This is a genomic window from Enterobacter sp. SENG-6, from assembly GCF_001605945.1.
Classification (GTDB): domain Bacteria; phylum Pseudomonadota; class Gammaproteobacteria; order Enterobacterales; family Enterobacteriaceae; genus Enterobacter; species Enterobacter cloacae.
In genome coordinates this window covers 173,015-217,796 of sequence record NZ_LOMM01000055.1, presented here as the reverse complement: position 1 = coordinate 217,796, position 44,782 = coordinate 173,015, and the positions used below count along the sequence as shown (strand labels likewise).

Annotated in this window: 44 protein-coding genes (1 of these 44 only partly in view); 33 read left to right on the top strand and 11 right to left on the bottom strand. The window is 55.6% G+C overall.

All coding sequences use genetic code 11. The features are described from left to right. Positions 1-151: 151 nt before the first annotated feature. The 4 genes from AX755_RS20345 to yfcG all read right to left on the bottom strand — a co-directional run bounded on the left by AX755_RS20345 (position 152) and on the right by yfcG (position 2,686). A complete protein-coding gene (locus tag AX755_RS20345) occupies positions 152-661 on the bottom strand; it encodes a GNAT family N-acetyltransferase (RefSeq protein WP_062857324.1) in 510 nt (169 codons plus the stop codon). 44 nt (positions 662-705) lie between these two features. Next, positions 706-1,599 (bottom strand): TIGR01777 family oxidoreductase, encoded by an 894-nt coding sequence (locus AX755_RS20340; RefSeq protein ID WP_013098128.1) that lies wholly within the window; start codon positions 1,597-1,599, stop codon positions 706-708. Positions 1,600-1,612: 13 nt separating this feature from the next. Next, the gene (gene folX / locus AX755_RS20335; protein ID WP_013098127.1) at positions 1,613-1,981 is read right to left on the bottom strand and encodes a dihydroneopterin triphosphate 2'-epimerase; all 369 of its coding nucleotides are present in this window, start codon (positions 1,979-1,981) and stop codon (positions 1,613-1,615) included. A gap of 75 nt (positions 1,982-2,056) precedes the next feature. Further along, a complete protein-coding gene (gene yfcG, locus AX755_RS20330) occupies positions 2,057-2,686 on the bottom strand; it encodes a GSH-dependent disulfide bond oxidoreductase (RefSeq protein WP_023621684.1) in 630 nt (209 codons plus the stop codon). 140 nt (positions 2,687-2,826) lie between these two features. Between yfcG and yfcF the strand changes: the two genes are divergently transcribed. Genes yfcF through yfcD form a run of 3 tightly spaced genes read left to right on the top strand, consistent with a single transcriptional unit; the run spans position 2,827 to position 4,689 of the window. Then, positions 2,827-3,471, top strand: coding sequence for a glutathione transferase (yfcF, locus tag AX755_RS20325; protein ID WP_013098125.1), 645 nt, complete (start codon positions 2,827-2,829; stop codon positions 3,469-3,471). 56 nt (positions 3,472-3,527) lie between these two features. Beyond that, positions 3,528-4,079 (top strand): phosphodiesterase, encoded by a 552-nt coding sequence (yfcE, locus tag AX755_RS20320; RefSeq protein ID WP_062857323.1) that lies wholly within the window; start codon positions 3,528-3,530, stop codon positions 4,077-4,079. Between the two features lie 55 nt (positions 4,080-4,134). Continuing rightward, positions 4,135-4,689 carry an NUDIX hydrolase YfcD gene (gene yfcD / locus AX755_RS20315; protein WP_013098123.1) on the top strand — a complete coding sequence of 185 codons (555 nt, stop codon included), beginning with the start codon at positions 4,135-4,137 and terminating at the stop codon, positions 4,687-4,689. 3 nt (positions 4,690-4,692) lie between these two features. Here the strand turns inward: yfcD and AX755_RS20310 are convergent, their stop codons facing one another. Then, complete coding sequence (locus tag AX755_RS20310; RefSeq protein WP_062857322.1) at positions 4,693-5,712, bottom strand: LacI family DNA-binding transcriptional regulator; 1,020 nt, start codon at positions 5,710-5,712, stop codon at positions 4,693-4,695. A 234-nt stretch (positions 5,713-5,946) separates the two neighbouring features. Here AX755_RS20310 and AX755_RS20305 point away from each other — a divergent pair, with 234 nt between their 5' ends. The 5 genes from AX755_RS20305 to AX755_RS20285 all read left to right on the top strand — a co-directional run bounded on the left by AX755_RS20305 (position 5,947) and on the right by AX755_RS20285 (position 9,929). Further along, positions 5,947-6,390 (top strand): PTS sugar transporter subunit IIA, encoded by a 444-nt coding sequence (locus AX755_RS20305; protein ID WP_058662055.1) that lies wholly within the window; start codon positions 5,947-5,949, stop codon positions 6,388-6,390. A gap of 80 nt (positions 6,391-6,470) precedes the next feature. Continuing rightward, positions 6,471-6,743, top strand: coding sequence for a PTS sugar transporter subunit IIB (locus AX755_RS20300; RefSeq protein WP_013098120.1), 273 nt, complete (start codon positions 6,471-6,473; stop codon positions 6,741-6,743). A gap of 21 nt (positions 6,744-6,764) precedes the next feature. After that, positions 6,765-8,156, top strand: coding sequence for a PTS ascorbate transporter subunit IIC (locus AX755_RS20295; RefSeq protein ID WP_048972286.1), 1,392 nt, complete (start codon positions 6,765-6,767; stop codon positions 8,154-8,156). After that, a complete protein-coding gene (locus tag AX755_RS20290) occupies positions 8,153-8,983 on the top strand; it encodes a transketolase (protein WP_062857321.1) in 831 nt (276 codons plus the stop codon). Before AX755_RS20295 ends, AX755_RS20290 begins: the two co-directional genes overlap by 4 nt. After that, positions 8,976-9,929 (top strand): transketolase family protein, encoded by a 954-nt coding sequence (locus AX755_RS20285; RefSeq protein ID WP_062857320.1) that lies wholly within the window; start codon positions 8,976-8,978, stop codon positions 9,927-9,929. Before AX755_RS20290 ends, AX755_RS20285 begins: the two co-directional genes overlap by 8 nt. A gap of 114 nt (positions 9,930-10,043) precedes the next feature. On the opposite strand, the gene pta is transcribed toward AX755_RS20285, so the two are convergent. Both pta and ackA read right to left on the bottom strand, forming a co-directional pair. Then, the gene (pta, locus tag AX755_RS20280) at positions 10,044-12,185 is read right to left on the bottom strand and encodes a phosphate acetyltransferase (RefSeq protein ID WP_013098116.1); all 2,142 of its coding nucleotides are present in this window, start codon (positions 12,183-12,185) and stop codon (positions 10,044-10,046) included. Between the two features lie 76 nt (positions 12,186-12,261). Further along, positions 12,262-13,464 (bottom strand): acetate kinase, encoded by a 1,203-nt coding sequence (gene ackA, locus AX755_RS20275; protein WP_013098115.1) that lies wholly within the window; start codon positions 13,462-13,464, stop codon positions 12,262-12,264. A gap of 336 nt (positions 13,465-13,800) precedes the next feature. On the opposite strand from ackA, the gene yfbV reads away from it, so the two are divergent. The 4 genes from yfbV to AX755_RS20255 all read left to right on the top strand — a co-directional run bounded on the left by yfbV (position 13,801) and on the right by AX755_RS20255 (position 17,422). After that, on the top strand, positions 13,801-14,256 hold the full coding sequence (gene yfbV / locus AX755_RS20270) for a terminus macrodomain insulation protein YfbV (protein ID WP_020690637.1): 456 nt from the start codon (positions 13,801-13,803) through the stop codon (positions 14,254-14,256). Between the two features lie 92 nt (positions 14,257-14,348). Beyond that, positions 14,349-14,843, top strand: a complete 495-nt coding sequence (locus AX755_RS20265) for a YfbU family protein (protein ID WP_013098113.1) — start codon at positions 14,349-14,351, stop codon at positions 14,841-14,843. Between the two features lie 11 nt (positions 14,844-14,854). Further along, positions 14,855-15,514, top strand: coding sequence for a sugar phosphatase (locus AX755_RS20260; RefSeq protein ID WP_023621503.1), 660 nt, complete (start codon positions 14,855-14,857; stop codon positions 15,512-15,514). A gap of 75 nt (positions 15,515-15,589) precedes the next feature. Further along, positions 15,590-17,422: an SLC13 family permease gene (locus tag AX755_RS20255; RefSeq protein ID WP_020690639.1), complete on the top strand. Its 1,833-nt coding sequence runs from the start codon at positions 15,590-15,592 to the stop codon at positions 17,420-17,422. A 53-nt stretch (positions 17,423-17,475) separates the two neighbouring features. Here AX755_RS20255 and yfbR read toward each other — a convergent pair whose 3' ends face one another. Then, positions 17,476-18,075 carry a 5'-deoxynucleotidase gene (gene yfbR / locus AX755_RS20250; protein WP_013098110.1) on the bottom strand — a complete coding sequence of 200 codons (600 nt, stop codon included), beginning with the start codon at positions 18,073-18,075 and terminating at the stop codon, positions 17,476-17,478. Positions 18,076-18,192: 117 nt separating this feature from the next. Beyond that, positions 18,193-19,407, bottom strand: coding sequence for an alanine transaminase AlaA (gene alaA, locus AX755_RS20245; RefSeq protein WP_013098109.1), 1,215 nt, complete (start codon positions 19,405-19,407; stop codon positions 18,193-18,195). A gap of 946 nt (positions 19,408-20,353) precedes the next feature. Here alaA and lrhA point away from each other — a divergent pair. From lrhA to nuoN, 14 genes are all read left to right on the top strand, one after another. After that, positions 20,354-21,292 (top strand): transcriptional regulator LrhA, encoded by a 939-nt coding sequence (gene lrhA / locus AX755_RS20240; RefSeq protein ID WP_029881734.1) that lies wholly within the window; start codon positions 20,354-20,356, stop codon positions 21,290-21,292. 630 nt (positions 21,293-21,922) lie between these two features. Next, positions 21,923-22,363: an NADH-quinone oxidoreductase subunit NuoA gene (gene nuoA, locus AX755_RS20235; protein ID WP_014171000.1), complete on the top strand. Its 441-nt coding sequence runs from the start codon at positions 21,923-21,925 to the stop codon at positions 22,361-22,363. Positions 22,364-22,378: 15 nt separating this feature from the next. Continuing rightward, positions 22,379-23,053 carry an NADH-quinone oxidoreductase subunit NuoB gene (gene nuoB, locus AX755_RS20230; protein WP_003861482.1) on the top strand — a complete coding sequence of 225 codons (675 nt, stop codon included), beginning with the start codon at positions 22,379-22,381 and terminating at the stop codon, positions 23,051-23,053. 89 nt (positions 23,054-23,142) lie between these two features. Next, the gene (gene nuoC, locus AX755_RS20225) at positions 23,143-24,945 is read left to right on the top strand and encodes an NADH-quinone oxidoreductase subunit C/D (RefSeq protein WP_013098106.1); all 1,803 of its coding nucleotides are present in this window, start codon (positions 23,143-23,145) and stop codon (positions 24,943-24,945) included. 2 nt (positions 24,946-24,947) lie between these two features. Continuing rightward, positions 24,948-25,448 (top strand): NADH-quinone oxidoreductase subunit NuoE, encoded by a 501-nt coding sequence (gene nuoE, locus AX755_RS20220; RefSeq protein ID WP_003861486.1) that lies wholly within the window; start codon positions 24,948-24,950, stop codon positions 25,446-25,448. Next, positions 25,445-26,782, top strand: a complete 1,338-nt coding sequence (gene nuoF, locus AX755_RS20215; RefSeq protein WP_003861487.1) for an NADH-quinone oxidoreductase subunit NuoF — start codon at positions 25,445-25,447, stop codon at positions 26,780-26,782. The genes nuoE and nuoF overlap by 4 nt, the downstream gene beginning before the upstream one ends. Positions 26,783-26,836: 54 nt before the next feature. Then, complete coding sequence (nuoG, locus tag AX755_RS20210; protein WP_062857319.1) at positions 26,837-29,560, top strand: NADH-quinone oxidoreductase subunit NuoG; 2,724 nt, start codon at positions 26,837-26,839, stop codon at positions 29,558-29,560. Next, on the top strand, positions 29,557-30,534 hold the full coding sequence (gene nuoH, locus AX755_RS20205; RefSeq protein WP_058662054.1) for an NADH-quinone oxidoreductase subunit NuoH: 978 nt from the start codon (positions 29,557-29,559) through the stop codon (positions 30,532-30,534). Before nuoG ends, nuoH begins: the two co-directional genes overlap by 4 nt. A gap of 13 nt (positions 30,535-30,547) precedes the next feature. Beyond that, positions 30,548-31,090: an NADH-quinone oxidoreductase subunit NuoI gene (gene nuoI, locus AX755_RS20200; RefSeq protein ID WP_003861491.1), complete on the top strand. Its 543-nt coding sequence runs from the start codon at positions 30,548-30,550 to the stop codon at positions 31,088-31,090. Positions 31,091-31,100: 10 nt separating this feature from the next. After that, on the top strand, positions 31,101-31,655 hold the full coding sequence (gene nuoJ / locus AX755_RS20195) for an NADH-quinone oxidoreductase subunit J (RefSeq protein ID WP_008500212.1): 555 nt from the start codon (positions 31,101-31,103) through the stop codon (positions 31,653-31,655). Further along, positions 31,652-31,954, top strand: a complete 303-nt coding sequence (gene nuoK, locus AX755_RS20190) for an NADH-quinone oxidoreductase subunit NuoK (RefSeq protein WP_003861496.1) — start codon at positions 31,652-31,654, stop codon at positions 31,952-31,954. Before nuoJ ends, nuoK begins: the two co-directional genes overlap by 4 nt. Further along, positions 31,951-33,792: an NADH-quinone oxidoreductase subunit L gene (gene nuoL, locus AX755_RS20185; protein ID WP_014832758.1), complete on the top strand. Its 1,842-nt coding sequence runs from the start codon at positions 31,951-31,953 to the stop codon at positions 33,790-33,792. The genes nuoK and nuoL overlap by 4 nt, the downstream gene beginning before the upstream one ends. Positions 33,793-33,868: 76 nt before the next feature. Continuing rightward, entirely contained in the window at positions 33,869-35,398 is a 1,530-nt protein-coding gene (nuoM, locus tag AX755_RS20180; RefSeq protein ID WP_013098102.1) for an NADH-quinone oxidoreductase subunit M, read from the top strand. Positions 35,399-35,404: 6 nt separating this feature from the next. After that, positions 35,405-36,862: an NADH-quinone oxidoreductase subunit NuoN gene (nuoN, locus tag AX755_RS20175; RefSeq protein WP_014832756.1), complete on the top strand. Its 1,458-nt coding sequence runs from the start codon at positions 35,405-35,407 to the stop codon at positions 36,860-36,862. Between the two features lie 92 nt (positions 36,863-36,954). On the opposite strand, the gene AX755_RS20170 is transcribed toward nuoN, so the two are convergent. Beyond that, positions 36,955-37,959 (bottom strand): chemotaxis protein, encoded by a 1,005-nt coding sequence (locus AX755_RS20170; protein ID WP_013098100.1) that lies wholly within the window; start codon positions 37,957-37,959, stop codon positions 36,955-36,957. Positions 37,960-38,023: 64 nt separating this feature from the next. Next, positions 38,024-38,941 carry a ribonuclease BN gene (gene rbn, locus AX755_RS20165; RefSeq protein WP_058662053.1) on the bottom strand — a complete coding sequence of 306 codons (918 nt, stop codon included), beginning with the start codon at positions 38,939-38,941 and terminating at the stop codon, positions 38,024-38,026. 70 nt (positions 38,942-39,011) lie between these two features. On the opposite strand from rbn, the gene AX755_RS20160 reads away from it, so the two are divergent. The 7 genes from AX755_RS20160 to menC all read left to right on the top strand — a co-directional run. Then, positions 39,012-39,473: a GNAT family N-acetyltransferase gene (locus tag AX755_RS20160; RefSeq protein ID WP_058651761.1), complete on the top strand. Its 462-nt coding sequence runs from the start codon at positions 39,012-39,014 to the stop codon at positions 39,471-39,473. Positions 39,474-39,526: 53 nt separating this feature from the next. Continuing rightward, entirely contained in the window at positions 39,527-39,832 is a 306-nt protein-coding gene (gene elaB / locus AX755_RS20155) for a stress response protein ElaB (RefSeq protein WP_028028061.1), read from the top strand. A 95-nt stretch (positions 39,833-39,927) separates the two neighbouring features. Further along, a complete protein-coding gene (gene menF / locus AX755_RS20150; RefSeq protein ID WP_062857318.1) occupies positions 39,928-41,223 on the top strand; it encodes an isochorismate synthase MenF in 1,296 nt (431 codons plus the stop codon). A gap of 88 nt (positions 41,224-41,311) precedes the next feature. Further along, positions 41,312-42,982, top strand: coding sequence for a 2-succinyl-5-enolpyruvyl-6-hydroxy-3-cyclohexene-1-carboxylic-acid synthase (gene menD, locus AX755_RS20145; RefSeq protein WP_029881731.1), 1,671 nt, complete (start codon positions 41,312-41,314; stop codon positions 42,980-42,982). Continuing rightward, positions 42,979-43,755 carry a 2-succinyl-6-hydroxy-2,4-cyclohexadiene-1-carboxylate synthase gene (gene menH / locus AX755_RS20140; RefSeq protein WP_062857317.1) on the top strand — a complete coding sequence of 259 codons (777 nt, stop codon included), beginning with the start codon at positions 42,979-42,981 and terminating at the stop codon, positions 43,753-43,755. The genes menD and menH overlap by 4 nt, the downstream gene beginning before the upstream one ends. Next, positions 43,752-44,609 carry a 1,4-dihydroxy-2-naphthoyl-CoA synthase gene (gene menB / locus AX755_RS20135; RefSeq protein WP_013098093.1) on the top strand — a complete coding sequence of 286 codons (858 nt, stop codon included), beginning with the start codon at positions 43,752-43,754 and terminating at the stop codon, positions 44,607-44,609. The genes menH and menB overlap by 4 nt, the downstream gene beginning before the upstream one ends. After that, positions 44,609-44,782, top strand: partial view of an o-succinylbenzoate synthase gene (gene menC / locus AX755_RS20130; protein ID WP_038983967.1) — the 5' end (the start) only. Its footprint extends 792 nt past the window's final position; the window shows 174 of its 966 coding nt (coding positions 1-174); it begins with the start codon at positions 44,609-44,611; its stop codon lies beyond the right edge, outside the window. The genes menB and menC overlap by 1 nt, the downstream gene beginning before the upstream one ends.

Here is a 44,782-nt window from a genome sequence, read left to right as displayed (position 1 = left end):
GAAAACCGAGAGTGTGCTCCGGATAGACTAAAAGTGTTACCTATGTTCCCGGTCTGATCTGTCACCTATGTATCCGGTCATACACTTCGCTTACCGGGCCTACAGGCTGGGTTTTCTCCCTCTCCTGTGGGAGAGGGCCGGGGTGAGGGCATCAGACCGCACCGCACTCCAGCCGATACACCCAGTCGTCATACCGTACGCCGTCAATCTCGTACGCCTTCTCCAGCACCTGCGTACGCACAAACCCCGCTTTCTCCAGCACCCGCACCGACCCGCTGTTGTCCGCCAGTACGTAGGCGTTAATCGCTTTCACGCCGGTCTGGTTAAACGCATATTCACATACCGCGCGCAACGCCTCACTGGCGATACCTTTCCCCTGTGCAGCAGGCACAACCGTATAGCCAATATCCGCCTCTTCACGATTCTCTGGGCTGATTTGCAGGCCGATATCGCCCAGCGGCGTGTCATCATCATGAAAACGAATCACAAAAACGTGCGCCGCCGTTAAGCGCGCAGCAAATACGCGCCGGGTCTCTTTTTCCGGCGCGATGGCGGCCATGTAACGCATGATATTGCGATCTTCCCGCAACGAGCGGAAGAAGGCCCAGTCAGTGGGTTCGAAAGGGGTGAGGTGAAGCCGGGGTGTGGTAATGGTTGCCATAGTTACGCCATTTCATCGGGACATGGCGTACAAATGTAACATATTCATCCCACCACATCCCTCAACGCCTCTTCTAAGTCATACCAGCGAAACGCAAACCCGGCCGCTTCGAGTCGTTTAGGCAGCGCGCGCTGCCCGCCCAGCACCAGCACGGACGCTTCACCCATCATCAGACGAATCACGGTTGCGGGCACGCGCAAAATCGCCGGGCGATGCAGAGCATGGCCCAGCGCGTGGGCAAACTGCTCGTTACGCACCGGGTACGGCGCAACCATATTGAACGGCCCACGCAGATCGTTATCCAGCAGCCAGAGAATACCGTTGACCATATCGTCGATGTGGATCCACGGCAGATACTGACGACCATTACCGATGGGGCCGCCCAGTCCGAGCCGGAACGGAGGAAGCATCTTCGCCAGAATGCCGCCTTTCGGCGCGAGAACGACGCCGGTACGCAGCAGGCACACGCGGGTATTATCGCTCTGGGCAGCACAGGCAATACGTTCCCACTGGGCGCAGAGCTTATGGGTAAACTCGTTGTGCGGCGGCTCTTCTTCGGTCACGACCACCTCACCGAGATCGCCGTAATAGCCTACCGCAGAACCGGAAATCAGTACCGATGGCGGGGTATGGCTGTTACGGATGAGCTCGACCAGCTTTTCGGTGATGTTCCAGCGGCTGCTGCATAACAGCTGTTTTTGCTCTTCCGTCCAGCGTTTGTCGGCGATGGGTTCACCGGCCAGGTTGATGACGGCGTCAAAGCCGTCCAGATTCTGCCGGTCAGCCAGATTTTTCCAGATGTCGATACCGGCACCCAGCACCTGGCGCGCTTTCTCAGGGCTGCGCGTTACCACGGTAATGTCGTGATGTAACGCCTGCAGGCGCGCAATGAGATGACGGCCAATCAGGCCTGTACCGCCGGTCAGCAGAATCTTCATACAACCTCCAGGTTTACGCCCGGCGCTGCCAGCTTAACGTCATGGAGACGGAGTCGGCATAACGCAGGGCGTGAAGTTTATCGATCTCTACTTCAGCATAAGTGACCCAGTGATGTTCGCGTGCGATGTCGAGCACATCCTGAGTTAATTTTTCCAGCAGAGAGAAGCGGTTATTTTCCACGTACTGAATGATGCTTTTCGTAATCGTGCGATAGTTCAGCGCGTCATTGATATCTTCACTGCCTCTCGCCTTGTCTGCCGGATAGTGGATAACCACATTAATCACGATATCCTGACGGTTGGCGATCTCCTCGTCTTTGATACCGATAAAGGTACGTAAGCGTAAATTTTTTATACGAATAATAGCGTCATGCTGCGACATTGCAGGTCTTCTCCGTGTCAGTATTTCCTCCCCATAATACATGAGAGCCTGACACGCGCCCAACCGGGCGCAGGCCTAAATCTCCTGGATTTTTTTCATCGCACGCTCGGTCGCCGGGCGGGTGCGGATACGTTCAAACCAGTTGTTAACCGCCGGGTAAGAGGCTAAATCAATACGGTGACGTTCATGGGTATTCACCCACGGCCAGCAGGCGATATCGGCGATACTGTAATGATCGCCCCCGAGCCACGGTGATTTTTCCAGCCGACGGTTCAGTACGCCGTACAGCCGCTGCGTTTCCACCTGATAGCGCTCTATCGCATACGGGATGGGTTGTGGCGCGTAAGCGGTAAAGTGGTGGTTCTGCCCCAGCATCGGGCCCAGGCCGCTTGTCTGCCAGAACAGCCACTGTAGCGTGTGGTGACGCTCGCGCAGTTCCCCGCTCAGCAGTTTGCCGGTTTTCTCCGCCAGATAGAGCAAAATCTCCCCGGATTCAAACAGGCTCAACGGTTTGCCGCCATCAGCTGGCAGGTTATCGATGATGGCCGGGATTTTGTTGTTCGGTGAGATGGCCAGAAAGAGAGGCCTGAACTGATCGCCTTTGCTGATATCCACGCGGATGATCCTGTATTCCAGCTCGGCTTCTTCAAGAAAGAGGGTGATCTTATGGCCGTTTGGAGTAGGGGCGTAATAAAGGTCGATCATTCTCAACTCCTGTCAGTGTGAAGTGTAATGCCATGACCAATCAGTATAGGTGGTTGTGCAAAATCGTGAGTTTTCATCAAGTGACAGCGGCGTAAAGAGACTATATGTTGAGGGAATACCGATCAGCCGATGAGGATGTTATGAACCAGCCTGTAATCACGTTGTGGTCCGATGCCCAATTCTTTTCACCCTATGTCATGAGCGTGTACGTGGCGCTGGCGGAAAAAGGGCTGTCATTTAGCCTGAAAACCGTTGATCTGGACGGCGGTGAACACCTGAAACCGCAGTGGCAGGGCTACGATCTGACCCGGCGCGTGCCGGTACTGGACATTGATGGCTTCGCGCTGAGTGAATCGTCGGCGATCGATGAATACCTGGAAGATCGGTTCGCGCCACCAGAGTGGGAGCGTATTTATCCTCACGATCTGCAAAAGCGGGCCCGGGCACGGCAAATCCAGGCGTGGTTACGCAGCGATTTGGTGCCGATTCGCGTTGAACGCTCCACGGATGTGGTATTTGCGGGTGTGAAAAAGCCCGCCCTAAGTACTGAGGGGGCGCAGAGCGCGCAAAAGCTGATTGACACCGCCACCTCGCTGCTGGCCCACGGTAACCCGAACCTGTTTGGCGAATGGTGTATTGCCGATACCGACCTGGCGCTGATGCTGAACCGCTTGATCCTTAACGGCGATGACGTCCCCCAGCTGCTGGTGGATTACGCCACTTTCCAGTGGCAACGTGCGTCGGTGCAGCGCTATGTGGCACTCTCCGCTAAGCGCGTCGGCTGATAAGCCCTGGCGCTTAAGGTATGATAAGGGCAGTCTGTTTTTCTGAGGAGTGACTGATGAAACTGATGTTTGCGTCGGATATCCATGGATCGCTGCCCGCGACCGAGCGCGTTCTTTCCCTGTTCGCACAAAGTGGGGCGCAGTGGCTGGTTATTCTGGGTGACGTGTTGAACCATGGTCCACGTAACGCATTGCCGGAAGGCTATGCCCCTGCGCAGGTGGCGGAAAAACTCAACCCGTATGCCTCGCGCATTATCGCCGTGCGCGGTAACTGCGACAGCGAAGTGGATCAGATGCTGTTGCACTTCCCCATGACCGCTCCGTGGCAACAGGTGCTGCTGGAAAAATGCCGTCTGTTCCTCACCCATGGTCATCTTTTTAGCCCGGATAATCTCCCGGCGCTGGCCGCTGGCGATGTCCTGGTTTACGGTCATACTCATATTCCGGTAGCAGAAAAACGCGGGGAGATTTATCACTTCAACCCTGGTTCGGTCAGCATCCCGAAAGGCGGATACCCGGCGAGCTATGGCATGCTTGATGAGCATACGTTAAACGTTATCGCACTTAATGATCAGCAAGTTATTGCACAGGTAGCGATTAATCCGTAAGTTACACCTCAACTGTAAACGCGCCGTAAGAGCGCTTAGACGAGAAGGTTTCCCGATGGTGGAGCAGAGTCATTTGGCAAGTACAGAGTGGGTTGACATTGTCAACGAAGAGAATGAAGTGATCGCGCAGGCCAGCCGCGAACAAATGCGCGCTGAACGCCTGCGTCATCGTGCGACGTATATTGTTGTTCATGACGGCATGGGCAAAATTTTGGTTCAACGCCGCACGGACACCAAAGATTTTCTCCCTGGTATGCTGGATGCCACTGCGGGCGGTGTCGTTCAGGCGGATGAGGTCCTGCTGGATTCCGCACGCCGTGAAGCGGAAGAAGAGCTAGGCATTGCGGGCGTACCGTTTGCCGAGCATGGACAGTTCTATTTTGAAGACGAACATTGCCGTGTCTGGGGCGGGCTGTTTAGCTGCGTTTCCCACGGGCCGTTCGCCCTGCAGGAAGAAGAAGTGAGCGAAGTGAGCTGGATGACGCCGGAAGAGATCACCGCGCGTTGTGACGAGTTCACGCCGGATTCGTTAAAAGCGCTGGCGCTGTGGATGACCCGCAACGCCAAAAACGAATCGACCAAATCTGAGAAAGAAGAAGAGGCCGAATAAGCTTTAGCAGCTCTCCCTCAGACACAGACTGGATGCGATGGGTTTCTGATCGCGCCAGTCTCCGTCATTCAGACGTTCCAGCAATGCACGTCCCGCTTCAATACCAATCTTACGATGGGGTACTGCCATCGTCGTCAGCGGCGGCTGACAGACACGGCTGACGTCGCTGTCGCCAAACCCGACCACGGCCAGATCGTCCGGCACCTTGATACGCCTGCGCTGGCACTCGTACAGCGCGCCACAGGCCAGTTCGTCTGAGACGCAAACCAGCGCATCCAGCTCCGGCCACGCCAGCAGAAATTCAGGAAGTTGTGCGGCCCCCGTTGAAAAGCTCGGCGGCATGGCGGCGTTAATCACCCGGTTAGGCGACATATGGTGGCGCAGCATCGCTTTGTACCAGCCCTGCAAATGCTGCTGGAAAATCCACTGCTCCTGATTGGCACACAGCAGGCCGATGTTCTGGTAGCCGCGTTTGATGACCATTTCCGTGAGTTCATACATGGCCGCGACGTTATCAATCCCGATATTCATATCGATAGGATCGGCGCGCATGGCGCCCATCTCCATCACCGGAATCGAGGCGTTTTTTAGCCAGTGACGCACGGTGTCAGTATGTTCGACGCTGAGCAAAATCGCTGCGGCGATATTTGACGCCAGCAGCGTTTCCAGCAATTTCTCTTCCTGTTCAAGGCGATGCTGGGATTCGGCCAGCATGATCTGATAGCTGGCGGGCTGTAACACCTGCTGGAGCCCGGCGAACATTTCTGAACAACCGGCTTCGGAAAGATTGGGGACGACCATCGCGATCGTCCACGACGAGGCCGAAGCCAGCGCACTGGCTGCAAGATTGGGCATATAGCCTAACTCTTGTACCGCGGCTTCTATTTTTTCTCGCAGTTTATCGGAAACCTGTTCAGGCGTGCGGAGAGCACGGGACACGGTCATTGTGCCCACACCGGCAAGCTGTGCGACATCGGCAAGTGTCACTTTACCGGTACTGCGCCGTTTTCGGGTTAGAGACATACACCTTCCTGCTGACAGGACGCCACTTATTTCATCCTTCGCTTCACGTGACAGGCAGTATACGCCTTAAATCCCTTTTTTTGCTGTGATTTCGCGCCAGGATGTCAATTTGATAGCGCTATCACACTTCTGAATGTTAGATCTTGGTAGCGCTATCTTTGTGATCCCGATCGCAGCCAATTCGTTATGCGTTGAATAAAGTTTGTTCATCTTTAGCGCGATGTGGGAGGGAAAATGCTCAAAAAGTGGATATATGATACAACCATCACGCTGCAGGAAAGCGTTGAGAGTTGGCCGCAGGCGCTGGAGATATGCGCGAAACCGTTGCTGGAGCTGCAGGTCATTGCGCCGGAATACGTAACGGCCATCATTGAGCAGCACCACACTTTAGGACCCTATTATGTGCTGGCACCAGGGCTGGCCATGCCGCATGCGCGGCCGGAAGAGGGGGCAAAAGGACTGGGACTCTCATTATTAAAACTCAGGAAGGGCGTTTCATTCGGTGCAGGCGAATTTGATCCCGTCGATGTGATCGTTATGCTGGCGGCACCGGATAAACATAGCCATATCGAAATGATCTCTGCGCTGGCTGAATTATTTTCAAGCGATGAGGATATGGCGGAATTACATCAGGCGAATACCCTGGAGGAAATTAAAACGATAATCGACCGCTTCTGATTTAATTATTTAATCCGACTCGTCACACACATTACGCGCAAGCGTGATGGGACATACTCTACGCAAAAAAGGGGACAACAATGAAAATCATGGCTATATGTGGTTCTGGCCTGGGCAGTAGTTTTATGGTCGAAATGAATATTAAAAAAGTGCTTAAGAAGCTGGACATTGACGCCGAGGTTGAGCACTCCGATCTCTCTTCAGCCACGCCCGGTGCGGCCGATCTTTTCGTGATGGCGAAAGATATTGCCTCCAGCGCCAGCGTGCCGGAAAACCAGCTGGTGGTGATCAACAACATCATCGATATCAACGAACTTGAAGCGCAACTGCGTGCCTGGTTCGAAAGACAATAACCCTGATAAGGCGAGGTGGATATGTTTATCCTTGAAACGCTGAATTTCGTTGTCGATATTTTAAAAGTCCCTTCCGTGCTGGTAGGCCTGATTGCCTTAATTGGTCTCGTTGCGCAGAAAAAAGCCTTTTCTGACGTTGTAAAAGGGACCATTAAAACTATTCTCGGGTTTATTGTGCTGGGCGGTGGCGCCACCGTGCTGGTGGGGTCATTAAATCCATTAGGCGGTATGTTTGAACACGCCTTTAATATCCAGGGCATTATCCCCAATAATGAAGCGATTGTTTCCATTGCGCTGGAAAAATATGGGGCCTCGACCGCGCTAATTATGGCCTTCGGGATGGTGGCCAATATTCTCGTCGCCCGCTTTACCCGTCTGAAGTATATCTTCCTGACCGGACACCACACGTTCTACATGGCGTGCATGATTGGGGTGATCCTCACGGTTGCGGGGTTTGAAGGGGTAGGGCTGGTCTTTACGGGGTCGCTGATCCTCGGGCTGGTCATGGCCTTCTTCCCGGCGATTGCGCAGCGTTACATGAAGCGCATTACCGGCAACGATGATATTGCTTTCGGCCATTTCGGTACCCTGGGCTACGTGCTGTCCGGCTGGATTGGCAGCAAGGTCGGCAAAGGTTCACGTTCAACCGAAGAGATGAACCTGCCGAAGAACCTGAGCTTCCTGCGTGACAGCTCGATCTCCATCTCTCTGACCATGATGATTATCTACCTGATCATGGCGGTGAGCGCCGGGCGTGAATACGTCGAGGCGACCTTCAGCAGCGGTCAGAACTATCTGGTCTACGCCATTATCATGGCAATCACCTTCGCCGCAGGGGTGTTCATCATCCTGCAGGGTGTACGCCTGATTCTGGCAGAAATCGTCCCGGCCTTTACCGGCTTCTCAGAAAAACTGGTGCCCAATGCGCGTCCGGCCCTGGACTGCCCGGTGGTCTATCCGTATGCGCCCAACGCGGTGCTGATTGGCTTCCTGTTCAGCTTCCTCGGGGGGATTGTGGGGTTAATTATCTGCGGCCAGTTTAACTGGGTGCTGATCCTGCCGGGTGTGGTGCCGCACTTCTTCACCGGCGCAACCGCGGGCGTGTTTGGTAACGCCACCGGTGGACGTCGCGGGGCAATGATTGGCGCCTTTGCCAACGGGCTCTTAATCACCTTCCTGCCGGTGCTGCTGCTGCCTGTACTGGGAGCCATTGGCTTTGCCAATACCACTTTCTCGGACGCTGACTTCGGCGCCGTCGGGATTGTGCTTGGCAACCTGGCGCGCTTCCTGTCACCACTGGCCATCACCGGGCTTGTCGTTGCGTTGTTCGCGCTGCTGGTGGCGTACAACGTGTTCGCGAAAAACAAATCTGCGGGTGGTAATGCGCAGGAAAACACCGGAGCCAAATCATGAACGAGAATGAGATAACCGAACTCGCGCGTCAAATTCGACTCGAGACCCTGAAATCGCTGACGCAGCTGGGATTTGGTCACTACGGCGGCAGTATGTCGGTCGTCGAAACCCTGGCCGTACTGTACGGTGCGGTAATGAAAATTGACCCGGCAGACCCGGACTGGCCTGAACGAGACTACTTTGTCCTGTCGAAGGGCCATGCGGGACCGGCCCTGTACAGTACGCTGGCGATTAAGGGCTATTTCCCGATGGAAGAGCTGAGCACGCTTAACCAGAACGGCACACGCCTGCCAAGCCATCCGGACCGGCTAAAAACACGCGGTGTGGATGCCACGACCGGTTCGCTTGGCCAGGGGATCTCCATCGCGGGCGGCATGGCGCTGTCGCACAAGCTGGCCGGGCGGTCTAATCGGGTCTTTTGCATCGTCGGTGACGGCGAGCTGAACGAAGGGCAGTGCTGGGAAGCGTTCCAGTTTATTGCCCACCATCGTCTTAACAACCTGACGATATTTGTGGACTGGAACAAACAACAGCTTGATGGCGAGCTGGATGAGATCATCTGCGCGTTCGATCTGGAAGGGAAATTCCGCGCCTTTGGTTTTGACGTGGTGAAGGTGAAAGGAGATGACATCCCGGCACTGCTGAAGGTCACTGCACCGGTTCCGCCAGCGGATGCGCGTCCGCGGGTGGTGATCCTCGACAGCATCAAAGGACAGGGAGTGGCGTATCTGGAACAGCTGGGTAACTCGCACCATCTGCGATTGACCCCGGAGAGCAAAGCGGCCCTTGACGAGGCGATCCGCCAGCTGGAGGTAACTCATGATTAAGGTTGCACCTGCAGGACAGAAAGATGCCATAGAGATGCGTAAGATCTACGCGGGCTTTGTGGCAAAACAGATTGAAGCCGGGAGCGAGATCATCGCCCTGGAAGCGGATCTGATGAGCTCAATGGCGATGGACGGCGTGGCGCGCGATTATCCGCAACATGTGATCAACTGCGGCATTATGGAGGCCAACGTGATCGGTACCGCGGCCGGGCTGTCACTCACCGGCCGCAAGCCGTTTGTTCATACCTTTACCGCCTTTGCCAGCCGTCGCTGCTTCGACCAGCTGTTTATGTCCCTGGACTACCAGCGTAATAACGTGAAGGTCATTGCCTCGGATGCGGGCGTGACGGCCTGCCACAACGGCGGGACGCATATGTCGTTCGAGGATATGGGCATTGTGCGCGGTCTGGCGCATTCGGTAGTGCTGGAGGTGACCGACGCGGTGATGTTTGAAGACATACTGCGCCAGCTTATCGACCTCGACGGGTTCTACTGGGTACGTACTATCCGTAAGCAGGCGCCGAGCGTGTATGCCCCGGGTTCAACGTTTACCATCGGCAAAGGCAATGTGCTGCGCGAAGGAAGCGACATTACCCTGATTGCCAACGGCATTATGGTGGCCGAAGCGCTGGAAACGGCCCGTCAGCTTGAGCAGGAGGGCGTTAGCGCGGCAGTGATAGACATGTTTACCCTGAAGCCCATCGACCGGATGCTGGTGAAAAACTACGCCGAGAAAACCGGGCGGATCGTGACCTGCGAAAACCACAGCATTCACAACGGGCTGGGCTCGGCGGTGGCGGAAGTGCTGGTGGAGACCTGCCCGGTGCCGATGCGTCGCGTGGGGGTGAAGGAGCGTTATGGTCAGGTAGGGACGCAGGACTTCCTGCAGAAGGAGTATGGCCTGACGGCGCATGACATCGTTTCAGCGGCGCGAGAGCTGCTGTAAATAAAAAAGGCGACCCGTGAGCGGTCGCCTTTTTGTTGCCCGGCGGCGCTAGCGCTTACCGGGCCTACGGTCCTGTAGGCCGGATAAGCGAAGCGCCATCCGGCAAGACCTTATTTACTGCTGCTGCGAAGACTGGATCGCCGTCAGCGCGATGGTGTAGACGATATCGTCTACCAGCGCGCCACGGGACAGGTCGTTCACAGGTTTGCGCATACCCTGCAGCATTGGCCCGATGGAGATCAGGTCTGCTGAACGCTGTACCGCTTTGTAGGTGGTGTTACCGGTGTTCAGATCCGGGAAGATGAACACGGTAGCGCGACCTGCAACCGGGGAGTTTGGCGCTTTGGATTTCGCAACGTCAGCCATAACTGCGGCATCGTACTGCAGCGGGCCGTCGATCATCAGATCAGGGCGTTTTTCCTGTGCAATACGGGTCGCTTCACGCACTTTCTCTACGTCGCTACCTGCACCAGAGGTGCCGGTGGAGTAGGAGAGCATCGCGACGCGTGGTTCGATACCGAAGGCAATCGCGGAGTCCGCGGACTGGATTGCGATTTCAGCCAGCTGCTCTGCGGTTGGATCCGGGTTGATCGCACAGTCGCCGTAAACGTAAACCTGTTCAGGCAGCAGCATGAAGAACACGGAGGAAACCAGAGAGCTGCCTGGAGCCGTTTTGATCAGCTGCAGCGGTGGACGGATGGTGTTCGCGGTAGTGTGAACCGCACCGGATACCAGGCCGTCAACTTCGTCCTGCTCCAGCATCAGCGTACCCAGCACCACGTTGTCTTCCAGCTGCTCACGTGCAACGGCTTCGGTCATGCCTTTGTTCTTACGCAGTTCGACCAGACGGGCAACGTAGCTTTCGCGAACCACTTCTGGATCAACGATTTCGATGCCAGCACCCAGCTCAACGCCCTGGGATGCCGCAACGCGGTTAATCTCATCCGGGTTACCCAGCAGCACACAGGTCGCGATGCCGCGCTCTGCACAGATTGCGGCCGCTTTCACGGTACGTGGTTCGTCGCCTTCTGGCAGAACAACACGTTTGCCCGCTTTACGCGCCAGCTCGGTCAGCTGGTAACGGAAGGCCGGAGGAGACAGACGACGGCTGCGCTCGGAGGTTGCGGTCAGGGATTCGATCCAGTCTGCGTTGATGTAGCTTGCAACGTATTCCTGAACTTTCTCGATACGCTCGTGGTCATCAACCGGCACTTCCAGGTTGAAGCTCTGCAGGCTCAGGGAGGTCTGCCAGGTGTTGGTATTAACCATGAATACCGGCAGGCCAGTCGCGAACGCGCGTTCGCACAGCTTGCTGACGCGTGGATCCATCTCGTAAGCACCGGTCAGCAGGATAGCACCGATTTCTACGCCATTCATCGCGGCCAGGCAGGCAGCAACCAGCACGTCTGGACGGTCTGCGGAGGTCACCAGCAGGGAACCAGCACGGAAGTGCTCCAGCATATGCGGAATGCTGCGGGCGCAGAAGGTCACGGATTTCACGCGGCGGGTATTGATGTCGCCTTCGTTGATCACGGTAGCGTTCAGATGACGCGCCATATCGATGGCACGGGTGGCAATCAGATCGAAGCTCCACGGCACCGCGCCCAGAACCGGCAGCGGGCTGGATTCCTGCAGTTTAGCCGGGTCAACTTTAATGACTTTCGCTTTGGAAGAGTCGTCGAAGATCTCGGACAGGTCAGGACGCGTACGGCCCTGCTCATCCACCGGCGCATTCAGTTTGTTGACGATTACGCCCGTGATGTTGGTGTTTTTAGTACCACCGAAGCTGCTGCGGGTCAGTTCGATACGCTCTTTCAGCTGCTCTGGGGTATCTGTGCCCTGAGACATCACAAAGACGATCTCGGCGTTCAGGGTTTTCGCAATTTCGAAGTTCAGCGACTGGGCAAACTGGTGTTTGCGGGTCGGAACCAGGCCTTCAACCAGCACCACTTCCGCGTCTTTTGTATTGGCGTGGTAGTTGGCGATGATCTCTTCCATCAGCACGTCTTTCTGGTTGCTGGAGAGCAGAGATTCAACGTGGTTCATCTTCAGCGGTTCGGCCGCTGGCAGATTGGAGTTCTTACGAACGATGGTGGTGGTCTGGTCTGGCGCATCGCCACCGGCACGTGGCTGGGCGATTGGCTTAAAGACGCTCAGACGAACGCCTTTGCGTTCCATAGCACGGATCACGCCAAGGCTGACGCTGGTCAGGCCGACGCTGGTTCCGGTAGGGATCAGCATAATAGTACGGGACACGGTTTATCCTCTTTCGTTACCGCCTGATTGTGGCGGGTGACAAAACAGCACCGCCAGCAGAGCTGGCGGTGTGGAATCAAGCAGTCAGACGGTGCGCGTCTTGCGCGATGACCAGCTCTTCGTTTGTTGGGATAACGAGAGCAGGGCGGGTGCCTTCTTTGTTGATGAAGCCAGACTTGCCGAAGCGGGCAGCCAGGTTACGCTCGTGATCAACCTCAAAGCCCAGCACGCCCAGTTTGCCCAGGGACAGTTCGCGAACCATTGCCGCGTTCTCACCGATACCACCGGTGAAGACAACAGCGTCAAGACGGCCATCCATCAGCGCAGTGTAAGAGCCGATGTATTTCGCCAGACGGTGGCAGTAAACGTCCATTGCACGTTTAGCATCTTCTTTCTCTGCGTAGTTGTCTTCAACGTAACGGCAGTCGCTGGTGACTTCGGTCAGACCCAGCAGGCCAGACTCTTTGGTCAGCATTTTGTTGATCTGGTCAACGCTCATGCCCAGGGTGTCGTGCAGGTGGAAGATGATCGCCGGGTCGATGTCACCGGAACGCGTACCCATCACCAGACCTTCCAGCGGGGTCAGACCCATGGAGGTATCAACACATTTACCGTTGCGGATTGCAGAAACGGAACCACCGTTGCCCAGGTGGCAGGTGATGATGTTCACTTCTTCAACCGGTTTGTTCAGCACTTTTGCCGCTTCCTGAGTCACATAGAAGTGGCTGGTGCCGTGCGCGCCATAGCGACGAACACCGTGCTCTTTGTAGAGGCTGTATGGCAGGGCATAGAGGTAAGACTCTTCCGGCATGGTCTGATGGAACGCGGTGTCAAACACGGCCACGTTTTTGTCTTTCAGATTCGGGAAGGATTTCAGCGCTTCAGCGATACCGATCAGGTGCGCCGGGTTGTGCAGCGGTGCAAAAGATGCAGAGTCTTTGATGCCCTGGATAACAGAGTCGTCAATCACGACGGAACTGGTGTATTTCTCGCCACCATGGACGATACGGTGACCAATCGCAGTCAGCTGAGCAGACAGTTCTGGTTTTTGTGCCAGAATAGTGTTAACGATAAAGTTCAGCGCTTCACTGTGAGCGGCGCCTGCACCTAAAGCCGCTTCTTGTTTGCTGCCGTCCATCTTCCACTTGATACGTGCTTCAGGCAGATGGAAACATTCGGCCAAACCAGAGAGGTACTCGTCACCGTTGAGCGCATCGATGATGGCGAATTTCAGTGAGGAGCTACCGCAGTTCAGAACCAGTACTAACTTACTCGACATGGAAGTACCTATAATTGATACGTGGCTAAAAAAACGTCAAAGAGTCTAAAAGCGTAACGCATGCTGACCCAGACATTTATGATTAACATCATGCCAAACGAACATTCTGGCAGGATGGAAGAAATACCTATGATTTTAAGCCATTTTGAACATTTTTCAGACAATGGCATAATATGCGATAATTTGACGAGTTAACGATTCTCGTCTACGGCCCTATCAGGCTGGCACAGGATACCCGATACGGGGTAGTGATGACAAAATATTTTGAACGTTGTCATAGCTTGTTGTGGTTTTGCACGAAAATTTTAATTTTTATATGTGAAGTTGAGGTATGCCATGTCGACACCTGAGATCCCGTCCGTGAATTTTTTTAGTCTGTTTCGTCGGGGACAGCATTACGCGAAGACGTGGCCGATGGAAAAACGCCTTGCGCCCATGTTCATTGAGAATCGCACAATCCGCGCCACGCGCTACGCGATTCGCTTCATGCCTCCTGTCGCTATTTTTACCCTCTGCTGGCAAATTGCGCTGGGCGGACAGCTCGGCCCTGCCGTGGCGACGGCGCTTTTTGCGTTGAGCCTGCCGATGCAGGGGCTGTGGTGGTTAGGTAAGCGTTCAATCACACCTCTGCCGCCTTCTATTTTACACTGGTTTTATGATGTTCGCGGGAAACTGGAAGAAGCCGGTCAGGCGCTCGCTCCGGTTGAAGGCAAGCCCGATTATCAGGCGCTGGCTGACACGCTTAAGCGAGCTTTTAAGCAACTTGATAAAACATTCCTCGATGATTTGTGATTGATCATCGAAACGACTAATAAAAGAAGGCACAGTAACACACCGTTACCGTGTCTTTTTTTTCAAGTGCCATGCGCTACAGGAGTCGAAAGATGGAAATGACCCATGCTCAACGTCTGATTTTGTCCAACCAGTACAAAATGATGACTATGCTTGATCCCGATAACGCTGAGCGCTACAGCCGCCTGCAGACCATCGTCGAACGCGGCTTTGGTTTGCAGATGCGTGAACTGGACCGCGAGTTTGGCGAGCTGAAAGAAGAAACCTGCCGCATCGTGATCGACATTATGGAGATGTACCACGCGCTTCACGTGTCCTGGACCAACCTGAAAGATCAGCAGTCCATTGACGAGCGCCGCGTCACTTTCTTAGGCTTTGATGCCGCAACGGAAGCGCGCTATTTGAGCTATGTCCGCTTTATGGTGAATACAGAAGGGCGTTATACGCACTTTGATGCGGGCACCCACGGCTTTAACGCGCAGACCCCTATGTGGGAAAAATACCAGCGCATGCTGAGCGCATGGCACGCCTGCCCGCGCCAGTACCACTTAAGCAGCAACGAAATTCAACAAATCATTAATGCCTGACGGAGGTGCGTGTGCAGTGTAGAGGTTTTCTGTTTGATCTGGACGGTACGCTGGTGGATTCGCTACCGGTTGTAGAGCGTTCATGGTGCCATTGGGCGGACAGACATGGCATCGACCATCAGGACGTGCTGAATTTTATCCACGGCAAACAGGCCATAACCTCGCTCCGCCATTTTCTGGCGGGACGCTCTGAGGACGAAATTCAGGCAGAGTTTAAATATCTGGAACACATTGAAGCCACCGATACGGACGGCATTACCGCGTTACCCGGTGCTCGTGAACTGCTTGAGCATTTGAATGAAGCGCAAATTCCGTGGGCCATTGTCACCTCCGGCTCGGTTCCCGTGGCTCACGCTCGTCATAAGGCGGCGGGTTTACCCACGCCGGACGTGTTCATTACCGCTGAGCGCGTGAAACGCGGCAAACCGGAACCTGATGCCTTTTTGCTGGGTGCAGAACTGCTGGGCATCCCCCCGGCGGAGTGCGTGGTGGTGGAAGATGCGGCAGCGGGCGTGCTGGCCGGGTTGAACGCTGGCAGCCACGTTATCGCCGTCAACGTTCCGGCCGATTCTCCCCGGCTGGACGAGGCGGACTTTGTGCTCAATACGCTGACCGCGCTTGATATCGCTAAGGCGCCAGACGGTATTGTAACCGTCTCGCTAAAAGTGTAATCCCATGATTTAGCCCCACGCTGCTGGGGCTTTTTTATGGCACAATTTCGCATCTCTCTCTGACAAGGACATGTTGTGAACGGTGAACTGATTTGGGTGCTCAGCCTGCTTTTAATCGCCATCATTCTGTTTGCTACAGGCAAAGTGCGCATGGATGCCGTCGCTTTGTTTGTTATCGTTGCGTTTGCGCTGAGCGGTACGCTCACGCTGCCGGAAGCCTTCTCGGGGTTTAGCGATCCCAACGTCATTCTGATTGCCGCGCTGTTTATTATCGGCGACGGGCTGGTGCGCACCGGCGTGGCAACCCTTGTGGGGGCATGGCTGGTGAGGGTGGCTGGCAACAGCGAAACCAAAATGCTGATCTACCTCATGCTAACGGTCGCCGGGCTGGGAGCCTTTATGAGCTCGACGGGCGTCGTTGCCATCTTTATCCCGGTGGTGTTGAGCGTCTCCATGCGCATGCAGACCTCACCGTCGCGCCTGATGATGCCCCTGAGCTTTGCCGGGCTCATCAGCGGTATGATGACCCTGGTGGCCACGCCGCCAAACCTGGTGGTCAACAGCGAGCTGATACGTGAAGGGCTGGAGGGCTTTAGCTTCTTCAGCGTCACCCCGCTTGGGCTGGTCATTTTGTTGATGGGTGTGGTGTATATGCTGCTGACTCGCTTCGCCCTGAAAGGCGAGAAGCAGGATAAAACTAAAGATGGCTGGAAACGACGCACCTTCCGCGATCTGATCAAAGAGTACCGTCTGGCCGGCCGCGCCCGCCGTCTGGCCATTCGTCCCGGTTCGCCAATGGTCGGTCAGCGCCTGGATGACCTGAAGCTGCGCGAACGGTATGGCGCGAACGTGATCGGCGTGGAGCGCTGGCGTCGCTTTCGCCGGGTCATCGTCAACGTGAACGGGGTGTCCGAATTCCGGGCGCGTGACGTTCTGCTGATCGATATGTCCACCGCAGAGGTCGATCTGCGTGAGTTTTGCAGTGAACAACTGCTGGAGCCGATGGTGCTACGCGGAGAGTATTTCTCCGACCAGGCGCTGGATGTGGGTATGGCGGAAGTGTCGCTGATCCCGGAATCGGAATTGTTGGGCAAAACCGTGCGTGAAATGGGGTTCCGTACCCGCTACGGCCTTAATGTCGTCGGCCTGAAGCGTGATGGCGTGGCGATGGAAGGGGCAGTGGTGGATGAGCCCATCCTGCTGGGCGATATTTTTCTCGTGGTGGGTAACTGGAAGCTTATCAGCCAGCTCGGCCAAAAAGGCCGCGATTTTGTGGTACTCAACATGCCCGTTGAGGAGAGCGATGCCTCTCCGGCCCACAGCCAGGCGCCTCACGCCATTTTTTGTCTGGTGCTGATGGTGGCACTAATGCTCACCGACGAGATCCCGAACCCGGTGGCGGCGATTATTGCCTGCCTGTTAATGGGCAAGTTTCGCTGTATTGATGCCGAGAGCGCCTATAAAGCAATTCACTGGCCAAGCATCATTTTGATTGTCGGGATGATGCCATTCGCCCTTGCCCTGCAAAAAACTGGTGGGGTGGATTTAGTGGTTAAAGGGCTCATGGACATCGGTGGGGGATACGGTCCATATATGATGATGGTGTGCCTGTTCGTGATGTGCGCCACGATAGGGCTGTTCATTTCCAATACCGCCACGGCGGTGCTGATGGCGCCTATTGCACTGGCGATGGCGAAATCGATGGGCGTGTCGCCGTACCCCTTTGCGATGATGGTGGCGATGGCGGCCTCTGCGGCGTTTATGACGCCGGTCTCTTCGCCGGTTAACACGCTGGTACTGGGGCCGGGGAATTACCGCTTTAGCGATTTCGTGAAGATTGGCGTACCGTTCACCATACTGGTGATGCTGGTATGTGTGGTGCTGATTCCGGTGTTATTCCCGTTTTAGCGTGAGCGCAGAAACGTTGGCCGGGTAAGGCGAAGCCGCCACCCGGCGAAAAATTACAACGGAGAATCCTGGCTGATCTCATCCAGCGATAAATGGAAGCTCGGCACAAACACCTGCATAAAATAATCCATCTCTTCGCTGCGGCGGGATTCCAGCGTTTTTTCCAGACGCGTTTTGGCCAGTAAAAACTCGTTATTCCCCGCAGACAACTCTTCCAGACATTTCAGGTAGGCGCAGAGCGCGTCCGCCTGCTTCACCAGTGACTTTTCCTCTTCCGTATACTGATGTTCGTCAATCAGCGGCTCAAAGACGTCGCGTAGCTCTTCCGGGACCATCTCAATCAGTTTCTGCTGGGCAATCTTCTCAATGGCCTTATATTCCTGTGCAATCTGCGAATTGAAGTATTTCACCGGCGTGGGGAGATCCCCGGTCAGCACTTCTGACGCATCGTGATACATCGCCAGCAGCGCGATACGTTCCGCATTGACCTGACCGTTGAATTTGCGGTTTTTAATGGCCGCAAGGGCATGCGCGACCATTGCAACCTGCAGACTATGTTCTGAGACATTTTCGGTGCGCACATTGCGCATCAAAGGCCAGCGGTTGATGAGTTTCAGGCGGGAGAGGTGGGCAAAAAAATGACTCTGACTCATAGGTTACCTTTTGTCTTCACTGCGACAGACTTCATTGTGCGGGGAGGGGAGGGAAGATGCAAATTTGCGGATTTTGAAGGCCGGGTTAGCGCAGCGCCACCCGGCAGAATGATTGTGTTACTGGTGGTAGCCAGAGAGGAATCGCCCGAAGCGGCTGATGGCCATTTCGAGGTCGTCTTCGCGCGGCAACGTCACGATACGAACGTGATCCGGCCATGGCCAGTTAAAGGCCGTGCCCTGAACCAGCAGCACTTTTTCCTGCAGCAGGAAATCAAGCACCATTTTTTGGTCATCGTGAATGTTGAAGCGCTTCGCGTCGATTTTCGGGAACATGTAAAGCGCACCGTTAGGCTTCACGCATGAGACGCCAGGGATGTCGTTGATCAGCTCCCAGGCGCGGTTACGCTGTTCGTACAGGCGGCCGCCGGGCACGATGAACTCGCTGATGCTCTGATAACCGCCCAGCGCCGTCTGGATCGCGTGCTGGGCCGGAACGTTGGCACACAAACGCATGGAAGCCAGCATCTCCAGCCCTTCAATGTAACCTTTCGCATGTTTTTTCGGACCGTTCAGGACCATCCAGCCCTGGCGGAAACCGGCCACACGGTAAGTTTTAGACAGGCCGTTAAAGGTGACGGTCAGCAGGTCTGGCGCCAGCGCTGCGATAGAGTGGTGCTGCGCGGCGTCATACAGGATCTTGTCGTAAATTTCATCAGCGAAGATGATCAGGTTATGCTGACGGGCGATCTCCACGATCTCCATCAGCAGCGCTTTAGAGTAGACGGCACCCGTCGGGTTGTTCGGGTTAATAATCACGATGCCGCGCGTACGCGGGGTGATTTTTGCACGAATATCATCGAGGTCCGGGAACCAGTCAGAGGATTCGTCGCAGAGATAGTGCACCGCCTTACCGCTTGAGAGTGATACGGCCGCCGTCCACAGCGGGTAATCCGGGGCGGGTACCAGCATTTCGTCGCCGCTGTTCAGCAATGCCTGCATGGCCTGCACGATCAGCTCAGAGACGCCGTTGCCGATATAAATATCCTCAACGGTAACGTCACGCATACCGCGTGCCTGGTAGTGCTGCATAATGGCTTTGCGTGCGGAGTAGAGTCCTTTTGAATCACAATAGCCTTGTGCAGTAGGCAGGTTGCGGATCACATCAACCAGGATTTCATCCGGCGCTTCAAAACCAAACGGCGCAGGGTTACCAATGTTGAGTTTCAGAACCTTATTGCCTTCTTCTTCCAGGCGTTTTGCCTCTTTGAGAACCGGGCCACGGATGTCGTAACAGACGTTATCTAGCTTGCTGGATTTTTCGATAGGGGACATGAACCTTTAACCTTTTCGCTATTATTGCCGCTCCCTGCCGTGGAAGTCAGCACGGAACAATGTACTCCCCCCTCGCTTCGTTTTGAAGGGTAAACAGAAGAAGATTTTGTGCAACAGAAAAAATTCTGTTGAATCTCTTTCGCTGCCTGCGTTGAAATTTTCTGGTCTAAAGTTATGCATGAAAGCGTTTTATTAGGTTAATTGTGCTGTTAATTTTAATCTTTGTTGCATATTGTGCTATTAAAAATAAAATGGCGGCCAGGGTTAAGGCGGAAGTTTACCTGAGTGACTTTTCGTAAAATCTGAGTGCTTCAATAGATCACGCTGTAATAGCAGGCTTTGGTTAAAAGTTGCTCATGTGAAATTAATGTTAAGTGTTATTAATGATTGGCCTTAATCTAAATTAAAATTTATTTATTATTAACCTACAAAATGCAACTTTAGTTAATTTTAATAAAATTAGTTTAGAAGCCTAACAACAACCTTTAATCCTGAATATTGCGATAAGACTTATAAATAAAGTGGATTTGAGTTAAGATGTCTTTAAGGAAAGCAGAGGAAAGACGTATGTGATTTGTATATCTTGCCCTGATTTTCTGAATTAATTGATTGTTATTGTTGGAGTTATCTCTGGCTGGCGTGTGCAAAGCACAACCTGCAACGTTGACAGCGCTGCGATAAAGATGGCAGAAAAGGTGTCATACCTTTAATGTAATTTACATTAACCTGCGATCATCTAAATATCCTGAACGTTTAAGAGAATAAAAATAACGTCATGAAACGTGCTTTCTGACTGTTGATATATACACTAAAGCAGCACAATAACTATCTGTCAGGCAGTCTGCCGGGCCGGGATGCGAGGGAAAACTCCAGAAGGAATTGCTTAACTGTTACACACAGCTTCAACCCGGGCAGCTCCGCACGAGCAACCTGAAAGTGAATAGATATGATAAATGCAAATCGTCCGATAATGAATCTCGACCTCGATCTGCTGAGAACGTTTGTTGCGGTCGCAGACCTCAACACTTTTGCAGCAGCTGCTGCCGCAGTTTGCCGAACCCAGTCCGCCGTCAGTCAGCAAATGCAGCGTCTGGAACAACTGGTTGGTAAAGAGCTTTTTGCCCGTCATGGCCGTAATAAGCTCTTAACAGAACACGGTATTCAGCTACTGGGTTATGCCAGGAAAATACTTCGCTTTAATGACGAAGCATGTATGTCATTAATGTTTAGCAACCTTCAGGGTGTGCTAACGTTAGGTGCATCTGATGAGTCAGCGGATACTATATTGCCGTTCCTTCTTAATCGAATCAGTTCGGTTTATCCGAAGCTTGCGCTGGATGTTAGCGTGAAGCGTAATGCTTTTATGATTGAGATGTTAAAAGAGAACGAGGTTGACCTCGTGGTCACCACGCATCGTCCCGGCCAATTTAATTGCCTGACGCTGCGAACGTCTCCTACGCACTGGTATTGCGCGGCGGAATATGTGCTTCAGCAAGGCGAGCCTGTTCCTCTGGTCTTACTGGACGATCCGAGCCCATTCCGCGATATGGTGCTGGCGGCGCTCAACGAGGCCAACATTCCGTGGCGACTGGCGTATGTGGCCTCCACATTGCCTGCCGTTCGCGCAGCGGTCAAAGCCGGCCTTGGCGTAACGGCGCGTCCGGTGGAGATGATGAGCCCGGATCTGCGGGTGCTGGGAAAATCCGATGGACTCCCTCCGCTGCCGGATACGGAGTATCTGCTGTGCCACAACACGTCCAGTAACAACGAGCTGGCGAAAGTGGTGTTCGAAGCAATGGAGAACTACCATAACCCGTGGCAGTTCGAGCATGTTACCCACGAAGGGGGGGATGACTCCCTGATCGTTGAAGGTGACTTTGAGTGATCGAGAGCTCAAAATTCTGGTAACAAAATGTAAGTGTAAAAAAATGCCACTCGTGCGATTTTCGCATGGAGTGGCTTTTTTTTTGCACAAATTCTCTCCGCTAATGAGAGTGAAATGAAAAGAGTTCTTAATTATCAATGAGTAAAATACAGCCGATTAAAGTCTGAACAAATTCTTTTCTCACTTCCTTCCCGCGCCCGGCATGTTAATAAAACAGGAAAGATGTTGCCGTTTTACTGGTTGAATTAACAAAAGCGTGTCTCAGATCAAGAAAATACTCCCATTTAGGGGGAGGAATCGTTGGCAAATCCTGTCAAAATAGGAGGGTTATTTTTTTTACTTCCAAAACGGACACGATTCAACAACATGCATTTGACGAAAAGTCAGGTAACCACCAGGGTTAAAGGGCACCAAATGTTAATGAGAATCGCTCGATGTAATTTAATGTGAAGAAACCTTTGTTAAAGTTGACAATAGGTTATAGAAAGGAGTAAAAAACCCCATCATTTTGCTGTCTACGTCTCATTTCTGACAGTTAGTGTAAGGTTATTTGTTCCTCCCCATGAATCGATGTGATGCCCATCTGCCAGCAAGAGCAGTGTCGTTGGTATCACTTTTGATGAGTAAGCAATGAGTATGTCAACATCCACAGAAGTCATCGCTCATCACTGGGCATTCGCAATCTTTCTTATTGTAGCCATTGGCCTGTGCTGCCTGATGTTAGTCGGCGGCTGGTTCCTGGGCGGTCGCGCCCGCGCAAGGCACAAAAACACCCCTTTCGAATCAGGTATTGATTCAGTAGGTTCCGCTCGCTTACGCCTGTCTGCCAAGTTCTATCTGGTAGCCATGTTCTTCGTCATCTTTGACGTGGAAGCGCTTTACCTTTTCGCATGGTCGACCTCCATCCGCGAAAGTGGTTGGGTAGGCTTTGTCGAGGCCGCAATTTTCATTTTAGTGCTACTGGCCGGTCTGGTTTATCTGGTGCGTATTGGCGCGCTTGACTGGACGCCTGCGCGTTCACGTCGTGAACACATCAACCCGGAAAACAGTATCTCTAATCGTCAGCAGTAACAGCGAGGCAATAAGATGGATTATACGCTCACCCGCATAGATCCTAACGGTGAGAATGACCGTTACCCCCTGCAAAAACAGGAGATCGTAACCGACCCCCTGGAGCAAGAAGTCAATAAAAGCGTGTACATGGGCAAGCTCGAACATGCCATGCACGATATGGTCAACTGGGGTCGTAAGAACTCCATCTGGCCATACAACTTTGGCCTTTCCTGCTGCTACGTTGAAATGGTGACGTCATTCACTGCGGTGCATGACGTTGCGCGTTTTGGGGCAGAGGTACTGCGTGCATCCCCACGTCAGGCTGACCTGATGGTGGTGGCCGGTACGTGCTTTACCAAGATGGCACCGGTTATTCAGCGTCTTTATGACCAGATGCTGGAGCCAAAATGGGTTATCTCCATGGGCGCATGTGCAAACTCTGGCGGTATGTACGACATTTATTCCGTTGTGCAGGGCGTAGATAAGTTTATTCCAGTGGATGTATACATCCCGGGTTGCCCGCCACGTCCGGAAGCTTACATGCAAGCGCTGATGCTGCTGCAGGAGTCTATCGGTAAAGAACGCCGCCCGCTGTCGTGGGTTGTTGGCGATCAGGGTGTCTATCGCGCGAACATGCAGTCTGAGCGCGAGCGTAAACGTGGTGAACGTATTGCCGTCACCAACCTGCGTACGCCTGACGAAATTTAATTTGCGCCTGTGGGCCTGGAGAACACCTTCGCATATCACTACTCAAATAGCGCGAAGCCAGGCTTAACAGTCACCACGGACCATTTGCAATGGTGAACAATATGACCGACTTAACCGCGCAAGAAGCCGCCTGGCAGACCCGGGATCATCTGGATGACCCCGTCATTGGCGAACTGCGCAACCGTTTTGGGCCGGATGCCTTTACTGTTCAGGCGACCCGCACCGGGGTACCCGTTGTTTGGGTGAAGCGTGAACAATTGCTGGAAGTTGTCGATTTCCTCAAGAAATTGCCAAAACCTTACGTCATGCTGTTTGACTTACACGGCATGGATGAACGTCTGCGCACGCACCGCCAGGGTCTCCCTGCTGCGGATTTTTCCGTTTTCTACCACCTGATCTCAATAGACCGCAATACGGATATCATGCTCAAGGTGGCATTGTCTGAAAACGACATGCATCTGCCGACGCTCACCAAACTTTTCCCGAACGCCAACTGGTACGAGCGTGAAACCTGGGAAATGTTCGGTATGACCTTCGACGGCCACCCGCATCTGACGCGCATCATGATGCCGCAGACCTGGACCGGCCACCCGCTGCGTAAAGACTACCCGGCACGTGCGACTGAATTCGATCCGTTTGAGCTGACCAAAGCCAAGCAGGATCTGGAGATGGAAGCGCTGACCTTCAAGCCGGAAGACTGGGGCATGAAGCGCGGTACCGAAAACGAGGACTTCATGTTCCTCAACCTCGGTCCAAACCACCCGTCTGCGCATGGTGCATTCCGTATTATTCTTCAGCTTGATGGCGAAGAGATTGTCGACTGCGTTCCGGATATCGGTTACCACCACCGTGGTGCTGAGAAAATGGGCGAGCGTCAGTCCTGGCACAGCTACATTCCGTATACCGACCGTATCGAGTACCTCGGCGGCTGCGTAAACGAAATGCCTTACGTGCTGGCCGTTGAGAAACTGGCAGGCATCACCGTGCCGGATCGCGTTAACGTGATTCGCGTTATGCTGTCAGAACTGTTCCGTATTAACAGCCATCTGCTGTACATCTCCACGTTCATTCAGGACGTTGGCGCGATGACCCCGGTCTTCTTCGCCTTTACCGACCGTCAGAAAATTTACGATCTGGTGGAAGCGATTACCGGTTTCCGTATGCACCCGGCCTGGTTCCGTATCGGCGGTGTGGCACACGATCTGCCGAGAGGCTGGGACCGTCTGCTGCGTGAATTCCTCGACTGGATGCCGAAACGTCTGGCCTCGTATGAGAAAGCCGCGCTGCGTAACTCCATCCTGAAAGGCCGTTCCCAGGGCGTTGCTGCCTACGGCGCGAAAGAGGCGCTGGAGTGGGGGACCACCGGTGCTGGCCTGCGTGCGACCGGTATTGATTTCGACGTGCGTAAAGCGCGTCCTTACTCTGGCTATGAGAACTTCGACTTTGAAGTCCCGGTTGGCGGCGGTGTTTCCGACTGCTATACCCGCGTGATGCTGAAAGTAGAAGAGCTGCGCCAGAGTCTGCGCATCCTTGAGCAGTGCCTCAACAACATGCCGGAAGGTCCGTTCAAGGCGGATCACCCGCTGACGACGCCGCCACCGAAAGAGCGCACGCTGCAACATATCGAAACTCTGATCACCCACTTCCTGCAGGTTTCCTGGGGCCCGGTCATGCCGGCACAAGAATCCTTCCAGATGATCGAAGCGACCAAGGGTATTAACAGTTACTACCTGACCAGTGACGGCAGCACCATGAGCTACCGTACCCGCGTGCGTACGCCGAGCTTTGCGCACCTGCAGCAGATCCCGTCCGCCATCCGCGGCAGTCTGGTCTCCGACCTGATTGTGTATCTGGGTAGTATCGATTTTGTTATGTCAGATGTGGACCGCTAATTATGCACGAGAATCAACAACCACAAACCGAGGCTTTTGAGCTGAGTGAAGCAGAGCGTGCCGCCATTGAGCACGAGATGCACCACTACGAAGACCCGCGTGCGGCGTCCATTGAAGCGCTGAAAATCGTACAGAAACAGCGTGGTTGGGTGCCGGATGGGGCGATCTATGCGATCGCAGAAGTGCTGGGTATCCCGGCCAGTGACGTAGAAGGCGTAGCCACGTTCTACAGCCAGATCTTCCGTCAGCCGGTGGGCCGCCATGTGATCCGCTACTGTGACAGCGTTGTCTGCCACATTACCGGTTATCAGGGCATTCAGGCTGCGATTGAGAAAAAACTCAATATCAAGCCGGGCCAGACCACGTTCGATGGTCGCTTTACTCTGCTGCCAACCTGCTGCCTGGGTAACTGCGACAAGGGGCCGACCATGATGATTGATGAGGATACTCACAGCCATCTGACGCCGGAAGCCATTCCTGACCTGCTGGAGCAGTACAAATGAAAACTGTAATTCGTACTGCTGAGACACATCCGCTGACCTGGCGTCTGCGCGATGACAAACAGCCGGTATGGCTCGACGAATACCAGAGCAAAAACGGCTATGCCGGGGCGCGTAAAGCCCTGGGCGGCATGGCGCCAGACGACATCGTTAATGCGGTGAAAGAGTCGGGTCTGAAAGGCCGCGGCGGCGCGGGCTTCTCCACCGGTCTGAAGTGGAGCCTGATGCCAAAAGATGAATCCATGAACATCCGTTACCTGCTGTGTAACGCGGATGAAATGGAGCCGGGTACCTATAAAGACCGTCTGCTGATGGAGCAACTGCCGCACCTGCTGGTGGAAGGCATGTTGATCTCCGCGTTCGCGCTGAAAGCGTACCGTGGTTACATCTTCCTGCGCGGTGAGTACATCGAAGCGGCGGAAAACCTGCGTCGCGCGATTGCCGAAGCGACCGAAGCGGGCCTGCTTGGCAAAAACATTCTCGGCACCGGGTTTGACTTCGAGCTGTTCGTGCACACCGGTGCAGGGCGTTATATCTGCGGTGAAGAGACCGCGCTGATTAACTCCCTGGAAGGCCGCCGTGCGAACCCGCGTTCCAAGCCGCCGTTCCCGGCAAGCTCCGGTGTGTGGGGTAAACCGACCTGTGTGAACAACGTCGAAACCCTGTGTAACGTTCCGGCTATCCTCGCCAACGGCGTGGAGTGGTATCAGGGCATCTCCTCAAGCAAAGATGCCGGTACCAAGCTGATGGGCTTCTCCGGCCGCGTGAAAAACCCTGGCGTCTGGGAACTGCCGTTCGGTACTACCGCCCGCGAAATTCTTGAAGACTACGCCGGTGGCATGCGCGATGGCCTGAAATTTAAAGCCTGGCAGCCGGGTGGGGCAGGGACAGACTTCCTGACCGAAGCCCACCTTGATCTGCCGATGGAGTTCGAAAGCATTGGTAAAGCAGGCAGCCGTCTGGGTACGGCGCTGGCGATGGCCGTCGACCACGAGATCGGCATGGTCTCGCTGGTGCGTAACCTGGAAGAGTTCTTCGCCCGTGAGTCCTGCGGCTGGTGTACACCGTGCCGTGACGGTCTGCCGTGGAGCGTGAAGATCCTGCGTGCTATCGAACGCGGCGAAGGCCAGCCTGGTGATATCGAGACACTTGAGCAACTGTGTCGATTCTTAGGGCCGGGCAAAACCTTCTGTGCCCACGCACCGGGTGCCGTCGAGCCGCTGCAGAGCGCGATTAAATATTTCCGCGACGAATTCGAAGCAGGCATCAAGCAGCCGTTCAGCAATACCCATTCAATCAATGGTATTCAGCCGAACCTGCTGAAAGCACGCTGGTAAAAACAGAATTTTGATTAACGCTCGAAGCAATTCGAGACAACTGGAAGCATGCTAATGGCTACGATTCATGTAGACGGCAAAGAATACGAAGTCAACGGGGCGGACAACCTGCTGGAAGCTTGTCTGTCTCTTGGCCTCGATATTCCGTACTTTTGCTGGCATCCGGCGCTGGGCAGCGTCGGTGCTTGCCGCCAGTGTGCGGTGAAGCAATATCAAAACGCGGAAGACACGCGTGGTCGCCTGGTGATGTCCTGTATGACGCCAGCCACCGAAGGCACATTTATTTCGATTGATGACGAAGAAGCAAAACAGTTCCGTGAAAGCGTTGTGGAATGGTTGATGACCAACCACCCGCACGACTGCCCGGTCTGTGAAGAGGGCGGTAACTGCCACCTTCAGGATATGACCGTAATGACCGGTCACAGCTTCCGTCGCTATCGCTTTACTAAACGTACTCACCGTAACCAGGACCTGGGGCCGTTCATCTCTCACGAAATGAACCGCTGCATCGCCTGCTACCGCTGCGTGCGTTACTACAAAGATTACGCAGACGGTCAGGATCTGGGTGTGTATGGCACACATGACAACGTCTATTTCGGTCGTCCGGAAGACGGTACGCTTGAGAGCGAATTCTCCGGTAACCTGGTAGAAATCTGTCCGACCGGCGTATTCACCGATAAAACTCACTCCGAGCGTTACAACCGTAAGTGGGACATGCAGTTTGCACCAAGCATCTGCCAGCAGTGTTCGCTGGGCTGTAACACCAGCCCGGGTGAGCGCTACGGCGAACTGCGTCGTATCGAAAACCGTTACAACGGTACCGTAAACCATTACTTCCTGTGCGACCGCGGTCGTTTCGGCTATGGCTATGTAAACCTGAAAGACCGTCCGCGTCAGCCGGTTCAGCGCCGTGGCGACGACTTTATCACCCTGAACGCTGAACAGGCGATGCAGGGTGCGGCAGATATTCTGCGCCAGTCGAAGAAAGTGATCGGTATCGGCTCCCCGCGTGCCAGCATCGAAAGCAACTTCGCGCTGCGTGAGCTGGTGGGGGCGGAAAACTTCTACACCGGTATCGCTCAGGGCGAGCAGGAACGTCTGCAGCTGGTACTGAAAGTGCTGCGCGAAGGCGGTATTCATACCCCTGCGCTGCGCGAAATCGAATCGTATGATGCGGTTCTGGTGCTGGGCGAAGATCTGACGCAGACCGGCGCTCGCGCGGCTCTGGCGGTTCGCCAGGCGGTGAAGGGTAAAGCACGTGAAATGGCAGCGGCACAGAAAGTGGCTGACTGGCAGATTGCGGCAATCCTCAACATCGGCCAGCGCGCGAAGCATCCTCTGTTTGTGACGAACGTCGACAACACCCGTCTGGACGATATCGCCGCGTGGACCTACTGCGCGCCGGTTGAAGATCAGGCGCGTCTTGGCTTTGCCATTGCTCATGCGCTGGACAACAATTCTCCGGCCGTTGAACTGGATCGTGACCTGCAAAGCAAAGTCGACGTGATTGTTCAGGCGCTGGCGGGGGCGAAGAAACCACTGATTATCTCCGGGACTAACGCCGGTAGCGCCGAAATCATTCAGGCTGCAGCGAACGTCGCCAAAGCCCTGAAAGGCCGCGGTGCGGACGTTGGTGTCACCATGATTGCCCGTGCGGTGAACAGCATCGGTCTGGGTATGATTGGCGGTGGCTCGCTGGAAGAAGCGTTAAGCGAACTGGAGTCCGGTGCTGCTGACGCCGTTGTGGTGCTGGAAAATGACCTGCATCGCCATGCCTCTGCCGCGCGCGTTGACGCTGCGCTCTCTAAAGCACCGCTGGTGATGGTAATCGACCATCAGCGCACCGCGATTATGGATAAAGCGCACCTGGTGCTCTCTGCGGCAAGCTTCGCAGAAAGCGACGGTACGGTTATCAACAACGAAGGCCGCGCACAGCGTTTCTTCCAGGTTTATGACCCGGCGTACTACGACAGCAACACCGTGATGCTGGAAAGCTGGCGCTGGCTGCACTCTCTGCACAGCACCGTGCAGAGCCGTGAAGTGGACTGGACGCAGCTCGACCACGTTATCGATGCGGTAGTCGAAAAACTGCCTCAGCTGGCGGGTATTAAAGATGCTGCGCCTGAAGCGAGCTTCCGTATTCGCGGCCAGAAACTGGCGCGTGAACCGCACCGTTACAGTGGCCGTACCGCGATGCGTGCCAATATCAGCGTGCACGAACCGCGTCAGCCGCAGGATAAAGACACCATGTTCGCCTTCTCCATGGAAGGGAACAACCAGCCGTCTGCGCCGCGTTCACAGATCCCATTCGCATGGGCACCGGGCTGGAACTCCCCGCAGGCGTGGAACAAGTTCCAGGCGGAAGTGGGCGGTTCACTGCGTCACGGCGATCCGGGCGTGCGTCTGATTGAAGCCTCCGAAACCGGTCTGGACTTCTTCACGACCGTTCCGGCGAGCTTCCAGGCGCAGGACGGTAGCTGGCGTATTGCGCCGTACTACCATCTGTTTGGTAGCGACGAGCTGTCCCAGCGTTCACCGGTATTCCAGCAGCGTATGCCGCAGCCGTACATCAAGCTCAACCCGGCAGACGCCGCGAAGCTTGGCGTTAACGCGGGTGCGAACATTGCCTTTAGCTACGAGGGCCAGACCATCAGCCTGCCGCTGATTATCTCTGAAAGCCTGACAGCAGGGCAGGTCGGTCTGCCGATGGGTATGCCTGGCATCGCGCCGGTACTGGCGGGTGCGCGTCTTGATAACCTGCAGGAGGCAAAAGCATGAGTTGGTTAACGCCGGATCTTATCGACATCCTGCTGAGCGTTCTGAAAGCGATTGTCATTCTGCTGGTGGTGGTCACCTGTGGTGCGTTCATGAGCTTTGGTGAACGTCGTCTGCTTGGTCTGTTCCAGAACCGTTATGGACCAAACCGCGTTGGCTGGGGGGGATCACTCCAGCTGGTCGCGGACATGATCAAGATGTTCTTCAAAGAGGACTGGATCCCACGCTTCTCGGATCGCGTGATCTTTACGCTGGCACCGATGATTGCCTTCACCTCGCTGCTGCTGGCGTTTGCTATCGTTCCTGTCAGCCCGACCTGGGTGGTGGCTGACCTGAACATCGGCATTCTGTTCTTCCTGATGATGGCAGGTCTCGCGGTTTACGCGGTACTGTTCGCAGGCTGGTCCAGTAACAACAAATACTCGCTGCTGGGTGCGATGCGTGCTTCCGCGCAGACGCTGAGCTACGAAGTGTTCCTGGGGCTCTCCCTGATGGGCGTGGTGGCGCAGGCCGGTTCATTCAACATGACCGACATCGTTAACAACCAGGCCGACATCTGGAACGTTATCCCGCAGTTCTTTGGTTTTGTTACCTTTGCTATCGCGGGCGTGGCGGTGTGTCACCGTCACCCGTTTGACCAGCCAGAAGCCGAACAGGAACTGGCCGACGGTTACCACATTGAATATTCCGGTATGAAATTCGGTCTGTTCTTCGTGGGTGAGTACATCGGTATCGTCACCATTTCCGCGTTGATGGTAACGCTGTTCTTTGGTGGCTGGCATGGCCCGTTCTTACCGCCGTTCATCTGGTTCGCGCTGAAAACCGCGTTCTTCATGATGATGTTCATTTTGATTCGCGCAGCGTTACCGCGTCCGCGTTATGACCAGGTAATGTCCTTCGGCTGGAAAGTGTGCCTGCCGCTGACGCTCGTCAACTTGTTGGTAACGGCGGCTGTCATTCTCTGGCAGCAGCCATAAGGGGCTATAGACCATGACCTTAAAAGAATTACTGGTAGGCTTTGGTACCCAGGTACGCAGTATCTGGATGATCGGCCTGCACGCGTTTGCCAAACGCGAAACCCGGATGTACCCGGAAGAGCCGGTATATCTGCCGCCGCGCTACCGTGGCCGTATCGTGCTGACGCGCGACCCGGACGGCTCCGAGCGCTGCGTTGCCTGTAACCTGTGTGCGGTAGCGTGTCCGGTAGGCTGTATCTCTCTGCAGAAAGCAGAGACGGTAGACGGCCGCTGGTACCCTGAGTTCTTCCGCATCAACTTCTCACGCTGCATCTTCTGTGGTCTGTGTGAAGAAGCGTGCCCAACCACGGCGATTCAGCTCACCCCGGACTTCGAACTGGGTGAGTACAAGCGTCAGGACCTGGTGTACGAGAAAGAGGATCTGCTGATTTCCGGTCCGGGCAAATACCCGGAATATAACTTCTACCGGATGGCGGGTATGGCAATCGACGGCAAAGATAAGGGCGAAGCAGAGAACGAAGCCAAGCCTATCGACGTCAAGAGCCTGTTACCGTAAGGAGAGGGCAATGGAATTCGCTTTTTATATCTGTGGCCTTATCGCCATCCTGGCTACGCTACGAGTGATTACGCACACCAATCCGGTGCATGCGCTGCTGTACTTAATCATTTCGCTGCTGGCTATTTCCGGGGTGTTCTTTGCGCTCGGCGCGCACTTTGCCGGTGCGCTGGAAATCATCGTTTACGCCGGGGCCATCATGGTGCTGTTCGTCTTCGTGGTGATGATGCTGAACCTGGGCGGCTCTGAAATTGAGCAGGAACGTCAGTGGTTAAAACCGCAGGTGTGGATTGGCCCGGCAATTTTGTCGGCCATCATGCTGGTGGTAATTGTTTATGCCATTCTCGGCGTGAACGACCAGGGCATCGACGGTACGCCAATCGGCGCGAAAGAAGTGGGTATCACGCTGTTTGGCCCATACGTTCTGGCGGTTGAACTGGCCTCTATGCTGCTGCTGGCGGGTCTGGTTGTTGCCTTCCACGTTGGCCGCGAAGAGCGTGCTGGTGAGGTGCTGAGCAACCGCACTGACGACCGCGCGAAAAGAAAAACGGAGGAACGCGCATGATCCCCTTAACACATGGACTGATCCTCGCTGCGATTTTATTCGTTCTGGGCTTAACCGGTCTGGTTATCCGCCGCAATCTGCTGTTTATGCTGATCGGTCTGGAAATCATGATTAACGCCTCCGCGCTGGCCTTCGTGGTCGCCGGAAGCTACTGGGGCCAGACCGATGGTCAGGTGATGTACATTCTCGCCATCAGCCTCGCGGCTGCCGAAGCGAGTATTGGCCTGGCGCTGTTGCTGCAGCTCCATCGTCGCCGCCAGAACCTGAACATCGATTCAGTAAGTGAGTTGCGTGGATGAACATGCTTGCCTTAACCATTATTTTTCCGCTGATTGGCTTCGTGCTGCTGGCGTTTTCTCGCGGCCGCTGGTCTGAGAATCTGTCTGCGACCGTCGGCATGGGATCTGTCGGTCTGGCTGCGCTGGTAACAGCGTATGCGGGTATCGATTTCTTCAACAACGGGCGTCAGGCCTTCAGCGTGCCGCTGTGGACCTGGATGTCGGTCGGTGATTTCAACATCGGTTTTAACCTGGTGCTGGATGGTCTCTCGCTGACCATGCTCTCCGTGGTGACCGGCGTGGGCTTCCTGATCCATATGTTCGCCTCCTGGTACATGCGCGGTGAAGAGGGCTACTCCCGCTTCTTCGCCTACACTAACCTGTTTATCGCCAGCATGGTGGTTCTGGTGCTGGCCGATAACCTGCTGCTGATGTATCTGGGCTGGGAAGGCGTGGGTCTCTGTTCGTACCTGCTGATCGGGTTCTACTACACCGATCCGAAGAATGGCGCAGCGGCCATGAAAGCGTTCGTCGTGACCCGTGTGGGTGACGTCTTCCTCGCGTTCGCGCTGTTCATTCTCTACAACGAACTGGGCACGCTGAACTTCCGCGAAATGGTGGAACTGGCGCCGGCACACTTCGCCGCAGGCAACAACATGCTGTGGTGGGCAACGCTGATGCTGCTTGGTGGTGCTGTGGGTAAATCTGCACAGCTGCCGTTGCAGACATGGCTGGCCGACGCGATGGCGGGTCCAACCCCTGTCTCCGCGCTGATCCACGCCGCGACCATGGTCACCGCCGGTGTGTACCTGATTGCGCGTACCCATGGCCTGTTCCTGATGACCCCGGAAATTCTGCATCTGGTGGGTATCGTCGGTGCGGTCACGCTGGTGCTGGCAGGCTTTGCCGCGCTGGTGCAGACCGACATCAAACGCGTTCTTGCTTATTCCACCATGAGCCAGATTGGCTACATGTTCCTGGCGTTGGGCGTTCAGGCGTGGGACGCGGCGATTTTCCACCTGATGACGCACGCGTTCTTTAAAGCGCTGCTGTTCCTCTCATCCGGTTCCGTGATCCTGGCCTGCCATCACGAGCAGAACATCTTCAAGATGGGCGGACTGCGTAAGTCCATCCCGCTGGTGTATGTCTGCTTCCTGGTGGGCGGCGCGGCGCTGGCGGCACTGCCGCTGATTACCGCGGGCTTCTTCAGTAAGGACGAAATCCTTGCCGGTGCCATGGCGAATGGTCATATCAATCTGATGGTTGCGGGTCTGGTCGGTGCGTTTATGACCTCCCTGTATACCTTCCGTATGATTTTCATCGTATTCCACGGTAAAGAACAAATTCACGCTCATGCAGGGAAGGGGATTACTCACCACCTGCCGCTGATTGTGCTGCTGGTCCTGTCCACCTTCGTTGGCGCGATGATTGTGCCGCCGCTGCAGGGTGTACTGCCAGACACCACCGAGCTTGAGCACGGCCGCGTTCTGACGCTTGAAATCACCTCTGGTGTGGTCGCTATCGCGGGTATCCTGATTGCTGCATGGCTGTGGCTGGGCAAACGCACGCTGGTGACTGCCGTTGCCAACAGTGCGCCAGGCCGCCTGCTGGGCACCTGGTGGTACAACGCGTGGGGCTTCGACTGGCTGTACGACATGATCTTCGTTAAGCCGTTCCTGGGCATTGCGTGGCTGTTGAAGCGCGACCCACTGAACAGCCTGATGAATATCCCGGCGATCCTCTCCCGCTTTGCAGGTAAAGGCCTGCTGTACAGCGAGAACGGTTACCTGCGCTGGTATGTGGCGTCCATGAGCATCGGTGCGGTTGTCGTGCTGGCGCTGCTGATGGTGTTGCGTTGATCGTAAAGTGAATTTTATTCGAATTCGTTGAAAATCAGGCCCCTGCTGGGGGCCTTAAAAAGGAATGTAAATCGCCATGTTACTACCCTGGCTAATATTAATTCCCTTCATCGGCGGCTTCCTGTGCTGGCAGACTGAACGCTTTGGCGTGAAGATGCCGCGCTGGATCGCGCTGATCACCATGGGATTGACGCTCGCGCTTGGTCTGCAACTTTGGTTGCAGGGTGGCTACTCCCTGACCCAGTCTGCGGGCATTCCGCAGTGGCAGTCTGAGTTTATCCTGCCGTGGATCCCGCGTTTCGGCATTACGATCCACCTGGCGATTGACGGTCTGTCGCTGCTGATGGTGGTGCTGACCGGTCTGCTCGGCGTTCTGGCGGTACTTTGCTCCTGGCGAGAAATCGAAAAATACCAGGGCTTCTTCCACCTGAACCTGATGTGGATCCTGGGCGGCGTAATCGGCGTGTTCCTTGCCATCGACATGTTCCTGTTCTTCTTCTTCTGGGAGATGATGCTGGTGCCGATGTACTTCCTGATCGCGCTGTGGGGCCATAAGGCGTCCGACGGTAAAACGCGTATCACGGCGGCCACCAAGTTCTTCATCTATACCCAGGCGAGTGGTCTGGTGATGCTGATTGCCATTCTGGCGCTGGTGTTTGTGCACCACAATGCGACCGGTGTCTGGACCTTCAACTACGAAGACCTGTTGAAGACCCCGATGTCTCACGGTGTGGAATACCTGCTGATGCTCGGCTTCTTCATCGCCTTCGCGGTGAAAATGCCGGTCGTACCACTGCACGGCTGGCTGCCAGACGCGCACTCTCAGGCGCCAACCGCAGGTTCTGTTGACCTGGCGGGCATCTTGCTGAAAACAGCAGCCTACGGTCTGCTGCGTTTCGCGCTGCCACTGTTCCCGAACGCGTCCGCTGAGTTCGCACCGATTGCCATGTGGCTGGGTGTGATTGGTATCTTCTACGGTGCCTGGATGGCGTTCACGCAGTACGACATCAAACGTCTGATTGCGTACACCTCCGTTTCCCACATGGGCTTCGTACTGATTGCTATCTACACCGGCAGCCAGCTGGCGTACCAGGGCGCGGTGATCCAGATGATTGCACACGGTCTGTCCGCAGCCGGTCTCTTCATCCTCTGTGGTCAGCTGTACGAACGTCTGCATACCCGTGACATGCGTATGATGGGCGGTCTGTGGAGTAAAATTAAGTGGCTGCCGGCGCTGTCCATGTTCTTCGCGGTGGCGACCCTGGGTATGCCAGGTACCGGTAACTTCGTCGGCGAATTTATGATTCTGTTCGGTAGCTTCAAAGTGGTACCGATGATTACCGTCATCTCCACCTTTGGTCTGGTGTTCGCGTCCGTCTACTCGCTGGCGATGCTGCACCGTGCTTACTTCGGTAAAGCGAAGAGCGAAATTGCTGCACAAGAACTGCCGGGGATGTCGCTGCGTGAGCTGTTCATCATCCTGCTGCTGGTCGTACTGCTGGTGCTGCTGGGCTTCTTCCCGCAGCCGATTCTGGATACCTCGCACTCCGCGATGGGTAATATCCAGCAGTGGTTTGTTAATTCTGCTTCTACTACAAGGCCGTAATTCGCCATGACAATAACTCCACAACAACTGATCGCGCTGCTACCGCTGCTGATCGTCGGATTGACGGTGGTGGTTGTGATGCTCTCCATTGCGTGGCGACGCAATCACTTCCTGAATGCCACGCTGTCGGTCATCGGACTGAACGCCGCGTTAGTCTCTCTCTGGTTTGTTGGCCAGGGCGGGGCGATGGACGTCACCCCGCTGATGCGCGTTGACGGCTATGCCATGCTGTACACGGGGCTGGTTCTGCTGGCGAGCCTGGCGACCTGTACCTTTGCCTATCCGTGGCTTGAAGGCTACAACGACAACAAAGAAGAGTTTTACCTGCTGGTACTGATTGCCGCACTCGGCGGCATTCTGCTGGCGAATGCAAACCATCTGGCTGCGCTGTTCCTCGGCATTGAGCTGATCTCTCTGCCGCTGTTCGGCCTGATTGGTTACGCCTTCCGTCAGAAGCGCTCTCTGGAAGCGAGCATCAAGTACACCATCTTGTCTGCTGCAGCCTCGTCCTTCCTGTTATTTGGTATTGCGCTGCTGTACGCGCAGACCGGTAACCTTTCGTTCATGGCGCTTGGCAAGAGCCTCGGCGACGGCATGCTGCACGAGCCGCTGCTGCTGGCGGGTCTGGGCATGATGATTGTTGGCCTCGGCTTTAAACTCTCTCTGGTTCCGTTCCACCTGTGGACCCCGGATGTTTACCAGGGCGCACCGGCGCCGGTTTCTACCTTCCTGGCGACGGCGAGCAAAATCGCTATCTTCGGTGTGGTCATGCGCCTGTTCCTGTACGCACCGGTAGGTGACAGCGAAGCAGTTCGCACGGTGCTGGGGATTATCGCGTTCGTCTCCATCATCTTCGGTAACCTGATGGCGCTGAGCCAGACCAACATTAAACGTCTGCTGGGTTACTCCTCCATCTCTCATCTGGGCTACCTGCTGGTGGCACTGATTGCGCTGCAGAGCGGTGAGATGTCGATGGAAACCGTAGGCGTTTACCTGGCCGGTTACCTGTTCAGCAGCCTCGGCGCGTTCGGCGTGGTGAGCCTGATGTCCAGCCCGTACCGTGGCCCGGATGCAGATTCACTGTTCTCCTACCGTGGCCTGTTCTGGCACCGTCCGATCCTGTCTGCGGTGATGACCGTGATGATGCTCTCTCTGGCGGGTATCCCAATGACGCTGGGCTTCATCGGTAAGTTCTACGTGCTGGCTGTCGGTGTGCAGGCGCACCTGTGGTGGCTGACTGCGGGCGTGGTTATCGGCTCGGCAATCGGTCTGTACTACTATCTGCGTGTGGCCGTGAGCCTGTACCTGAGCGCGCCTCAGCAGCTCAACCGCGACGCACCAGGCAACTGGCAGTACAGCGCCGGTGGTATTGTGGTGCTGATCTCCGCGCTGCTGGTGCTGATCTTCGGTATCTATCCGCAGCCGCTGATTGATATCGTGCAGCGAGCAATGCCGCTGATGTAAAAGCAAAAAACCCGCCTCGGCGGGTTTTTTTATGGTTTTCGCCCTCTCCCTGTGGGAGAGGGACGGGGTAAGGGCACCAGCCCGCACCAGACTTAAGCCAGCTGTTTCCTGCTAATCAACGGCCCGTCAATCTTCTTCATCGAACGGTCCAGCACCTCTTCAATCACCGACGACAGCTCGTTCAACTCAAACTTCGCCACGTAGCCGTCGGCCTTCACTTTACGAATATGATCTTCGTTGGCGTTGCCCGAAAGCGAAGAGTGGATCACCACCGGAATATCTTTCAGCAGCGGGTCGGTTTTGATTTTGCGCGTCAGCGTGAAACCGTCCATCTCTGGCATTTCGAGGTCGGTCAGCACCAGGGCAATTTTATCGGTGATCGGCACCCCTTCAGCCTGCGCCTGCGCGGCCAGCACGCCAATTTTCTCCCATGCGTCTTTACCGGTGATATGCAGCTGCGCCGGGATCTCCATAGCCTGTAATCCCTTCTCCAGCATGGAGCGCGCGACTTTGGAATCTTCCGCTACAATCGCCACAGCGCCAGGCTTGATGTGGAACTTAGTGGTCTGCAGATTCGTGGCGTGCAGATCGTGGTTGGCCGGCGTGATGTCATACAGGATCTGCTCAACGTCCAGCACCATCGCCAGCTCGTTGGTATCGGTCTTTTCGTCCAGACAGGCGATACTGGTGATGTAACGTCCGCTGACGGCGGTTTCCGCCGCGTGAACCTGCTTCCAGTCAAGGCGCATGATGTTCTCAACCGATTCCACCGCAAACGCCTGCACGCTGCGGGCATATTCGGTGATCAGCAGGATGTTGAGCCCCGTCGTCGGCTTACAGCCCGCCACGGCGGCCAGGTCGATCACCGGGATCACCTGATCGCGGATATTCACCATCCCCATCAGCGGGGACTTCATCCCTGCGGGTTTGGTGAACTCCGGCATCGGCACAATTTCACGCAGCTTAAAAACGTTAATGCCAAACAGCTCGGATTTATTTTCATTCAGAGACGTGCCCAGACGGAACAGCAACAGCTCAAAACGATTCGACAGGGTGAGATTTGCCCTGTCATCAATATCTTTCTGGAAATTATCCATTCTACCCTCAAGTGAAATGCTGCCCTTTTAATCGTTATCGGCATCCTGAGAGAAAAGTGAAGGACTAAACGCTGACCTTAGTGAAATCGTTGGCCAGCTCACACGCCGGGAACACGTCGCGGCACTCTGCCAGCAGTTTTTCACAGCCGCGGGCGTCATAGCGCGAGCTGACATGGGTGACAATCAATCTTCCGACGTTCGCTTCACGGGCAAGCGCCGCCGCCTGACGTGTTGAGCTGTGACCCCGGCTGTTGGCTTTCTCTTCCATCGCCGTTTCAAGCGTGGCTTCGTGCACCATCACATCCACCTCTCGCGCCAGTTGCAGGGCCGCAGGGCAGGGCGCGGTATCGCCAAAAATCGCCAGTTTTTTTCCTGGCTGCGGTGGGGCGAGATAGTCCTGGCCATTAATCGTGCGGCCGTCCTCAAGCGTGACGGTATCGCCCTGTTTCAGTCGCTGGAAAAGCGGTCCGGGCTTCACACCATCGGCAACCAGCGCAGCGGCGTCGAGCGCGCCGGGCTTATCATGCGCTTCGATGCGGTAGCCATAGCACTCAACCGGATGGTTGAGCGGCCGGGCGGTGACGGTATAGTCCCCGTCATCCAAAACCAGCCCCTCGGTTATCTCAATCACCTCCAGTGGATAATCCGTCCACGACCCGCTCAGGCGCAGCGTGGTTTCAACAAACTCACCAGTACCCGCCGGCCCGTAAATCGTCAGCGGGTTGGCATTACCCGCCATCGAACGGCTGCACAGCAGGCCCGGCAGGCCAAACAGGTGATCGCCATGCAGATGCGTGATAAAGATCTTATCCAGCTTACCGGGATGATAAGCGGTGTGTAACAGTTGATGCTGCGTTCCTTCGCCACAGTCAAACAGCCACAGTCCGCCACGGGTTGGGTGCTGCAGATCCAGCAGGATCGCGGTCACGTTTCGTGTGCGTGTTGGCACGCCAGCGGACGTACCCAGAAAAATCAGTTCCATAACGCAATCAGCCCTTTGCCGAATGGGGGAGGGTTTAGTATAACGTGATGAACCCAGGAAGGAGACCGACATGATCCAGTGGCAAGATTTACACCATAGTGAACTCACCGTTCAGACACTGTACGCCCTGCTCAAACTGCGCTGCGAAGTGTTTGTTGTGGAACAAACCTGCCCGTATCAGGACATCGATGGCGATGATCTGGTGGGCGAGAACCGTCATATTCTCGGCTGGAGGGATAACGAGCTGGTGGCGTATGCGAGGATTCTGAAAAGCGGGGACGATTTTGAGCCTGTCGTTATTGGTCGCGTCATTATTAGCGGCAAGGCGCGCGGTGAAAAACTGGGCTATCAGCTGATGGAAAAAACGCTGGAGGCATGCCAAAAACAGTGGCCAGACAAGGCGTTATACCTTGGCGCACAGGCGCACCTTCAGTCTTTCTACGGCCACTTTGGCTTTATGCCGGTCACGGACGTGTACGACGAAGACGGCATTCCTCATATCGGTATGGCGCGGGAAGTGAAACAGGCGTAATGGCAGGTCGTTGGCTATAGTTAGCGGACTGGTGTACTAACATGGAGAAAAATATGTCATTTCAATCCTGGGATACCCGTGTCGATGACGACCTGACGTTACTGAGCGAAACGCTGGAAGAGGTGTTACGTTCGTCCGGCGACCCTGCCGATCAGAAATATATCGAACTCAAGGCACGTGCCGAACAGGCGCTACATGATGTCAAAACCCGCGTCAGCCATGCCTCCGACAATTACTACTACCGCGCAAAAAAAGCGGTGTATCGCGCCGATGATTACGTCCATGAAAAACCGTGGCAAGGCATTGGTGTCGGTGCGGCGGTGGGTCTGGTGCTGGGGCTGCTTCTGGCCCGTCGTTAACCCCTGAATCGGACGCTTAACCCCTCCCTATACGTGGGTACTGATATTTCTGATGGTACCCCGTATACTAAGCGTTTTTACAGGGAGAGGTTCGCGTGCATTCGATTTCCAACGCGCTGGAACGTCTGCGTACTCAGCTTGCGCAAGCGTTACCCGCTACACCCGGCTTACGTCACGTTGACGTCTCTTTCCCGTTAAACGACGCTTTCGACCCTCTCGCCTGGCTTGGTGCTCAGTGCCTGTTTCCCCAGTTTTACTGGCAGCAGCGTAACGGTGATGAAGAGCTGGCTGCGCTGGGCGCCGTCATCCATTTTCCCTCTCTGGCTCAGGCTTCGCAGTTTTTACAGCAACAGCCTGTAGCGAACGACACGCGGATCTGCGGCCTGAATGCCTTCACCCCGGAGCAGGGCAGTCTCTTTTTACCCCGCCTGCTGTGGCGACGTTCTGCCGGGACCGCCACGTTGCGTCTGCAGCTGTGGAGTGATCGTTCCCTTCAGGAGGATGCCAACGCGGCGCTGGTGTTCTTACAGCAGCTTCGCGATGCCCGCCCAATCCGCCCGCTCTCCGCCCAGGTAGTGCAGGAGACCCATCAGCCGCAAAAACCGGAATGGCTGCGCCTTATCCGCCAGGCGACAGAGACCATCGCGCGCGGCGAAGTCGAAAAGGTGGTGCTCGCCCGGGCAACCGATCTGCAGTTCAGTCAGCCTGTGAATGCCGTGGCGCTGATGGCGGCCAGCCGTGCCCTGAATCTGAACTGCTATCATTTCTGCATGGTTTTCGATGCCAGCAACGCGTTTCTTGGCTCCACACCTGAACGGCTGTGGCGGCGGCGCGGCAACCTGCTGCGTACCGAAGCGCTGGCCGGTACCGTCGCCAGCCATCCCGATGACAAGCAGGCCCGCCTTCTGGGCGACTGGCTGATGAACGATGATAAAAACCAGCGTGAAAACATGCTGGTGGTAGAGGATATCTGCCAGCGGCTGCAGCACCATACCCGGACGCTGGAGGTCCTGCCAGCACAGGTTATGCGGTTGCGCAAAGTGCAGCATCTTCGCCGCTGCATCTGGACCGAGCTCAAGCATGTGGATGATGAGCAATGTCTGCATGTGCTGCAGCCGACGGCTGCGGTTGCCGGGTTACCGCGCCAGCCAGCACGCGAATTCATACACCGCGTTGAACCTTTCGACCGGGAATGGTATGCCGGATCCGCCGGATATCTGTCGCCAGAACAAAGCGAGTTCTGCGTGGCCCTGCGCTCGGCGCGCGTCCATGACGCCACCGTCCGTCTTTACGCCGGGGCGGGGATCGTCAGCGGTTCCGATCCGGAACAGGAGTGGCAGGAGATCGAAAATAAAGCCGCAGGCTTGCGCTCTCTGCTCCTGAAGGATTAGTACTGATTCGCGCAATCCCGATTCATATCAAAATTCTATTTTTTTCTATTATTTATACTGTGTCGCATTCTTGATACCGGACAATCTCATGTCAGTAAGTTCTTTTAACCGACGCTGGGCGACGGTGATCCTTGAAGCCCTGACTCGCCATGGCGTCAGGCATGTGTGTATTGCGCCGGGCTCACGCTCCACACCGCTGACGCTGGCGGCAGCAGAGAACCGGGCATTTATTCACCACACCCATTTTGACGAGCGCGGCCTGGGCCACCTGGCTCTGGGGCTGGCAAAGGTCAGCAAGGAACCGGTGGCGGTGATCGTCACCTCCGGTACTGCCGTGGCAAACCTCTATCCGGCCCTTATTGAAGCCGGGCTGACCGGTGAGAAACTGGTTCTACTGACGGCCGATCGCCCGCCCGAGCTTATTGACTGCGGAGCGAACCAGGCTATTCGTCAGCCGGGCCTCTTTGCCTCGCATCCTTCGCAGACGGTTTCGTTACCCCGACCCACGCAGGACATTCCCGCAAGCTGGCTGGTCTCGACCGTCGATCACGCCATGGAGACGTTGCGCAGCGGGGCGTTACATATTAACTGTCCGTTTGCCGAGCCGTTGTACGGCGAAATGGACGACACCGGTCTTGCCTGGCAGCAGCAGCTTGGCGACTGGTGGGAGAGCGAAAAGCCGTGGCTACGCGAGCAGACACACCTTGAGAGCGCAAAGCAACGTGACTGGTTCTTCTGGCGACAAAAACGCGGCGTGGTTATTGCCGGGCGCATGAGCGCTGCCGAAGGCAGGCAGGTGGCCGAATGGGCACACACCCTTGGCTGGCCGCTGATTGGCGACGTGCTGTCCCAGACCGGACAGCCGCTGCCGTGTGCCGATCTCTGGCTCGGGAATGCGAAAGCGGTGACTGAGCTGGCGCAGGCGCAGATTGTGGTTCAGCTGGGCGCAAGCCTGACCGGCAAACGGTTACTGCAGTGGCAGGCAACCTGTAGCCCGGAAGAGTACTGGCTGGTGGACCCGCTGGAAGGGCGGCTCGATCCGGCGCACCATCGCGGTCGTCGTCTGGTGAGCGACATTGACGCCTGGCTGGCGCTCCACCCGGCGGAAAAGCGCGCCCCGTGGGCCGTTGAGATCCCGGCGCTGTCGCGTCAGGCGTGGGAGTTGACCGACGCACAATGCGAAGAATTTGGTGAAGCGGAGCTGGCGCACCGTATTTACCGGTATCTGCCGGAGCAGGGGCAACTGTTTGTCGGCAACAGCCTGGTGGTGCGTCTGATTGATGCGTTCTCAAAACTGCCTGCGGGCTATCCGGTCTACAGTAACCGGGGAGCCAGCGGCATTGACGGGTTGATCTCTACGGCGGCGGGTGTGCAGCGAGCCAGCGCGAAATCCACGCTGGCGATCGTGGGCGATCTTTCGGCACTGTACGATCTCAATGCGCTGGCGCTGCTGCGGCAGGTGTCGGCGCCGTTTGTGCTGATTGTGGTCAACAATAACGGCGGGCAGATCTTCTCCCTGCTGCCGACACCGCAGAGCGAACGCGAGCGCTTCTATCTGATGCCGCAGAACGTGCAGTTTGAACATGCCGCAGCGATGTTTAACCTGAAATACCACCGACCGGAAAACTGGGAAGCGCTGGATGCAGCCCTGAGCAGCGCCTGGCGACAGCCCGGTGCAACGCTGATTGAACTGGTCGTCAACGAGGCTGACGGTGCGCAGAAGCTGCAAAGTCTGCTGGCGCAGGTGAGCCACCTGTGATCCTTGCAGGCGCGCAACAGGCCGGTAAGCCAGGTTACCCCTGGCTGGTCTTTTTGCATGGATTTTCTGGCGATTGCCGCGAGTGGCAGACGGTCGGCGAGGCGCTCAGCGATTATCCCCGGCTTTATCTCGACCTGCCGGGGCATGGCCGGTCCGCCAGTATTGCCGTCACGGGGTTCGACGAGATGAGTGACGTGCTTACCCGAACCCTTGTTAGTTACAACATACTTAACTACTGGCTGGTGGGGTACTCCCTTGGCGGCCGCATTGCGATGTTTCATGCCTGCCAGGATCCTGCGGGGCTTTGCGGCATCATCGTGGAAGGCGGACATCCGGGCCTGAAGGGTGTCGCAGCACGAGAGGCAAGAGCAGCATCCGACCATCTGTGGGCGCAGCGTTTTCGCACGCAGCCCCTCTCAAACGTCTTTGCCGACTGGTATCAACAGCCTGTCTTTGCCTCCCTGACGGACAGCCAGCGCAGGGCGCTCATCGCCCTGCGCTGTCGCAACGCGGGCACAAACCTGGCGATGATGCTTGAGGCAACCTCGCTCGCCGTGCAACCAGACCTGCGTGCCGCACTCAGCGAGCGAAATTTCCCTTTTAATTATCTCTATGGCGAACGTGACGAGAAGTTCGCGGCCCTGGCCGCTGAACTGAACGCTGTTCGCCATGTCATTCCAAACGCCGGACACAACGCCCACCGGGAAAATCCCGGGGCGGTTAGCGCGAGTCTGGCTCAGATACTGCGTCGTCGAATAAAGGACACTCTATGATCTATCCTGATGAAAACATGCTCTATGCACCGGTTGAATGGCAAGACTGCTCCGAAGGTTACACCGACATTCGTTACCACAAATCGGCTGACGGTATCGCCAAAATCACCATTAATCGTCCGCAGGTGCGTAACGCCTTCCGTCCCCTGACCGTAAAAGAGATGATTCAGGCCCTGGCGGATGCGCGCTATGACGACAACATCGGCGTTATCGTCCTGACCGGGGAAGGCGAAAAAGCGTTCTGCTCCGGTGGCGATCAGAAAGTACGCGGTGACTACGGCGGATACCAGGACGATGCGGGTACCCATCACCTGAACGTGCTTGATTTCCAGCGTCAAATCCGTACCTGCCCAAAACCCGTGGTGGCCATGGTGGCAGGCTACTCCATCGGCGGTGGCCACGTGCTGCACATGATGTGCGATCTGACTATTGCCGCAGAGAACGCCATCTTCGGTCAGACGGGCCCGAAAGTCGGCTCCTTTGACGGCGGCTGGGGAGCTTCTTACATGGCGCGCATTGTCGGTCAGAAAAAAGCCCGCGAAATCTGGTTCCTGTGCCGTCAGTATAACGCCCAGGAAGCGCTGGATATGGGCCTGGTTAACACCGTGGTGCCGATTGCCGATCTCGAAAAAGAGACCGTTCGCTGGTGTCGCGAAATGCTGCAGAACAGCCCAATGGCGCTGCGCTGCCTGAAAGCGGCCCTGAACGCTGACTGTGACGGCCAGGCGGGGCTGCAGGAGCTGGCGGGTAACGCCACCATGCTGTTCTACATGACCGAAGAGGGTCAGGAAGGGCGCAACGCGTTTAACGAAAAACGCCAGCCAGACTTCAGTAAATACAAACGGAACCCGTAATGCGTCGCGCGCAGGTATACCGCTGGCAGATACCGATGGACGCGGGCGTGGTGCTGCGTGAACGGCGGTTAAAAACCCGTGATGGCTTCTTCGTGCAACTGCAGCAGGGTGAAGGGCAGGGCTGGGGCGAGATTTCGCCTCTGCCGGGCTTTAGCCTGGAGTCGCTGGAGGAG

What these genes read in the sequence shown, in the direction of transcription:
- menB (WP_013098093.1), top strand. Translation starts at nt 43,752, where the DNA reads ATGATCTATCCTGATGAAAACATGCTCTATGCACCGGTTGAATGGCAA.
- AX755_RS20160 (WP_058651761.1), top strand. Translation starts at nt 39,012, where the DNA reads ATGATCCAGTGGCAAGATTTACACCATAGTGAACTCACCGTTCAGACA.
- nuoA (WP_014171000.1), top strand. Translation starts at nt 21,923, where the DNA reads ATGAGTATGTCAACATCCACAGAAGTCATCGCTCATCACTGGGCATTC.
- yfcD (WP_013098123.1), top strand. Translation starts at nt 4,135, where the DNA reads ATGGTGGAGCAGAGTCATTTGGCAAGTACAGAGTGGGTTGACATTGTC.
- nuoB (WP_003861482.1), top strand. Translation starts at nt 22,379, where the DNA reads ATGGATTATACGCTCACCCGCATAGATCCTAACGGTGAGAATGACCGT.
- nuoJ (WP_008500212.1), top strand. Translation starts at nt 31,101, where the DNA reads ATGGAATTCGCTTTTTATATCTGTGGCCTTATCGCCATCCTGGCTACG.
- yfbR (WP_013098110.1), bottom strand. Translation starts at nt 18,075, where the DNA reads ATGAGTCAGAGTCATTTTTTTGCCCACCTCTCCCGCCTGAAACTCATC.
- nuoG (WP_062857319.1), top strand. Translation starts at nt 26,837, where the DNA reads ATGGCTACGATTCATGTAGACGGCAAAGAATACGAAGTCAACGGGGCG.
- nuoI (WP_003861491.1), top strand. Translation starts at nt 30,548, where the DNA reads ATGACCTTAAAAGAATTACTGGTAGGCTTTGGTACCCAGGTACGCAGT.
- ackA (WP_013098115.1), bottom strand. Translation starts at nt 13,464, where the DNA reads ATGTCGAGTAAGTTAGTACTGGTTCTGAACTGCGGTAGCTCCTCACTG.
- AX755_RS20345 (WP_062857324.1), bottom strand. Translation starts at nt 661, where the DNA reads ATGGCAACCATTACCACACCCCGGCTTCACCTCACCCCTTTCGAACCC.
- folX (WP_013098127.1), bottom strand. Translation starts at nt 1,981, where the DNA reads ATGTCGCAGCATGACGCTATTATTCGTATAAAAAATTTACGCTTACGT.
- nuoK (WP_003861496.1), top strand. Translation starts at nt 31,652, where the DNA reads ATGATCCCCTTAACACATGGACTGATCCTCGCTGCGATTTTATTCGTT.
- nuoN (WP_014832756.1), top strand. Translation starts at nt 35,405, where the DNA reads ATGACAATAACTCCACAACAACTGATCGCGCTGCTACCGCTGCTGATC.
- nuoH (WP_058662054.1), top strand. Translation starts at nt 29,557, where the DNA reads ATGAGTTGGTTAACGCCGGATCTTATCGACATCCTGCTGAGCGTTCTG.
- AX755_RS20265 (WP_013098113.1), top strand. Translation starts at nt 14,349, where the DNA reads ATGGAAATGACCCATGCTCAACGTCTGATTTTGTCCAACCAGTACAAA.
- AX755_RS20305 (WP_058662055.1), top strand. Translation starts at nt 5,947, where the DNA reads ATGCTCAAAAAGTGGATATATGATACAACCATCACGCTGCAGGAAAGC.
- nuoL (WP_014832758.1), top strand. Translation starts at nt 31,951, where the DNA reads ATGAACATGCTTGCCTTAACCATTATTTTTCCGCTGATTGGCTTCGTG.
- nuoF (WP_003861487.1), top strand. Translation starts at nt 25,445, where the DNA reads ATGAAAACTGTAATTCGTACTGCTGAGACACATCCGCTGACCTGGCGT.
- nuoM (WP_013098102.1), top strand. Translation starts at nt 33,869, where the DNA reads ATGTTACTACCCTGGCTAATATTAATTCCCTTCATCGGCGGCTTCCTG.
- AX755_RS20295 (WP_048972286.1), top strand. Translation starts at nt 6,765, where the DNA reads ATGTTTATCCTTGAAACGCTGAATTTCGTTGTCGATATTTTAAAAGTC.
- menD (WP_029881731.1), top strand. Translation starts at nt 41,312, where the DNA reads ATGTCAGTAAGTTCTTTTAACCGACGCTGGGCGACGGTGATCCTTGAA.
- elaB (WP_028028061.1), top strand. Translation starts at nt 39,527, where the DNA reads ATGTCATTTCAATCCTGGGATACCCGTGTCGATGACGACCTGACGTTA.
- yfcE (WP_062857323.1), top strand. Translation starts at nt 3,528, where the DNA reads ATGAAACTGATGTTTGCGTCGGATATCCATGGATCGCTGCCCGCGACC.
- yfcG (WP_023621684.1), bottom strand. Translation starts at nt 2,686, where the DNA reads ATGATCGACCTTTATTACGCCCCTACTCCAAACGGCCATAAGATCACC.
- alaA (WP_013098109.1), bottom strand. Translation starts at nt 19,407, where the DNA reads ATGTCCCCTATCGAAAAATCCAGCAAGCTAGATAACGTCTGTTACGAC.
- AX755_RS20340 (WP_013098128.1), bottom strand. Translation starts at nt 1,599, where the DNA reads ATGAAGATTCTGCTGACCGGCGGTACAGGCCTGATTGGCCGTCATCTC.
- yfcF (WP_013098125.1), top strand. Translation starts at nt 2,827, where the DNA reads ATGAACCAGCCTGTAATCACGTTGTGGTCCGATGCCCAATTCTTTTCA.
- AX755_RS20285 (WP_062857320.1), top strand. Translation starts at nt 8,976, where the DNA reads ATGATTAAGGTTGCACCTGCAGGACAGAAAGATGCCATAGAGATGCGT.
- nuoC (WP_013098106.1), top strand. Translation starts at nt 23,143, where the DNA reads ATGGTGAACAATATGACCGACTTAACCGCGCAAGAAGCCGCCTGGCAG.
- AX755_RS20170 (WP_013098100.1), bottom strand. Translation starts at nt 37,959, where the DNA reads ATGGATAATTTCCAGAAAGATATTGATGACAGGGCAAATCTCACCCTG.
- yfbV (WP_020690637.1), top strand. Translation starts at nt 13,801, where the DNA reads ATGTCGACACCTGAGATCCCGTCCGTGAATTTTTTTAGTCTGTTTCGT.
- rbn (WP_058662053.1), bottom strand. Translation starts at nt 38,941, where the DNA reads ATGGAACTGATTTTTCTGGGTACGTCCGCTGGCGTGCCAACACGCACA.
- AX755_RS20300 (WP_013098120.1), top strand. Translation starts at nt 6,471, where the DNA reads ATGAAAATCATGGCTATATGTGGTTCTGGCCTGGGCAGTAGTTTTATG.
- nuoE (WP_003861486.1), top strand. Translation starts at nt 24,948, where the DNA reads ATGCACGAGAATCAACAACCACAAACCGAGGCTTTTGAGCTGAGTGAA.
- AX755_RS20290 (WP_062857321.1), top strand. Translation starts at nt 8,153, where the DNA reads ATGAACGAGAATGAGATAACCGAACTCGCGCGTCAAATTCGACTCGAG.
- lrhA (WP_029881734.1), top strand. Translation starts at nt 20,354, where the DNA reads ATGATAAATGCAAATCGTCCGATAATGAATCTCGACCTCGATCTGCTG.
- AX755_RS20310 (WP_062857322.1), bottom strand. Translation starts at nt 5,712, where the DNA reads ATGTCTCTAACCCGAAAACGGCGCAGTACCGGTAAAGTGACACTTGCC.